This window comes from Pseudoalteromonas sp. S2755, assembly GCF_005886535.1.
GTDB lineage: Bacteria > Pseudomonadota > Gammaproteobacteria > Enterobacterales > Alteromonadaceae > Pseudoalteromonas.
Genome location: NZ_PNDS01000017.1, coordinates 1 through 57,671 on the forward strand (window position 1 = coordinate 1; position 57,671 = coordinate 57,671).

At 42.0% G+C, this 57,671-nt stretch carries 45 protein-coding genes (1 of these 45 running past the window's edge); 19 read left to right on the forward strand and 26 right to left on the reverse strand.

The genetic code is table 11. From position 1 onward, the window contains the following. Positions 1–212: 212 nt before the first annotated feature. The 4 genes from CWC03_RS03485 to CWC03_RS03505 form a co-directional block, all read right to left on the reverse strand. Positions 213–2,759, reverse strand: a complete 2,547-nt coding sequence (locus tag CWC03_RS03485) for a putative bifunctional diguanylate cyclase/phosphodiesterase (RefSeq protein WP_138580594.1) — start codon at positions 2,757–2,759, stop codon at positions 213–215. 157 nt (positions 2,760–2,916) lie between these two features. Then, the gene (locus CWC03_RS03490) at positions 2,917–4,326 is read right to left on the reverse strand and encodes a YfcC family protein (protein WP_138580595.1); all 1,410 of its coding nucleotides are present in this window, start codon (positions 4,324–4,326) and stop codon (positions 2,917–2,919) included. Between the two features lie 95 nt (positions 4,327–4,421). After that, positions 4,422–6,011: a sensor domain-containing diguanylate cyclase gene (locus CWC03_RS03495; protein ID WP_138580596.1), complete on the reverse strand. Its 1,590-nt coding sequence runs from the start codon at positions 6,009–6,011 to the stop codon at positions 4,422–4,424. A 475-nt stretch (positions 6,012–6,486) separates the two neighbouring features. Then, entirely contained in the window at positions 6,487–7,671 is a 1,185-nt protein-coding gene (locus CWC03_RS03505) for an alkaline phosphatase family protein (RefSeq protein WP_138580598.1), read from the reverse strand. 248 nt (positions 7,672–7,919) lie between these two features. On the opposite strand from CWC03_RS03505, the gene CWC03_RS03510 reads away from it, so the two are divergent. From CWC03_RS03510 to CWC03_RS03520, 3 genes are read left to right on the forward strand one after another with little or no spacing between them, the layout of a single operon-like run. Continuing rightward, the gene (locus CWC03_RS03510) at positions 7,920–8,465 is read left to right on the forward strand and encodes a GbsR/MarR family transcriptional regulator (protein ID WP_010605404.1); all 546 of its coding nucleotides are present in this window, start codon (positions 7,920–7,922) and stop codon (positions 8,463–8,465) included. Positions 8,466–8,480: 15 nt separating this feature from the next. Then, positions 8,481–9,827, forward strand: coding sequence for a cytochrome ubiquinol oxidase subunit I (locus CWC03_RS03515; protein WP_138580599.1), 1,347 nt, complete (start codon positions 8,481–8,483; stop codon positions 9,825–9,827). Next, on the forward strand, positions 9,820–10,818 hold the full coding sequence (locus CWC03_RS03520; RefSeq protein ID WP_138580600.1) for a cytochrome d ubiquinol oxidase subunit II: 999 nt from the start codon (positions 9,820–9,822) through the stop codon (positions 10,816–10,818). Before CWC03_RS03515 ends, CWC03_RS03520 begins: the two co-directional genes overlap by 8 nt. A 195-nt stretch (positions 10,819–11,013) precedes the next feature. Here CWC03_RS03520 and CWC03_RS03525 read toward each other — a convergent pair whose 3' ends face one another. Together CWC03_RS03525 and CWC03_RS03530 are read right to left on the reverse strand one after the other, a co-directional pair. Then, positions 11,014–12,030: a lytic murein transglycosylase gene (locus CWC03_RS03525; protein ID WP_138580601.1), complete on the reverse strand. Its 1,017-nt coding sequence runs from the start codon at positions 12,028–12,030 to the stop codon at positions 11,014–11,016. Next, entirely contained in the window at positions 12,027–12,308 is a 282-nt protein-coding gene (locus CWC03_RS03530; RefSeq protein ID WP_010605401.1) for a YcgL domain-containing protein, read from the reverse strand. The genes CWC03_RS03525 and CWC03_RS03530 overlap by 4 nt, the downstream gene beginning before the upstream one ends. A 135-nt stretch (positions 12,309–12,443) precedes the next feature. Here CWC03_RS03530 and minC point away from each other — a divergent pair, with 135 nt between their 5' ends. From minC to minE, 3 genes are read left to right on the forward strand one after another with little or no spacing between them, the layout of a single operon-like run. Further along, positions 12,444–13,148 carry a septum site-determining protein MinC gene (minC, locus tag CWC03_RS03535; protein ID WP_138580602.1) on the forward strand — a complete coding sequence of 235 codons (705 nt, stop codon included), beginning with the start codon at positions 12,444–12,446 and terminating at the stop codon, positions 13,146–13,148. Positions 13,149–13,153: 5 nt separating this feature from the next. Further along, a complete protein-coding gene (gene minD / locus CWC03_RS03540; protein WP_010372960.1) occupies positions 13,154–13,963 on the forward strand; it encodes a septum site-determining protein MinD in 810 nt (269 codons plus the stop codon). Between the two features lies 1 nt (position 13,964). Continuing rightward, positions 13,965–14,225 (forward strand): cell division topological specificity factor MinE, encoded by a 261-nt coding sequence (gene minE / locus CWC03_RS03545; protein WP_010372964.1) that lies wholly within the window; start codon positions 13,965–13,967, stop codon positions 14,223–14,225. A 125-nt stretch (positions 14,226–14,350) separates the two neighbouring features. Here the strand turns inward: minE and rluF are convergent, their stop codons facing one another. The 11 genes from rluF to CWC03_RS03600 form a co-directional block, all read right to left on the reverse strand. Then, positions 14,351–15,337, reverse strand: coding sequence for a 23S rRNA pseudouridine(2604) synthase RluF (rluF, locus tag CWC03_RS03550; RefSeq protein ID WP_138580603.1), 987 nt, complete (start codon positions 15,335–15,337; stop codon positions 14,351–14,353). A 65-nt stretch (positions 15,338–15,402) separates the two neighbouring features. After that, on the reverse strand, positions 15,403–16,476 hold the full coding sequence (locus CWC03_RS03555; protein ID WP_138580604.1) for an ABC transporter substrate-binding protein: 1,074 nt from the start codon (positions 16,474–16,476) through the stop codon (positions 15,403–15,405). After that, positions 16,469–17,566, reverse strand: a complete 1,098-nt coding sequence (locus CWC03_RS03560; protein WP_249313937.1) for a DUF418 domain-containing protein — start codon at positions 17,564–17,566, stop codon at positions 16,469–16,471. The genes CWC03_RS03555 and CWC03_RS03560 overlap by 8 nt, the downstream gene beginning before the upstream one ends. Next, positions 17,566–18,783 (reverse strand): EAL and HDOD domain-containing protein, encoded by a 1,218-nt coding sequence (locus CWC03_RS03565; RefSeq protein WP_010372977.1) that lies wholly within the window; start codon positions 18,781–18,783, stop codon positions 17,566–17,568. Before CWC03_RS03565 ends, CWC03_RS03560 begins: the two co-directional genes overlap by 1 nt. A gap of 256 nt (positions 18,784–19,039) precedes the next feature. After that, a complete protein-coding gene (locus CWC03_RS03570) occupies positions 19,040–20,578 on the reverse strand; it encodes a glycogen synthase (protein WP_138580605.1) in 1,539 nt (512 codons plus the stop codon). 16 nt (positions 20,579–20,594) lie between these two features. Then, entirely contained in the window at positions 20,595–21,869 is a 1,275-nt protein-coding gene (gene glgC, locus CWC03_RS03575) for a glucose-1-phosphate adenylyltransferase (RefSeq protein WP_138580606.1), read from the reverse strand. Positions 21,870–21,900: 31 nt separating this feature from the next. Beyond that, a complete protein-coding gene (locus tag CWC03_RS03580; protein ID WP_138580607.1) occupies positions 21,901–24,384 on the reverse strand; it encodes a glycogen/starch/alpha-glucan phosphorylase in 2,484 nt (827 codons plus the stop codon). Further along, positions 24,377–26,428, reverse strand: a complete 2,052-nt coding sequence (gene glgX, locus CWC03_RS03585; protein ID WP_138580608.1) for a glycogen debranching protein GlgX — start codon at positions 26,426–26,428, stop codon at positions 24,377–24,379. Before glgX ends, CWC03_RS03580 begins: the two co-directional genes overlap by 8 nt. Next, positions 26,422–28,662, reverse strand: coding sequence for a 1,4-alpha-glucan branching protein GlgB (glgB, locus tag CWC03_RS03590; RefSeq protein WP_138580609.1), 2,241 nt, complete (start codon positions 28,660–28,662; stop codon positions 26,422–26,424). Before glgB ends, glgX begins: the two co-directional genes overlap by 7 nt. Then, on the reverse strand, positions 28,663–30,642 hold the full coding sequence (gene malQ / locus CWC03_RS03595; RefSeq protein ID WP_138580610.1) for a 4-alpha-glucanotransferase: 1,980 nt from the start codon (positions 30,640–30,642) through the stop codon (positions 28,663–28,665). A gap of 8 nt (positions 30,643–30,650) precedes the next feature. Next, positions 30,651–30,950 (reverse strand): isoamylase early set domain-containing protein, encoded by a 300-nt coding sequence (locus CWC03_RS03600; RefSeq protein WP_010372991.1) that lies wholly within the window; start codon positions 30,948–30,950, stop codon positions 30,651–30,653. Between the two features lie 568 nt (positions 30,951–31,518). Here CWC03_RS03600 and CWC03_RS03605 point away from each other — a divergent pair. Next, positions 31,519–33,420 (forward strand): putative bifunctional diguanylate cyclase/phosphodiesterase, encoded by a 1,902-nt coding sequence (locus tag CWC03_RS03605; protein WP_138580611.1) that lies wholly within the window; start codon positions 31,519–31,521, stop codon positions 33,418–33,420. Between the two features lie 129 nt (positions 33,421–33,549). On the opposite strand, the gene CWC03_RS03610 is transcribed toward CWC03_RS03605, so the two are convergent. Next, positions 33,550–33,978, reverse strand: coding sequence for an Lrp/AsnC family transcriptional regulator (locus CWC03_RS03610; RefSeq protein ID WP_010372995.1), 429 nt, complete (start codon positions 33,976–33,978; stop codon positions 33,550–33,552). A gap of 184 nt (positions 33,979–34,162) precedes the next feature. Here CWC03_RS03610 and CWC03_RS03615 point away from each other — a divergent pair, with 184 nt between their 5' ends. From CWC03_RS03615 to CWC03_RS03625, 3 genes are all read left to right on the forward strand, one after another. Then, complete coding sequence (locus CWC03_RS03615) at positions 34,163–35,368, forward strand: aspartate aminotransferase family protein (protein ID WP_138580612.1); 1,206 nt, start codon at positions 34,163–34,165, stop codon at positions 35,366–35,368. Between the two features lie 30 nt (positions 35,369–35,398). Then, the gene (gene astA / locus CWC03_RS03620) at positions 35,399–36,424 is read left to right on the forward strand and encodes an arginine N-succinyltransferase (protein ID WP_138580613.1); all 1,026 of its coding nucleotides are present in this window, start codon (positions 35,399–35,401) and stop codon (positions 36,422–36,424) included. Between the two features lie 76 nt (positions 36,425–36,500). After that, positions 36,501–37,304 carry a DUF1338 domain-containing protein gene (locus CWC03_RS03625; RefSeq protein WP_138580614.1) on the forward strand — a complete coding sequence of 268 codons (804 nt, stop codon included), beginning with the start codon at positions 36,501–36,503 and terminating at the stop codon, positions 37,302–37,304. A gap of 358 nt (positions 37,305–37,662) precedes the next feature. On the opposite strand, the gene CWC03_RS03630 is transcribed toward CWC03_RS03625, so the two are convergent. The 4 genes from CWC03_RS03630 to dnaK form a co-directional block, all read right to left on the reverse strand. After that, a complete protein-coding gene (locus tag CWC03_RS03630; RefSeq protein WP_138580615.1) occupies positions 37,663–39,918 on the reverse strand; it encodes an acyl-CoA dehydrogenase in 2,256 nt (751 codons plus the stop codon). A gap of 277 nt (positions 39,919–40,195) precedes the next feature. After that, on the reverse strand, positions 40,196–40,654 hold the full coding sequence (ybaK, locus tag CWC03_RS03635) for a Cys-tRNA(Pro) deacylase (RefSeq protein ID WP_138580616.1): 459 nt from the start codon (positions 40,652–40,654) through the stop codon (positions 40,196–40,198). 137 nt (positions 40,655–40,791) lie between these two features. Continuing rightward, the gene (gene dnaJ / locus CWC03_RS03640; RefSeq protein ID WP_138580617.1) at positions 40,792–41,928 is read right to left on the reverse strand and encodes a molecular chaperone DnaJ; all 1,137 of its coding nucleotides are present in this window, start codon (positions 41,926–41,928) and stop codon (positions 40,792–40,794) included. A gap of 153 nt (positions 41,929–42,081) precedes the next feature. Then, the gene (gene dnaK, locus CWC03_RS03645; protein WP_138580618.1) at positions 42,082–44,004 is read right to left on the reverse strand and encodes a molecular chaperone DnaK; all 1,923 of its coding nucleotides are present in this window, start codon (positions 44,002–44,004) and stop codon (positions 42,082–42,084) included. Positions 44,005–44,266: 262 nt separating this feature from the next. Here dnaK and CWC03_RS03650 point away from each other — a divergent pair, with 262 nt between their 5' ends. Genes CWC03_RS03650 through CWC03_RS03665 form a run of 4 tightly spaced genes read left to right on the forward strand, consistent with a single transcriptional unit; the run spans position 44,267 to position 48,545 of the window. Next, positions 44,267–45,061 (forward strand): thioesterase family protein, encoded by a 795-nt coding sequence (locus CWC03_RS03650; RefSeq protein WP_138580619.1) that lies wholly within the window; start codon positions 44,267–44,269, stop codon positions 45,059–45,061. Positions 45,062–45,121: 60 nt separating this feature from the next. Continuing rightward, the gene (locus tag CWC03_RS03655) at positions 45,122–46,315 is read left to right on the forward strand and encodes a PqiA/YebS family transporter subunit (protein ID WP_138580620.1); all 1,194 of its coding nucleotides are present in this window, start codon (positions 45,122–45,124) and stop codon (positions 46,313–46,315) included. Then, positions 46,312–47,970: an intermembrane transport protein PqiB gene (gene pqiB / locus CWC03_RS03660; protein ID WP_138580621.1), complete on the forward strand. Its 1,659-nt coding sequence runs from the start codon at positions 46,312–46,314 to the stop codon at positions 47,968–47,970. The genes CWC03_RS03655 and pqiB overlap by 4 nt, the downstream gene beginning before the upstream one ends. Further along, positions 47,967–48,545: a PqiC family protein gene (locus CWC03_RS03665; RefSeq protein ID WP_138580622.1), complete on the forward strand. Its 579-nt coding sequence runs from the start codon at positions 47,967–47,969 to the stop codon at positions 48,543–48,545. Before pqiB ends, CWC03_RS03665 begins: the two co-directional genes overlap by 4 nt. Here the strand turns inward: CWC03_RS03665 and CWC03_RS03670 are convergent. Further along, a complete protein-coding gene (locus tag CWC03_RS03670; protein ID WP_138580623.1) occupies positions 48,540–49,049 on the reverse strand; it encodes a GNAT family N-acetyltransferase in 510 nt (169 codons plus the stop codon). The genes CWC03_RS03665 and CWC03_RS03670 overlap by 6 nt on opposite strands. A gap of 118 nt (positions 49,050–49,167) precedes the next feature. Beyond that, positions 49,168–52,053 (reverse strand): insulinase family protein, encoded by a 2,886-nt coding sequence (locus tag CWC03_RS03675; protein WP_138580624.1) that lies wholly within the window; start codon positions 52,051–52,053, stop codon positions 49,168–49,170. A gap of 117 nt (positions 52,054–52,170) precedes the next feature. Between CWC03_RS03675 and CWC03_RS03680 the strand changes: the two genes are divergently transcribed. The 3 genes from CWC03_RS03680 (at position 52,171) to ushA (ending at position 54,540) form a co-directional block, all read left to right on the forward strand. After that, positions 52,171–52,593 carry an MAPEG family protein gene (locus CWC03_RS03680; RefSeq protein ID WP_138580625.1) on the forward strand — a complete coding sequence of 141 codons (423 nt, stop codon included), beginning with the start codon at positions 52,171–52,173 and terminating at the stop codon, positions 52,591–52,593. Between the two features lie 102 nt (positions 52,594–52,695). Then, the gene (locus CWC03_RS03685) at positions 52,696–52,887 is read left to right on the forward strand and encodes a hypothetical protein (protein WP_138580626.1); all 192 of its coding nucleotides are present in this window, start codon (positions 52,696–52,698) and stop codon (positions 52,885–52,887) included. Between the two features lie 63 nt (positions 52,888–52,950). Then, complete coding sequence (gene ushA / locus CWC03_RS03690; protein ID WP_138580627.1) at positions 52,951–54,540, forward strand: bifunctional UDP-sugar hydrolase/5'-nucleotidase UshA; 1,590 nt, start codon at positions 52,951–52,953, stop codon at positions 54,538–54,540. Between the two features lie 51 nt (positions 54,541–54,591). Here ushA and CWC03_RS03695 read toward each other — a convergent pair whose 3' ends face one another. Together CWC03_RS03695 and CWC03_RS03700 are read right to left on the reverse strand one after the other, a co-directional pair. Next, on the reverse strand, positions 54,592–55,518 hold the full coding sequence (locus CWC03_RS03695) for a hypothetical protein (protein WP_138580628.1): 927 nt from the start codon (positions 55,516–55,518) through the stop codon (positions 54,592–54,594). Then, a complete protein-coding gene (locus CWC03_RS03700; protein WP_249313938.1) occupies positions 55,508–56,245 on the reverse strand; it encodes a PhnD/SsuA/transferrin family substrate-binding protein in 738 nt (245 codons plus the stop codon). Before CWC03_RS03700 ends, CWC03_RS03695 begins: the two co-directional genes overlap by 11 nt. Before the next feature lie 378 nt (positions 56,246–56,623). Between CWC03_RS03700 and CWC03_RS03705 the strand changes: the two genes are divergently transcribed. Both CWC03_RS03705 and CWC03_RS03710 read left to right on the forward strand, forming a co-directional pair. Next, entirely contained in the window at positions 56,624–57,484 is an 861-nt protein-coding gene (locus tag CWC03_RS03705; protein ID WP_138580629.1) for a S1/P1 nuclease, read from the forward strand. Positions 57,485–57,518: 34 nt separating this feature from the next. Further along, on the forward strand, positions 57,519–57,671 hold the 5' portion of the coding sequence (locus CWC03_RS03710; RefSeq protein WP_138580630.1) for a TonB-dependent receptor. It continues 3,012 nt past the right edge of the window; only the first 153 of its 3,165 coding nucleotides appear in the window; the start codon lies at positions 57,519–57,521; its stop codon lies beyond the right edge, outside the window.

The following is a 57,671-nucleotide window of genomic DNA, read 5'->3' on the forward strand; positions in this document are numbered from 1 at the left end:
TGTATTAAGTAAATGATCTATCTTGAAGCGGGGAAATAGCTTTAGTAGCAAGGCAAAAATTTTGCTATTTAGTTGTTCTAAATGAGAAATTTTTAACGAAGCTAATATGCTATTTCACCCTTCAAATTGATTAGAGAATTAATTCAATTGGTATAATAAAGACACAGAAACAATCTGCTATTTCTGAGGTGTGATATCAAAATATCACACCTTTATTTTTCTAATGCACTTTGTGTTTGTTCAGCAAAAGCGTCTGTTGTGAGTAACTCAAGGCAGGCATCTATTGGTTTTGCGGGGCTGTAAAAGAATCCTTGAATATGATGACAACCGAGCTCTCGTAATTTCTCAAGTTGAGTAAACTGCTCTACCCCTTCGGCTATCACACCAATTCCCAACTTATCACTGAGCTTAATAAGGCAGTCTATCATTACTTGTTTGTTGTAATCAGACATTAAGCTGTCGACAAAGCTTTTGTCTATCTTTAGATAATCTACTTGATTTTCTATCAAGTTACTTAGTGATGAATAGCCAGTGCAAAAATCATCTAGCGAAACCTTGATCCCATGTTCTCTTAGTTGATTAAGCGTTTTCCATGTATAGCGGTTTGTAGCAAGCGATTCGGTAACTTCAATGGTTATTGCTTCATAAGGGACCTTGGCTTTTTCAATAGCACAGGTGATTAACTTCACCTGATTAATACTGGCTTTAAACTCGCTAACAGAGCGATTAATAGAGATCCCAACCTCTGTAAAACCAGCTTGGTGGATCTTTGCTAAGTCTTGGCAGCTGCGCTCAAGCACAAACTGTCCAACTAAATGAATAAGACCAAATTCTTCAGCGATAGGAATGAACGTACCTGGCGATACCATTCCGTACTCATCGTCAAACCAACGCACTAGGGCTTCAAATTTTGCGATGCGGTTGGTATCTGCATTAACGATCGGCTGATAATAAACGGTGAGCGCCCCTTCTTTCAGAGCTTGTTTTAACTTATCTCTAAGCTTTATTTTATTTAAATAGGCGTTTTGAATTGCCGCATTGTGTAGGGCTACCTGCCCGCGCTCGGTCTTCTTCACACTATTAAGTGCATGGGCTGCGTTTCTGAGTAAGTTAGCCGCAGTGATCCGAGAGCCGGCTTCAAGTTGTGCAATACCTGTAGAGCATGTGACCTCTATGGTAATTTCGTTAAATACGTAGGGCTGAGAGAGTTTCTGTGAAAGCTTTTGAGCAATCTTAATCGCACTTTCCACATCGCTGCGCGTAAGTAACAACGCAAACTCGTCACCACCGTATCTTGCGACAATATCATTTTGTCGCACTGCATTTTTTAATCTTTTCGCAACAGATATGAGTACTTTATCGCCAATTTCCGGACCAAAAACATCGTTCACCTCTTTAAACCTGTCTAAACCAATGAAAAGCAGTGAACAACTGCTATTATTACTTCTGGATCCTGATATTTGTTCTTCCAATCGCTGCATAAAACTACGTCGATTTAAAAGTGCTGTTAACGGCTCATGGTTTGCGTAAAAGGTAAGTTGAGACTCGTTACGTTTCCATTCGGTAATATCTCTAAAAATGCCGACATAGTTAGCGACTTTGCCTTGCTCATCTTTCACCACGCTAAGTGTTAATTCCTCAGGATAAATCTGACCGTTCTTGCGACGATTGTGGATCTCCCCTTTCCAGTGACCAATTGTGTTCAGCGACGCCCACATGGCTTCATAGAATGATTTATCTTGCTTACCAGATGATAGCACCGCAGGATCTTGGCCTAATAATTCATAGCCGGTATAACCCGTTAATCGCTCAAACGCACGATTCACCATAATAATTTTATTATCATTATTGGTGATCATAATCGCTTCCGTCGCATGCTCGAAAACAACATTGGTCAGTTCAAGCTGCTTATTAAGTGAAGAAATGTAACTAATATCTTGAATGGTTGCAGTGAAGATTACGTCATCTATATTTTGATCATCTGGCTCAACCTGTCCGATAATTCGCAGTAGACCATGATGTTCTGTCCGTGACGTTAACGAAACTTGTAAATCTATATTGCGAACAGCACCTAACCTCACCTTCTCCAATGCAACCCTTAACCTTTCACTATCTTCTATGATGAGCTTATCAAGAAGCAATGATAATGAAGGTGAATCTGCTTGTGTTTTCAGCAAATGATTTAAATGAGAGGAAAAATAGTGTTTGTTTTGTTTGAGCTGCCAAGTCCAAGTACACAAATCTGCTATCTGCTCGCCTTTCGCAAGCTGTTTGAGCAAAATACCTTGTTTATTCAGCTCTAAATTATGACTAAGTTCGGTAGAGATTAAATGCCCTAGCTCTTGAAACCATAGCTTTTCTTCATGGCTAACATGTTGTTCCTTGTTAAATAGACAGACCATTATACCGATAGGAGTGTGATCTAATGCTCTTAGCGTTACTCCTAAATACCCTTCTATACTAAGGACACGAAGAATTTCATCCTCTTCATAAAGTTGCTGCAGGCCACTGGTAACACTGCAAACGCCGTTACTCGCCTTTGCGTCAAAGCATGGCGTGCCTTCTAGGTCATAAATAATATTCTCGACTTCTTCACCATCCGCAAGATACATCACGGTTTTTACACGCTTATCGTTATCGATAAACTTACCCACAAAGCAGTGATCAGCATCAAAGCGCTCATACAATTGCTTTAAGGCAAATTGATATCGCTGGCTGGTGGATGTCATGTTGTAAAAATGGCTAAACGATAAATTCATAGAAGTCTGTACGGCCAATCCTATCCAAGAGATGTGTCTAATAGATAATAATAGCTCAATAAACTACATAGAATATAAAGTCAGATCAATAAATTTGCTTTAAGTGATTCAGTGGTAAGAAGATAGCGTCGGTAGACGCCATCTTACTTTAGAGAGATTAGCCGGTAATTTGCGGTTGTACGTCAAGGCCGTAGCCAAACATAACCGCGAGGACTAGCACAGTTGCGGCAGCCAGCATAAGTTTAGCCATTAACGGCATGCAGAATTTAAACCAATGCGTGTAAGGAACCCCTGCCATACCAAGGATCCCCATTAACACCGCATTAGTTGGTACTATCATATTGGAGAAACCATCACCAAATTGATAGGCCAGCACTGCAACTTGTCTTGGTACCCCAACTAAATCACCCACTGGAACCATCAATGGCATAGTGACATAAGCCTGACCTGAGCCCGATGGTATGAACATATTTAAAAGCGTTTGGATAATTAACATACCCACCGCCGAAATTTCTGCAGCTACATAAGAAAGTGGTGTGGAAAGGCCATGTACGATCGTGTGCAGGATTTGACCATCCTCAAGAATAAGTGCAATACCACGAGCTACACCAATAAGCACCGCAGTAGTAACTAAGTCTGAGACCCCCTCAATAAAACGGTTTGCTGCTTCATCTGCTGACAGTTTACCAAGAATTGAAATCACGACACCCCATGCGATAAATAAGCCACCTAGCTCGTATAGATACCATCCTTGAGTTGCAATCCCCCAAACCGCACACACGAGAGTTACAATGAAAGTAAATAGAACAGTTCTATGACGACCATTAAGCTGTGGATAGCTGGGAGCTTCCTGCCCCGCAAGTGGACAAGGCACACCTTTCATCATCGAATATTCGGGGTTTTGCTGTACCTTTTTCGAGTAGTTCCATACATGATGAAATCCAATTAACACAAATGGAATAAAAATCGTAAATCGTAACCAAATACCTGAATATACTGGTACTTCGGCGATTTGCTGGGCGATTAATACCGTAAATGGGTTAAACGCTGAGACACCATAACCAATACCGTAGCCTGCGATAATCATACCTACCGCGGTCATGGCATCTAATTTCATCGCTTTACACAGCGCTACCAAAATAAGTACAAAAGGAATGTACTCTCCGGCAGTACCGATAGCGCTTGACGCGATTGCGAAACAGAATACAACCATAAAAATGAGTTTTTGTGGCTTATCGCCATTTTTCTCAAGTAAGCGGCCAATTAACGCATCAACAGTACCGGTTGCGCGTGCAATAGCGAGTACACCGCCGACTATCATCACAAAGAAGATTACATCTTGTGCAGCGGCAAAAGCACGAGGAATTGCTTTTAATAGATCCCAAGGAGTAAGACGAACAGACTCATCTGCGATATGGTAGGTGCCAGCAAGTACAACTTGTCTACCAGAGTCTGTGGTTGCGGTATCAAAAAAACCTTGCGGAATAATCCAGGTCGACAGCAGTGCAATTAGCATCATACCTAGTAGCAAGACTAGCGTATGAGGAACTTTCAATGTTTTTGCCATGGAAAGTACAGCTCCAAATAAAGGTAACGATAAAAATTGCAACGCATCTTACCGATATTCGGAGCAAATTTCACTTTTTAATATCAGATTTCCAATTATGCTACATTGTGGTTAGCTAAAACGGCGTGTTCAACACGGTTTCTACCATTGGCCTTGGCCTGATAAAGGCTACGATCTGCAAGTTTAAGCGCGTGATGCAAATCATCAGAACACAATGGCCAATGAGAAATACCAAGAGAAATCGTGATATGCCCCGCTTCATCAAATTGAGTTTCAGCAGTACATGCCCGTAAACGCTCTGCAATGTTTGCCGCCTTATTGATGTCTACATGAGGAAGAAACATTAAAAATTCTTCGCCTCCACTTCGGCACAGGTGATCCTGCTCGCGGGCATTGGTACGCATTAATTCGGCAAGCTTTTGTATTACGATATCACCAATATCATGACCATAGGTGTCGTTTACTTTCTTAAAATGGTCAATATCGAGTGCAATAATGCTAAAGGGAGTTCGCTGCTCATAGGCCGATTCAAGCCACTTCTCCATTCCGCGTCGATTGAATAAATGAGTTAGTTGATCTTGCTTTCTCTCATCGTCAAAGCGTTGGATCTGTGCTCCTAAGTTCTTAACACTACTGCGCATAGCCTGATAAAGCCATGCCGCTTCGTAATACCATGTTGATACGTGTGGAAAATCAATGTTTCTGCCATCTTCCACTTGCTCAGATAACTTAGCTAATCGCCATAAAGGCTTAGCAATTAAAGTTCCGAGTCCAAGCACACAAATCAACAAAAATACGGTAAACGGAATGGTCGTTTTTAAGACGTGCTGCATAGTGTTCGATAATTGTGACATCGTGACCTCTAATGGCCGTTGGGCCACGACCCCCCAACCACTTGTGGGTACGGAAGCATACCCAGCTAGCATTTCTACACCTTGGGTATTGATTATTTGAGCAGAACCAGAGATTTTGCTGAGTAATGATTCAACGACCTCATTTTTGGTGACGTCTTGTCCAATACGATGGTCATCATGATGATAAATGAGTTTACCATTGGGGCCAGTAACATATACATAGGTTTTGTCCTGATGATGATGGTTCGCTAATAATCGGCCTAAGATATTATCTCCTTTTAGGTAAATGCCCGCTGCGATAAAGCCGGCAAAATTCCCCTTGTTATCAAACATTGGATGCGTTGGGCTCACCATCAAATTTCCAGCGGGAGAGGTAAATGGCCCTACGATGAAAGGTGCCTGTTTACGAAGTGGCGATGTTTCGGCTTCATTTATAAGCGTAGTCCCAACAACACCAAGTGAACTGGGTTGAGCACCGATAATTTCTCCTTCAACGTTGACTAGCACGATTGAATCAAAACTATGAGTTCGTGTAAGCATTTGCTTAAGTTCGTTGTCGACCAGCTCAGGGTCATCGAGCTGCGAGGCGATGGTGTCGCTCGACGCTTTTAATTGCATCAATACTGATTGTAAGAAAAGATCGGTAACATCTGCTAACTTAGCTGCATAAGCACGGTTTGCCTCTAACGTATCTTTTACCATCACTTGTTTTTGCACTTGATAGCTCGAAAACAATGCGTTTAGTAACGAAGTAAATACGCATAATGTGGCCAGAATAAGTATCAGCTTTTTAAGGTCTAACCAATGTTTTGCTTTATTTATTTGTACCACTAAAAATTCTCTTTAATGTACTTCCATGACATTTTAGCTATTCGTTTGGGTGAAACAGTTAATCTATATCAAACTCTGGTCAGACCAGCAACGAATTAGAACGTTCACATTCTGTGTGCCCGTATTATAACCACATGGTCAAAAATATTTAGTTTTTTGAACAGATTATTGGTATTGTCTCAGCTATCAGGTGTAAAATAATCTGAACATAAATACAGCGAAGTTCTTAATGAAGAAAAAGACTACAAATCCACTAGTTGGCCACTTTACACTTGCTTGCCTTGCGCTTGCGGCGATATGGATGTTCGTATCTGATAAAGATGCATTGCTTGTCCTTAATTCCTTGGTTCTTGTCTATATTGTATTTGCTTTAGCAAAACGGCTAATGAAACCCTCCAAGAAAAAGTAACTTACTCTACTCATCAAGTTCAGAGCCAAGTTATTCATTAGCCCTGAACATCATAAATAACCTGTTTTACTGCCTAACCAGCTTAAATAGATTTTCTCCCTTGCTATCAAGCTCATTTAGAGGCTTAAGCCCCATAATGTGTGTAAGTGTAGGGTAAACCTCTAAATTGCTAGCTTGTTCTATCGTTACACCTGATTTAAAGGCGGGGCCACTTGCGACAAAAAATGCGGCCATATCAGGTGTCACTTCATACCCATGGGTACCATAGTAGGCTTGATTACCTTTTTGCATAAAGACAATGGGCGCTTTTGCTTGCAAGATAATATCACCAATACGAGAAGATTCACCGTCATTGAGTTGCTGCTTTTGCTCACTACTCAATACTTCATATCGACCATCCGCTTTTTCACGTAGCGTCTGCATAAGTGTTTCTGCTTCAAGTTTTTTTTCGCCTAGCGCATAAAGTGACACTCTCGTTCCGCTGTTTTTTAAAGTCCATTCTTTAGGGATGTCAAGCTCTTCGAGGATCACAGCTTTCTCTGGCTCGATATTTGCCATACCGTGGTCAGAAACGAGTACCAAATTCACTTTAATTTTGTCCTTTTTCAACGCTGCGACAAAATCTCCGATTAAGCCATCAACAAATTGTACTGCTTCTCTCGTTTTTTCATGATCTGGTCCGAATCCATGACCCATGGTATCCACCAGAGAAAAGTAGCTGGCGACAAACAATGGTTTTTCGCTTTTTGGTAATTTTAGCCAATTGTGTATTTCATTAAGACGATTCTTATAATCAGCTTGTTTTGAATAGTGATAATAGTAGTCAGGCGTCATACCATTGATTCTAGCATCTGATTCAGGCCAAAAATAAGCGGCAGATTTATATCCATGCATTTTTACAAGATTCCATAAGGGAATACCACTTATCCACGAGCTATCTATTTTACCCATACCCATCTTATAACACTCGTCTCGCTTCCTATCGCAAAAGTAATTATCGACGATGCCATGATTGATTGGTTTTAAACCCGTAACGATAGATAAATGATTTGGAAAAGTCTTAGTAGGATATTGAGGCCATAGCTTGGTCGCGCGGACGCCCTCTTTGGCAAGCTTTGCGATATTCTTTGCATCGTGTTTTTCGATGTAATCCCATCTGAACCCATCGATGGAAATCAATATGGTTGTCGCGCGCTCAGCAAAAGCAGTGCAACTAAAGATAGATAAGGCGAAAAGGAGGATTTTTAGCATGTATAAATTCCCGTGTTATGTGAGTACCGCTGCAAAAGTATGGGGATGTGCAGCATAATCCGTGGATTGCTGACGCATTAAATCACAATGATTTGAAATTTATATTGATTTGCGGTCAGTGGATAGCAATTATAGATATTCGGGGAAGGTTAACTTTCACTATGTTGTACTTGAGCTTAATTAATGCTTGATCTAAGTCAAAGTGACCTTTATATTAAAGTTTCAATAATTACTGAAAGTTTAAAACAATGAACTTATCACCAAAAATAGAAAATTTTGTACTTCATTGCGGCGAAATGGGAAGCCGGTGGGGTTTCAACAGAACGATAGGGCAAATGGTTGGTTTGTTGGTTATTAATGAAAAACCATTAACAGCAAACGAAATCGCCGATGCGTTAAAAATTTCACGCGGTAACGTAAGTATGGGAATAAAAGAATTGCAATCTTGGCAGCTAGTCAAGGTGCACCATATTCCCGGTGACCGTAAAGAATATTACTCTCCAAACGGCTCTATTTGGGATCTCGCTAACCGCGTATTTGAAGAGAGAAGAAAAAGAGAAATAGACCCAACACTCACTCTACTTCGTGACCAAATCCTAGATAGCGCTAACTCACCAGAAGAAGTGTATGCGCAGCAGCAAATGCAATCCATTCATGACCTACTTGAAACCGTCACTAAGTGGTCAGCGGAACTTCAACGTCTATCACCAGAGCAATTGCAATCGTTGATGAAGCTCGGTTCTTCTGTGAGTAAAGTAATAGATTTAAAGGATAAATTATTACGTAAGTCTTAAAGTGCGAGGTGCGTCATGCTTGATACGTTGTTGTTGTCGCGAATACAATTCGCGGCAAATATTAGTTTTCATATTCTCTTCCCCACGATAACCATCGCATTAGCTTGGTTTCTGGCGTTTTTTAAACTCAAGTATGACTTGACTGGCCACCCTGTTTGGTTGCGGGCCTATCGCTTTTGGGTCAAAATTTTTGCGTTATCTTTTGCCCTTGGAGTGGTTAGCGGCATTACTATGTCTTTCCAGTTCGGTACAAATTGGCCTGGATTTATGGAAAAAGTCGGCAATATTGCTGGTCCCTTACTAGGTTATGAAGTACTGACCGCATTTTTTATGGAAGCAACATTTCTGGGGATAATGCTGTTTGGGATGAAGCGTGTGCCACCTAAAATACATACTTTAGCTACTTTCCTTGTAGCTATCGGTACAACACTTTCAGCATTTTGGATCTTGTCTTTGAACAGTTGGATGCAAACCCCGACAGGCTTTGAGCTCAGAGACGGAATTGTGTATCCCACTGACTGGTTTGAAGTTATTTTTAACCCTTCATTCGGATATCGTTTCTTCCATATGTTACTGGCCAGTGCACTTACCGCTTCGTTCCTGATAGCTGGTGTCAGTGCATATCGAATGCTGAAAAACGATGAAAAACATGCACCTAAAAAAGCGCTAACGGTGGCTTTGACGGTCGCAGCGCTTCTTACTCCAATACAGGCTTTTGTTGGCGATTTACACGGCCTAAATACGCTAAAACATCAGCCACAAAAAATTGCGGCAATGGAAGGCGTGTGGGAGACAGAAAAAGGTGCACCGCTCTTACTCTTTGCAATTCCTAACGAGGAAGAAAGGCGCAATGATTTTGCAATAGGCATTCCTAATATGGCTAGTTTTATTCTTACCCACGACGTTAATGGTGAAATTAAAGGGCTTAACGAATTCAAAGGTGAACACCCACCTGTTAAGCCCGTCTTTTTCGGCTTTAGAATTATGGTTGGTATGGGAATGCTGATGATTTTGGTCGCGTTTGTTACCCGATTTACGCTGTGGAAAAAGGGTGAGTTACCCAAATGGCAACTAAAGGCCCTTGTAGCTATGACCTTTTCGGGCTGGATAGCAACTCTTGCGGGATGGTATGTCACTGAAATTGGCCGCCAACCTTATATCGTCAGCGGTATCTTAAGAGTTGAAGATGCAGTCACAACAATTGCCTCAGAGAACGTCTTATTTACACTCATTGGCTATCTGACGATATATGCAATCTTACTGTACGCTTATATTCGCACTTTGTTCCACACTGCTAGCAAGTCTGTTGAGGTGGAAGAATATGACATGAAGGAATTCGCTGAGGAGGTGACTCGTGTTTAATCCGGAATATCTATCTCTTATCTATGCAGGTTTGATGGCACTCGCAGTGCTTGTTTATGCAATATTAGATGGTTATGACCTTGGCGTTGGCATGATGATCCCGCTGGATGATAAAGAAACAGCGGACACAATGATAGCCTCGATCGGTCCATTTTGGGATGCTAATGAAACATGGTTAGTTCTAGCTGTTGGTCTTGCCTTTATCGCATTTCCTCAAGCCCATAGCATGATTCTACAAGCACTTTACATTCCAGTTGTGTTCTTACTCTTTGGTTTAATTATGCGTGGCGTTGCTTTTGATTTCAGAGCAAAAGCGAGAGTTAAACGCCAAAGACGGTGGGACAAAGTGTTTAAATTTGGGTCGCTACTCACCTCGTTTGCGCAGGGGTATATGCTGGGGCTCTATGTCATAGGCTTTGACAATACCCCCCTTGCCCATGCATTTGCGGTCTTTAGTGGAATTGGCGTTGTCTGCGCGTATGGCTTAATTGGTTCAGCATGGCTGATTATGAAGTGTGAAGGGCAATTGCAGCAAGATGCCATTAGCTGGTGTAAAAAGTTTGCGAGAGTAGCCTTTGTTGGCGTGTTACTCGTTTCTATCATCAACCCTGCGATTAATGAGTGGATATATGAACGTTGGTTTGACCTCCCAATGGCCTTAGTCGTATTACCCGCCCCGATTATTTGCTTGTCGCTCTTTGTGATATTAGAACTTGTGTTACAAAAACTGCCAAAGTCCCCGGATAATGGTGCTTGGTTGCCATTTCTAATTTCAGCATTTATCTTTGTGCTTTGCTTCTTTGGCTTAGTTTATAGCTTTTATCCATTTGTAGTGCCAGGCAAGCTAACCATCTTCGAAGCGGTCGCTGATGCATCAGCTCTTACCTTCTTATTATATGGCGTAGTCATTGTGGTGCCGACCTTAATTGCATATACGTTATTTTCGTACCGAGTCTTTTGGGGCAAGGTTCAACCTTTGTCCTACTATTAACACTAACACACATTAGCCCAACCAAAAGGCAGCGAGTTGGACGCTGCCTTTTTATTGTACTAAGGATAATACTCGTCTCTGCTATATGTCTTTTTTGTTTACGGCAAGTTTAATGACTGCGCAGCAAGCTATACCGTCCAATAATTAGACATAAAAAAGCCCGTTGCTAGAACAGGCTAAGTCAACCTTTCGCGGCTAAATCTTTGGATAACCTATTCTGTCAGATAAATACCCAACGCTTGTAGCAAAGTAATAAGATCGGTTCCAGTTCATCAAGGCCTTGTAATTATCATAAGCCAGATACATACGGCCATTGGCGTCATCTGGCATCACTAATGCCGCTGTAATATTCACTTGTGGCAAGTCAGTGCCATCCATTCTACGAAGACCAAGCGCTTGCCACTCCTGCAATGAACGTTCTGATTTACGCCATTCGCTGAGCCATTCTTTATGTGACTTGGTACCGCGCTTTAAGATGTAACTAGTGTCAAAACCTTCAGGCAGCTTAACTTGGCGACCCCATGTAAGATCATCGTTCCAGCCCACGCTTTTTAGGTAGTTGGCAATAGAAGCAAATGCATCTTCTTGTGTGGTCCAGATGTCCTTGCGACCATCTTTGTTATAATCAACGGCATAAGAGGTAAATGATGTAGGCATAAACTGAGTTTGACCCATAGCTCCTGCCCAAGAGCCTTTGAAATCGTCTAAACCAATGTGACCGTCTCTTAAAATATCAAGCGCTGCCCATAGTTGTCTTTTATACAAAGCTTCTCTACGACCATCAAAAGCAAGCGTCACTAACGCACTAATGACCGGATAACCGCCTTGAATACGACCAAAGTTACTTTCCAAGCCCCAGAGGGCGACGATAAACCGTGCTTGTACGCCATATTCCTTTGCTATTTTTTCTAACGATTCCTGGTGTTCTTTGTAGAGTTTGCGAGCCTGTTGGACTTTCCATTCAGGGACGCGCTTTGGTAAATAAGTTTCTAATGTTTCAACAATTTCTGGCTGGGATTTATCAGCCTTAATCACCTTTTCCTTAAATACTGCTGTTGCAAAAGCCTCATCAACTAGTTGTTGTGTGTAGCCCTTGTCAATCGCTTCTTGTTTTAAGTTTTTGAGGTATTCATCAAACTTCGCTTGAGTGTTAGCAAAGACTGATGTGGACAAGCAAACTGAGGCCACTAGTAGGGAAATTTTTTTTATCACGAATCTGTTACTCCGTTTTGCTTTCTAAATTCATCAAGCAAGCTTTCTGTATGCGGTGGAAGTTGCAAGTAAAACCCATCGTCAGTTAATTTTTGCTTAACCGTTTCAAGATCAGCAATTCCCAATTTTGTTCTTCTCGCAAGGTCAATAATCATGACATAGGTAGGAGTGCCGAAAGTTTCCATTAACGGTGCAGGGACATTGGAAAAATCATCTCTTTTAGTTACAAAAAGATAGGTATCCGCTTTTTTTGGACTTTTGTATATGGCGGTGAGCATTATAAGCCTATAAATTCTTGCTAATCATGGGCGGTCACTATACCATGCTATTAGTAAGTTGTGGAAAGTTTTACTACGCGCTAAAGTCAGCTAAATAAGGCTTTAGCGGCGGTTGTAACAGAAATTTGAGTACATATGGCAAATCAAACATTCGAACTAAAAGGAAATCTATTTACACTCTCTGTGCTGCAGTTGTTTTCTTTAGATCTGACCAAGTTAAGGCAAGATCTTGATAGCAAAATTTCGCAAGCGCCTAAATTTTTTCAAGGTGCACCAATTGTGGTTAATTTAGCTGATGTTCAGGAGCAAACTGTAGAATTCAAAGAGTTAAAGCAAACACTGGTCGATTTACAGCTCAATCCAGTGGGTGTGTGTAGCGGTACTCAAAGTCAGCACGACTTAGCCAAAGAAGCCGGGTTTTCTGTACTAAACTATTCAAGGGATGTGCAACCGAGTACCCCATCACAATCTCAAGCAGCAGAAGTAGTAGAAAAACAAGTTTATCTTCCTGCTCAAGTTGTGAACGGAACGGTACGTAGTGGTCAGCAAATTTATGCTAAAGACCGTGATCTGATCGTGCTAGGTGCTGTAAGTCATGGTGCAGAAGTTATCGCCGATGGTAACGTGCACATTTACGGTACTTTACGTGGTCGTGCCATCGCAGGTGCGCAAGGCCAAGAAGACACGAGTATATTCTGTCAGCGCTTAGAAGCTGAGCTGGTGTCTATAAACGGGAGTTATTGGATCAGTGATTCGCTGCAAGGTGAACACTGGGGTCAAGCTGCTCAAATAACACAACAAGACGAATCATTAAAAATTACAGCTTTGGTCAAAGGATAAATCAGATGGCAAAAATTATTGTCGTAACTTCAGGTAAAGGCGGTGTTGGCAAGACAACGTCAAGTGCAGCAATTGGTACTGGCTTAGCGCTAAAGGGTTATAAAACAGCCATTGTCGATTTTGATATTGGTCTTAGAAACCTCGACTTAATCATGGGATGCGAGCGTCGCGTTGTTTATGATTTTGTCAACGTTATCAATGGTGAAGCAAATCTAAATCAAGCATTGATTAAAGATAAGCGCGTTGAAAAACTTTATATTCTTCCAGCTTCTCAGACTCGTGATAAAGACGCCCTCACTCGAGAAGGGGTTGAGCGTGTGCTAAATGAGATGAAAGAAGAATTTGATTTCATCATTTGCGACTCACCAGCGGGTATTGAAGCAGGCGCAATGATGGCATTGTACTTCGCTGATGAAGCCGTGGTAGCAACTAACCCTGAAGTTTCATCCGTTCGCGACTCAGACCGTATCTTAGGTATTTTACAAAGCAAGTCAAAACGCGCTGAAATGGGCCTAGAGCCGGTTAAGGAGCACCTATTGCTAACACGTTATAATCCAGAGCGTGTAGATAGCGGTGAAATGTTGTCAGTAGACGATGTTAAAGAAATTCTAGCGATTGACTTACTAGGGGTAATACCTGAATCAAAAGCAGTACTTAATGCGTCTAACTCAGGTCAGCCGGTTATCTTAGACCAAGAGTCTGATGCAGGCCAAGCATATAGCGATGCAATTAACCGCTTATTAGGTGAAGTCGTTGATTTTCGTTTCTTACAAGTTGAGAAGAAAGGTATCTTCAAACGGATTTTTGGAGGGTAAGGTGTCATTACTAGATTATTTTCGTTCTGAGAAAAAAAATAGCGCATCATTAGCGAAAGAGCGACTGCAAATCATCGTTGCGCACGAACGTTCAAAGCGTGGTACACCTGACTACTTACCACAACTTAAGCAAGACATACTCGATGTTATTCGCAAATACGTAAAAGTAGATTCGGATGCCGTCAACGTCCAGTTTGAACAAAACGAGGATGATTTAGCAGTATTAGAATTAAACGTTACTCTACCTGATGATGAAAAGTAACAGTTTGAGTAAATGTAATAAGGGCTATTTCTATAGCCCTTATTTATTTCGTTTTGCCCATTCTAATTAAGCTGTCAAGGGGCGTTACATTGCCCTACTCTTTGCTTAATTATCCGAACTTCAGGTCACTTATTCTTATTTAAGGACAAAGTACCTTTAACCCTTTTTGCAGGCTTAATATTGTGCTTTGAGTTTGACTTACGTTTGATGTGACTGTGATTTTGTTCACCATTTCGCGTTCTTGCCTTCGGCTTAACGCTATTTTGCTTGTCGAGTTCAGTTGTTCGGTCTTTGCTGCTATGCGCTCGCCTATCTTGCTTCGGACGACCAACCTCACTAACTTCACTTCTAGGCTTGTCATGCTGTTTTCCTGCACCGGCACCCGCTGATGCCTCTTGCGTTTTACTCGATGACTCTGTGGCGTGATTAATCGCTCGCATTTCGTTTTCGTTAAGGTGACGCCACTTACCAGAGCTAAGGCCGGTAAGGTCGATATTCATTATCCGAATACGTTTAAGGTGTGTTACTTCAAATCCTAGATATTCACACATTCTGCGAATTTGACGATTTAAGCCTTGCGTCAATACAATGGTAAATGACTTAGCCCCGGTTTTACGAACTTTACAAGGCTTTGTGACGGTGCCAAGGATTGGAACACCAGAGGACATACGTTTTACAAAGCGCTCATCAATAGGTCTGTCGACCACCACCTCATACTCTTTTTCATGGTTATTGCCAGCGCGAAGGATTTTATTGACCATATCGCCTTGGTTGGTCAAGAAAATTAACCCTTCGGATGGACGGTCTAAACGACCAATAGGGAAAATACGCTCAGGATAGTTAATTGCACTGACAATATTGCTTCTGATTTTACGCTCGGTGGTACAAGTTACACCAACAGGTTTATTATAAGCAATAAATACAGCCTTTGGCTTTGCTTTCAGAGGCTTACCATCAATGATGATAGTGTCAGCATCAGACACTTTAGTGCCCATTTCTGGTAGAATTCCATTTACTTTGACACGGCCTGAGGCAATTAAGTCATCAGCTTCTCGACGACTACAGAATCCAGTTTCACTGATGTATTTATTGAGGCGCTTTTGCTCTGTCACGATACAACCACTTTGAGTAAAAACCCATATTGTAATCGCTTCAACCGCTTTACACTACTGCATTTCTACTTTTGCAAACTTTTTCTTAATAGCTCAGGAGAAAAATGATACTGCTCCTTAGGTTTTCCTCTAAGGCTCATTGCCTTGTAATCAATAGATCGCCAATTTTTCGCTGACTTTATCCAATAATAATCAGCAAGATTTTCCTTAGTGATCACACTTAGATCAAACGCAAGTTCAGTATTATCCTTCCAAAAGGAATGCCCATAATAATGATCGTACACCGAAATCAACGCCCAAGCTCCCATCATAAAGTGTCCACCAACGGAAGCTTGCATCTCATTATTTTCAATAAGGTCAAAAGTATCCGACAACCAATCAAATCCACCAAATACAATTTTTGACGTACTTGATGCCGCTGCGGTGATAGCCCCCATCGCCATCAAATCTGACGCACACCAAATAAGGTTTGTTTTCGGATAGCGTGTCAGTAACTTCTTAGCTTTATCAAAGGCTTGTTCTTTTGACCATCCGGCGTAGACAGTTTGCTGAACAACCACGCCAACTTCATCAAAAAAACGCTTTGCACCGCTGCTTCTAATATCTGATTCTGTACCATAGTGACCATTGATAGCAATAGGATAAATCGTCTCGTGACCGTTAGTTTTAGCCTGTTGATATAGTTGCTTTGCCAGATCGTAACCAGCTTGGTCATTATCGTGGTGCACTTCCCCAAGCCAGTACTTATAGTGTTCTTTTGGATTACCTATCGCAAGCCTCTCTGGGCCAGAAATCGTTTCTTCTAAAGTAATATGATTGATCCCATATTTTTCCAAAAGCTTTAGACTTTCTTCGGCACCGCCAGGATAATTGATGAGGATGACATAATCAGGTGTGGCACGATAACTTAAATATTTTTTAAGTTCAGCGAGCTGTATAATTCGGTTTCCTTCTCCATAGATCACATCTAATCTAATATCTAACTGATCCGCTGCCGCCTCTGTTATACCTTGGACGCGCTGCCAAAATGGTTCCCCAGGCATAGAAGGGTTCACAAATAAGACATTTAAAAACTGTTTAGCATCAACATTAGAACACACCATCCATAGCACTACCCCAATTAGTACTTTTTTAATCATATCGAGCTCTTCGTAGTACCAGCATCTTCAATAACTTCTCAAATGGGCCTTGCTTAAACAACTTAAAATAAATAGACGCAAGGGCTAATTGAATTATAGACGCAATTACAAATGCCGAGAAATAATCCACCCGATCCCAAGTGCTGATAGCGTTCGGGTTTATAAAATAAAAATAACTTACAAACACAATTGACTGAAGAAGATAAAACGAAAGCGCTAGACGCCCAGCACATTGGAGACTCCAAAGCTGATTTTGTGCACTTCGCATTGCAGCCTTAATTACAACGACGTAAAACAACGCAACCGGTACTGCAAGGATCCAATCTAACCCTTCAAAAAACTCGACGCCTAGTTTACGCTCAAGAACAAAGCCGACGAATGACAAAACAATAGCTACAACGGCAAACAAGTTAATTTTATGAACGGGTTCAGTACGCTCTAAATCAAACATACCACTTCGATATAAGCGCATACCGAGTAGCATTAACCCTGCGGTGTACCACAAAGTAATTACCGGAATGAGTAAACTGATAATGACAAAGTAAAGGCCATTAAGGGTGAGTAGTTCTAAGTAGTTTGCTGGAATTTGCTGCAAAAACTCGAGGTAGACTTCTGAAGTTCTATTTATTTGTGGTTCTGGATCAATTAACAGCAATAAACTGATAGCAATAGAAGGAACTAAAAGAAACCCTACCGCATAGCGGTTTAACTTTTTGTCGCTCACATTGACAAACCGCAGCGCGACAAATCCACTCAACGCATAATTAAATAAAATATCTCCTGGCCAAATCAACACGCCGTGTAACACGCCAATGACCATTAGCCATGTTAGTCGATGTCTTGCAAGGCTATGACCATCTGTCTTTGCAACCTGAATGCATAACGCCGCTCCAAATAACATTGCAAATAAGGTTCTGAATCGACCATCAAAAAAAATACTATTAACCATTGCAAAGAACGGATCAAGGTAGTGGGCTGTTTGGGCTGGTACATAGCCCAACTCAAAATTAGCCATATGTACCATATTCATGGAAAGCAAACCAAGCAACGCGACCCCTCTGATCGCATCCATCGCAATAATTCTATTCATCAATATACACGGTTTTTATACATATCAGCCCAGTTTATCGCAGCAGCATGAAAATCGGGAAGATTTTCATCTTTATAGTTTAGATAACTGCACGCGTCCTGCAGTGTCCACCAGCTTCCAGATTCATAGGCTCTGACAATATTTAAAATATAATATAGCGTGTTGGGTTTACCTATCAAAGCATCATGGAGCTGCTCAGGAAAGGGTAGCTTGTTTACAACCTGCTCCATCGGCCTGTCAAGAATGGCATCAAGCAGAGAAAATAACCCTGTCATAAAACTCATATTGGCAAGTCCCGGCGAAATTTGCTGCGCAATAAGCTCACAAAATCGCGAACGAACGATAGAAAGGCGTGTTAATTCTGTCGGTTTTCCCTCAGCTACGTGGGCAGTCATAATTAAGTTTACAAATTTTTTTACACGCTCGTTTCCTAAATATACCAAGGCTTGCTTTAAAGATTCGATACGACTTTTGATTGGAAATACGCCGGAGTTAATTAGCCTTAACAGTTTATACGCAAGCGCAGTGTCTTGGGCAAACAATTCAGCTAGTCGTGTAATACTCATATTTGGTTTAAGTGCTTCTTCATAAATGAGCATGACAATCACATAATTAATCGTAATGTCTTTTTGCTCAATCATCTTGGGTTTTGCAAAGAAGTAGCCTTGAAAAAACTGAAACCCCATCTTTTTAGCTTGCTCAAACTCTTCTTCGGTTTCAACTTTTTCCGCAAGTAGTTTGATGTTCTTACGCTCTTTGATCATATCAATTACTGGCACTATGGTGTCCAGCGGATGCTCCATGACGTCGAACTTAATCAACCTTACAAGCTTTAAGAAAGGTTCCCATTCCTTTGAGTACTCAAAATCGTCCAACGCGAGTCTAAAATTGCTGTGAAATAAACCTCTTATCCGCTCATAATTTTGTTTTGTTGGAGGAATAGTCTCCAGTAGTTCCAAGATCACATCATTTGCTGGGAGAAACTCGCACAGCTCCTGACGTAACGAGTCCGGACCAATATTAATTAGCGCTTTCTTTCCCGAAGTGAGATATCGCATGCCGAGGTTAAGTTGATTATTCATTATCAGCTTGGCTGTCGCTGCATCATCTGCAATATTTGGAAAGCTATTTTTTACACCATCGCGAAACAACAATTCGTATGCAACAACTTGTTTTTTACGATTAAATATGGCTTGGCGGGCCACAAAAACCTTCAAACAAAAACTCCTTTGTACCTAAAGTGAGCAATCACACTTTTGGTTTAGCAATTTTAAGATTTTAACCCTTTATGATGATAAAGAAAATCAACCTAAGCTATTAAGAATCAAAATAATAGCTTAAAAGATAATGCAAAATGATAAAAAAGAAAGGCCAGAGCTATCTTTTGATACCTTTGACCTAGTTTTTGTTTAACAACCGAGCCAATTTTTAAATACTTAACACAGATGCGAAAGTTTTTTATCTACATTTTCGCTATCTATATAATTGTTCGCAGTATTTCTGTGCAACGTCAGACCAATCGAAGCGCTGCATAAGAGCTTGCTGCCTGAGTTGTTGATATTTATCGCTATCCCCTACCAGATCAGCGAGTGCTAGTTCAAAAATCGCAATAAACTGACTACCTTGCTCAGCGAGCGTTTCTCCTTCAAAGCAATAGCCGGTTTCATTGTGTTTTACCGTATCAGATAGCCCACCCACTTTATGTACGATACAAGGTTGTCCAGCACGCATCGCAAGCATTTGGCTAATACCGCAAGGCTCAAAGGAGCTTGGCATTAAAAATAAATCACCCAATGGGTACAATTGCTCACCGAGTGCTTTACCATAACCATTTAAAAACAAGACATTACTATGGCGTGCCATGACTTCGGTAAAGAGCTGCTCAAGACTTGGGTCACCGGAGCCAACAATCACAATACGTGCTCCTCGGTGCTTGGCTATTTTGGCGATGTCATCGAGCACCACTCCGGCTTGGGTAGGCTGTCTTAAAATAAGTGCTTTTTGATCGGTAAGACGACCAACACTTGTAATTAACTTGCCGCCAAAGGCTTCGCCACGCCAAGCGAGTATGCGTTGATGGGCAATGTAAAACCGAGATAATACTTGGCTTGATTTTGCCATCCATTGAAACACATGCTGCTCAGCAAGCGCCAAATAGTCAGCAAAAGTTAGATTCTCGCCGCTAGCTGACTCATCATCATAAACACAACCGTTTAAAATACCTGCTAATCGTCCTTCATGAGAAGCGTGTTGCATATCACTTTCTAATCCTTCACCACCAAAAAAGCCAAGCTCTGGATGACTTGGGATCATCACTTCTTTGGCGTAATTAGGAGAAACAACATGCACTTTGTCTGAAAGATTAATAGCAGCTCGCATAGGATTGAAACAGTGAGGATATTTAGGGTCGCATATACTGAGTCCATCATAGGTGAGTGTCGGAAACCAAGACTCAAGACTAGAAAAATCATGGTTAAAAGGCCGGATCCCCTGAAGTGCGAGGTTATGCACTGTATAAACTGTCTTTAGCGCTTTTAATCGTTTAAACCTTGGACTAAACTGGCGTAATACAGCAACAACAGCCGCATGCCAGTCGTGTAGGTGCACAACGTCTATGTCCGCTATCAACTCATGTTCAATAAGTTCTGCAACTGCCGCACTGAAAAACGCAAATCGATTTGCATCTGTAGCAAAGGGCTGGTGAGGATCATTACAATAAATAGCACCGTGATGCTCACTAAATAACGAGTGTGAAATAACATATTGGGTGACATTGTTACTTTCTTCAACGGACCAAAGAGTCGCCGTTTCTAGGTGTTGCCGAAAAGGGACGGCAATATCAGCGACTAAGTTTCGAGTTAAAGCAGCTTGGCCATAATCGGGCGTGACCACCGATACTTTAATGCCAAGCTGCGCCAATGCGTAAGGCACATCGCGTATCACATCAGCGACGCCCCCTACCTTACAATTTGGCAACCGATCATTTTCGGCTGCCACTAAAATTACATGCATAGTACCTCTACACGGATCATTTCTTTTGTTTTTCCGCAAGCTCTGCGAGCATATCTCGGGTCACTAATACGATCCCCTTATTCGATACTCTAAAGCCGTTCGCTTTGTCTAAATCAGTATCGTAACCAATTGTCATCCCCTCTGGTATGTGACAACTGCGGTCAATGATTGCATTTTTAATTTTGCAGTTACGCCCGATTTTGGCACCGGGTAAAACCACGGCCCCCTCAATTTCACAATACGAATGAACGTGTACATTGGAGAACAGCAATGAACGCTTAACCTTGGAGCCAGAAATAATACAGCCACCAGAAACCGTAGAGTCTACGGCCATACCGCGCCTATCATCATCATCAAATATAAATTTAGCCGGTGGTAATTGTTCCTGATAAGTCCAAATTGGCCAATGAGGATCATAGAGATCAAGTTGGGGTTCAGGAGAAACCAACTCCATATTTGCTTCCCAGAATGAATCCAGTGTACCTACATCTCGCCAATACGGCTGCCCTTCGTGTGACGGGTCGCAAAATGGATACGCATACACATTATGCTCTTCTATGATGGATGGAATAATATCATGACCAAAGTCACGCCCCGACCCTTCTCGTTCCGCATCCTTTTTTAACTGCTCGAATAAAAACTCCGTGTTAAACACATAGTTCCCCATAGATGCCAAACATACACCTGGCTTTCCAGGGATTGACGTCGGATCTACCGGCTTTTCATCAAAGCGACGCACCCGGTTGCTTTCATCAACGGTCATTACACCAAACGTTTTTGCCGCTTCTTCACAGGCCACTTCGATACAACATACGGTCATATCGGCACCCGTTTCTACATGCTTTGCAAGTAAACCACCATAGTCCATTCTGTAGACATGATCACCCGATAAGATCATAACGTACTTGGGCAGCTCATGACGAATAATATCCATATTCTGGAAAACTGCGTCTGCTGTGCCGCAGTACCACTCGTCACCGTACCGCTGTGATGCTGGCAATATCTCTACAGATTCTCCCAGCTCCTTTTTAAAGTGTCCCCATGCACGATTAACATGGCGAATCAGCGAATGCGACTTGTACTGGGTAGCAATGCCAACCCGACGGATCCCTGAGTTAATGCAGTTAGACAGTGGGAAATCGATAATTCGATGTTTGCCGCCAAAATAAACAGCGGGTTTCGCTCGCCAATTGGTGAGCTCGTGAAGGCGCGAACCTCTTCCACCCGCAAGTATTAAAGCATATGTTTCTCGAGTGAGGGTACTAATATAACGATTCGCATAATTAGGCATTATTTCTTCTCTCCATAACTTTTTGCGGTGACTACTGCATTGGGCTCAAGCGCCAAATATCATCGCTGTAATCTTGAATTGTTCTATCACTAGAAAATTTTCCACTGGCTGCGGTATTGAGAATACTCATGCGCAGCCAATGCTCCTTGTCTTTATATGCCTGAGCCGCGTGTTCCTGACTCTCAACGTAGGAGGGAAAATCTTGTGCCACTAACCAAGGATCAGTACTACTCTTAATTGAGTTAATTACGTCATCAAAGATATTAGGCTCAAATAGGTTAAAGTGCCCACTTTCGAGCAAAGCCATAACGCGTTTTAGGTCATTGTTGCTTTCTATTATCTTAAGGGGCTGATAATTTTGGCGTACTTGCTGTGCTTGTTCAGCGGTTACACCAAATAAGTAAAAGTTGTCTGCGCCAACGCATTCTCGTATTTCGATATTTGCGCCATCCAAGGTACCTATGGTGATCGCGCCATTCATCATAAACTTCATGTTGCCAGTACCAGACGCTTCTTTTCCAGCTGTTGAGATCTGCTCTGATAAATCTGTTGCAGGGCAAATCACTTCCATTTTTGAGACATTGTAATTGGGCATGAAAGCCACTCGAAGGTAGGGCCTCGCTGCTGGGTCATTGTTGATAACATTGGCAACATTATTGATTAATTTAATGATTTTCTTCGCCATGTAATAACCTGGTGCCGCCTTACCTCCAAACAGTACGCAACGAGGAACAAGCTCTGCCACATCACCACGACAGATCCGGTCGTAAAGATGGATAACGTGCAATACATTAAGTAGTTGACGCTTGTATTCATGAATACGTTTCACTTGAACATCAAACATCATAATTGGGTCAAACTCTACCTGACATTCATGAGCAATTAGCGCAGCAAGACGCTGCTTGTTGTTTTGTTTGACTGTTAACCACTGCTTTTGAAAGGCGTGATTATCGTAAAAACGACGTAGTTCACTAATTTTAGAAAAATCAGCTTGCCATCCATCGCCAATTTTATCACTAATCAATTGTGCCAGTTCTGGATTACAATGCGACAACCAGCGCCTTGGCGTCACCCCATTCGTTTTATTATTAAACTTCTCAGGGCAAAGTTGATAGAAATCGTTAAACAAGCCAGCTTTTAATAACTCGGTATGTAAAGCCGCAACGCCATTGACAGAATAACTACCTACAATCGCAAGGTACGCCATGCGAATTTGAGGGTGACTGGACTCCTCTATGAGAGACAGCGCACGCTGCTTTTCGATATCACCCGGCCATTTTAATGCTACTTCCGACAAAAAGCGGGCATTGATCTCATAGATAATTTCTAGCAATCTAGGTAACAAGCGCTCAAATAGACTCACAGACCAGCGCTCTAATGCTTCGGGTAATAAAGTATGATTAGTATATGCCATGGTTGATGTCGTTATCTTCCATGCGGCATCCCACTCCAGCTCGTAATCGTCTAATAAAATGCGCATTAGCTCAGCTACGGCGATACTTGGGTGGGTATCATTGAGTTGGAATACGTGATAATCCGCAAAATCACTAAAATCATCGCCGTATTGCTCAACCCAAGTTGCGATCACGTCTTGTAGACTCGCGCTGGATAAAAAGTACTGCTGCCTTAGTCTCAGCTCTTTACCGTTTTCACTGGCATCGTTGGGGTACAGCACCATCGTTATCTGCTCAGCGAGATTCTTTTTCGCCACCGCTTCTGAATAACTACCGGCGTTAAATTCGCTGAGGTCAAACTCATCGGTTGCCTCTGATTTCCATAGCCTTAATGTGTTTACCACCTCATTACGATATCCAGGGACTGGGACGTCGTAAGGCACGGCGAGTATATCTTGCGTATCAAGCCACTCACGATGCTGTCTACCATTTTTGTCGGTATGTACTTCAACATGACCAAAAAACTTAACTCTCCGGGCTTGCTCTGGTGCGGCAAGTTCCCAAGGGTGGCCTTCTCGGAGCCAGTTATCTGGCTGTTCTACTTGATGACCCTGTTCACAGGTTTGGTTAAACATCCCAAATTCGTAACGCAAACCGTAACCGACAACAGGAAGGGCTAATGAAGCACAGCTATCCAAAAAACATGCTGCAAGGCGGCCTAAACCACCATTGCCAAGACCTGCGTCATGCTCAGCCTGCGCGACCTCTTCAAGCTCAGTACAGTATTCTTGCAATGCCGCTTGAACTTGTTCTTCTAAGTCGAGATTTAGCACCGCATTAGACAGTGCTCTACCCATTAAAAATTCCAACGAAAGGTAAGCTGCTTTGCGCGTTTTTTTACTCTTAATGTGCTCTTTAGTTGCACGGCAGCGAGCAACTAATCGGTCACGAATGGTCAAGGCTAATGCATGGTACAAATACAGTCGCGACTCTCCTACTTTGTCTCGACCTAAGGTGTAGTAAAAGTGACGAGTTAAATCATCACTCAAGGTGTTTTCATCTATCTTTGGTGCATCTTGCCAATGTTTCACGACACATACTGGCGCACTTTTATTAGCCATGCTTTTCATCCCCTTTGATTGATGTAAATATCCATGCTGACTTAGCTGGAACCTGTAAATAAGAGTCTAACTCTCGTCTTTGCGGCTCAACCGCGGTGGTAATTGCTTGCTGCCAATGAGATGAAAATGCACTAAGTGGCAGCTTTATTTGCAGCGCATTCTCACTGGCGTTCAGTATTATCAACAAGCTTTGCCCTAACTGCTGATCGGTGATGGTGTAACTCAACCATTTACGGCATGGCTCTCGCCATTGTTCGGGCGATAACGGCTTTGCTTGTTCATTAAACCAATTCACCGCAAAACGACTGTCACTGTCATGGACATAAAATGAGTGAGAAAAGGCGGCAAATTGTTTACGGAGCACGAGCAAATCTTGGATAAAAAAGGTTAAAGTATGGTGTTGCTGGTGGTTTTTCCATGCCAGCCAGCTAGTGCAGTTATCTTGGCAGTAGGCATTATTGTTGCCATTTTGCGTATGTGCCATTTCAGTACCCGCACAAATCATCGGGATCCCTTTGGATAAAAACAAAGTGAGTAATGCATTTTTCTGCATACTAAGACGCAATTCATTGATTTGAGGGTCGGCACTGAACCCTTCTACCCCACAATTAAATGAAAAGTTTTCACTGTGGCCGTCTCTATTTGCCTCACCGTTTGCTTCATTATGTTTATGCTCGTAAGCCGTCCAATCAAACAATGAGAAGCCGTCATGACTAGTAAGAAAGTTTATGGAGTTCAAAGGACCCCGTAAGTTATGTTCAAACAGATCACTGGAGCCATGAATACGCATCGCAAGCTCTGGCAATACTCCCTCATCGCCACGCCAAAAGCGCCTGACAGTATCTCGATATTTATCATTCCACTCACGCCAAGGAGAAGGAAATTGTCCAAGTTGATACCCACCAGGACCAATATCCCAAGGCTCGGCGATCAGTTTTACTTTGCTAAGCACCGGGTCTTGATGGATCGCTTGCAAAAACGCATGTTGATTTGAAAATCCCGAGGCTTGACGGGCAAGGATCGTTGCCAAATCAAAACGAAAACCGTCCACTCCCATGTATTCTACCCAATAGCGCAAACTGTCCAAGACAAGTCTTAATACCACTGGGTTCGAGATATTCATTGTGTTTCCACAACCCGTGTCATTAATGTAGACATTCGGTTTACTCGGCAAGGTGCTGTAATAAGTCAGGTTATCAAACCCTTTAAAGCTAATTGTCGGGCCATCCAAACCACCTTCCGCAGTATGATTAAACACTACATCCAAAATAACCTCTATACCGGCTTGGTGGAGCCGCTCTACCATTACCTTAAATTCGTTGATGTCGTCGTTAACAAGATAACTTTTGTGTGGCGTAAAGAAGTTGAGGCTGTTATACCCCCAGTAATTTTTTAGTCCTTTGGTCGTAAGAAATTGCTCATTGATAAACGCATGCACAGGTAGCAGCTCAATCGCAGTAACACCAATATGCTTGAGGTGATCGATAAAGGTTTGTTCAGCAATCCCTAAGTATTTTCCTTGGTGTTTACTTGGAATATCTGGGTGCCTAACAGTTGCCCCTTTAACATGACATTCATAGATCACCGTTTTACTCCACGGCGTCTTGGGTCGCTTCCCTTGATACTTCTCAATCGCCGTCACTTTGCTCTTTGGCATATCACAGGCGTTATCAGAAGGGTTTAAATGGCCTACTGGCAAATGACAAAAATGCCGTTCACTCCAAGTAAATTCGCCGAAAAAGTCGCGGCAATATGGGTCTAAGAGTAACTTATTAGCATTGAAAAGTAGCCCTTTTTCCGCGCTATACTCCCCGTCTACCCGATAGCCATATAAGTCTCCGACTTTTGCTCCTTCAATAAACAATGACCAATTTCCGCCTTCATGCCGAAACATCCCTACCCGATTCACTTCGCTATGGCCGCTTTTGTCGAACAGACACAAGGTTACACGTTTCGCTTTCGGTGCATAAACACAAAAGTTAACACCTTTATCACTGGCCGTTGCACCCAGCAATTGATGATCGCCGCGATAACTGGTTAGCATGCGCCACCAGAGATCAGCTGCAAATACACGGTTGCCAAAGGCGGAACTGTTATATCGATACTTTGCTCAAGGCCATGGCTTGCTATGTTTTTCGATTCAATGAGTTGTTGTTTATGTGCAACGACTCCAACGCCACTCCCCCAAAACGCTTTGTCATCCGTGTTTAAGATAACTTGATACACACCCGCTGATGGCACGCCTAAGCGGAATTGGAAATGAGTTTGTGGCGTAAAGTTTGCGATCACCACCAGCGGTGTAACACCATCTTGTCCGTAGCGTACAAAACTAAATATGCTTTGCCCAGCATTCCCCCCATCAATCCAATTAAACCCTGTTGATTTGTTATCGCACTCGAATAGTTGCGGCGTTGATTTATAAATCGTATTGAGCGCTTTGACACACTCATACACGCCTTGGTGCGCTTCACTTTCAAGCAACTTCCAGTTGAGTTGTTGGTTATGATCCCACTCCTCTCGGGGGGCAAGTTCAGCGCCCATGAACAGCAACTTTTTACCTGGGTGGGCAAACATAAAGCCATAGTAGGCACGTAAATTAGCGAATTGCTGCCAATCGTCTCCTGGCATTTTGCTCAGTAGCGCACCTTTGCCATGTACCACTTCATCGTGACTTAATGGCAAGATGTAATTTTCAGAATAGGCATACACCATCGAAAAGGTCATTTCATGGTGATGGTACTTGCGATGAATTGGGTCTTTGGACATATAGTTTAGCGTGTCATTCATCCACCCCATATTCCACTTATAACCAAAACCCAAACCATCGTGTTCAACACTGCGGGTAACACCGGGCCAAGCTGTGGATTCTTCAGCGACCATCATTATACCTTCGTCAACACCATAACATTTGGTATTGACTGATTTGAGGCATTCTATTGCACCTAGGTTTTCGCGGCCGCCATATTGATTTGGCACCCATTCCCCATGTTTACGGCTGTAATCCAAATAAAGCATCGATGCCACGGCATCAACTCGTAAACCATCGATGGCGTATTCTTTTATCCAATACATCGCATTCGACAGCAAAAAGCTTTTTACTTCAGCGCGGTCGTAGTTAAAAATATAGGTATTCCAATCTGGGTGAAATCCTTGCCGCTTATCAGCATGTTCAAATAAATGCGTACCATCAAATTTATGTAAACCATGAGGATCTGATGGGAAATGTCCCGGTACCCAGTCGATAAGTAATCCGAGGTCTTCACGATGACAGCACTCAACAAAGTAAGCAAAATCCTCCACGCCACCAAAGCGACTGGTTGGCGAGAATAACCCCACTGGTTGATAACCCCAGGAGCCATCAAAAGGATATTCACTGATAGGCATCAGTTGCAAATGGGTAAATCCCAGTGCCTTTACATAAGGGATAAGGTCATCCGCTAATTCTCGATACGTGAGATAGCGATTACCGTCTTCCTCTCGGCGCTTCCACGAGCCCAAATGCACTTCATAAATACTAATGGGTGCATTGACTTTATTGCGCAGCGCCTTTTTATCATGGTAAGCTTGGCTCAATGTGAAAGCCGCTGGTCGAGCCTGAGTTATACTCGCCGTACCCGGCGCTTGTTCCATTTTAAATGCAAAGGGGTCAGCCTTTTCTATGCGTTCCCCCTCAAATGTGGTGATTGCAAATTTATAGCAGCAGTCAACCTCCAGTGCCGGAATAAAAAGCTCCCATACACCACTGGCTGGATGTAATCGCATTGGATGCTGAACGGCCTGCCAATGATTAAACTCACCTATCACAGAAACAGACAACGCATTTGGCGCCCAAACACCAAATCGAAACCCAATTACACCCTCTATTTCTACTTGATGTGCACCTAAATGCAAATAAGCTTGAGCTTGTGTTCCTTCATTAAATAAGTACAAGGCATCATCAGCCAAGCAACTATCAAAACTATATACATCCCTCCCAGTGACGGTATGCTCTGGGTAGTGCACTTCAAGCAGGTAATCTTTGCTGATGTCATCCGCTCTAAAATCTAATGTGAATAGCGCACTTTTGCGAAACCGTTCAAGCGCATAGCTACTATTGTTGGTAAGTACGTTAACTTCTGTCGCACCTGGAATAAAACAGCGCACGACTGAGCGCTTCGCATCTAGCTGGTGTAGTCCTAGGAAGGCAAATGGGTCACGACACTTACCGGCTTCCAAAGCAGCTAATTGACTGATGTAGTCATCTACTTGGGCGTCTTCTATTTTTGCTCTTGTATTCATCTATTCTTTCCTGCTGGTTATTGCATCTCGGATCAGCGGCCGAGATCTTGCAATAATTTCCGCTGATGTCTGATTAAGTCGCCTTCTCCAGTTTGGATACTCTTGGTCAGTACCAGGAATGTTCACTGGTAACTTCTGTTCATCGAGGTCATCAAACTGAATTGTCAGCATTTTTGCCGGCGACTTGGCGAGCACATTGATAAGCGACTGATACACATCACGGGCTTCGCTCGCAAGGCTAACACTCACCTCACCAAAGCGACTAAGCCAATGACAAAGCTTCTCTCGCTCGGATGTTCGCTCTTCATCCGCTTTCGTTAGTTGGGGTTCGCTCAATAATTGATATTCACGCTTCAACCTAAGGTCATCATGGCTCCACCAGCCAAAAAATGGCGGGACGTCATGGTTCGCAACCATGAGTAACGCATTGTGCTTATAGTGCATGGGTGCTAAAAACTGACCGTGATAATCCTTCTCGAAATAAAAAAGAATATTGCTGTATATATGAGACTCAGACATTGCTTCTTTGATTTCGATTGGAACAACCCCTAAGTCTTCACCAATGATCATTACTTGATGTTTGACAGACTCAATTTTGAGGATCGCTAAAAGGTACTCAAATGGATAATATACATAGCAACCTGTTTGCTGTTGATCTTGATAAAAGCACCACCACAACCTTCTTAGGCCCATCACATGGTCAATTCTTAATGCCCCAACACCGGTAATGTTTGCTTGGATCAATTGTTTAAAGAATGCAAAGCGCTGCGCTTTTAACTTAACTGGGTTTAACGTTGGTAACCCCCAGTTTTGACCGAGCTCAGCCCAAGGGTCCGGAGGTGCGCCCACACGAGCATGGTCGGCATACAAATTTTTATTGCTGTTGTATTCACTTGAGCCGTCAGCACAACCTACGGCTAAGTCATTGATTAAACCTACGGCCATACCAGCATTCAGTGCCAAAGATTGGCATAGCGTTAATTGCTCAAACGCAAGCCATTGCAAAAACTTGGCAAAGTCATCGTCCTCAAATGCCTTAAGCTCTTGCTGCTTAGCTTGGCAAAATCGAGCAAAGTCAGCACGCCACGCTCCAGTTTGGTCACACAATAACTGCCACGCAAAACGTAACGCGTTAAGCTTGCTTTCCATACAGTGAGTCATATCAAGATATGCCGCGTTCAAGTTAGCCTTTGAGCCGTCTAAATAGTCGGTAAACACACTCACATCTAAGCCAAATTGTTCACACAAAAGCTCGATAGAAATGTAAAAAGGGTGCAGTAGGCGACGGTCATTTGGGCTGTACGGACTTGCTTTCTCTGGCTCATCAACAAACAATAAATGCAGTGGGTTTAACAAAATATAGTCAAGCCCTTCAGCTGCGCTAGCCTCAACTAATTGCTTTAGCTCATAAAAATCCGCACTTAGCTTGTTGCCAGCAGGCTTTAACGAATATAGCTGAATAGACAGTCCAAGGAGCTTTTTATGTTGTTCAATCGGGTCATAACACTGTCTAGGCGTCACCCAAAGCTCAGTCTCAAACCGCGCACCATTTAACATTACCTCTGCGCTATGATAACCGACTTCAATCGCGTTTATTGGCACTTCAAGTTGAACATAACGTGTATTTTGATAGCGGTAATCGCCAGTCACTACTTGCTTGTTTGGATCGCAAACACAGCAATAACCCAATGTGGGGATCGACACAGATAATTCGTTAATTTGCAGGCCAGCATCCACTCTTATCGTAATAGTTGGCGTCTCTTTGCAAACCAAAGTAATGGCTTCAACTGGCGTGAGCCATTTGGCAATATCCAACTCAAAGTTGAGCCTGTCTATTTCGTCTGGATTACTGACATCAACACCGCACTCCTGCAATGCCTGTAGGCGAGTTTGGTGATCAAATACCACATGATCACCGGTGTATTTATGGTACTCATAACCAATACCATAGAGATAGAGAAGCTGAGCAATGTTGTCCATTTATAATGTTACGCTCTCGCTGTGGACACAACACTGTTGTCTTCTCCAAAGCCATTTGGCACATAATCATCCGCTTGATGATCATTGTCCCATACTTCGCCATCAATCAAATACCTGAAGTGGTAATCTTTGTCGGTTGGTAAACGGTGTTTAAGCTTAAACGCACTGTCTTTTTTGATGAATTTCATCGGCTCAGGTTGCCAATCATTAAAATCACCAGCAAGTTCCACCGTTTTCGCTTCTGGGTGTGAAAATGAAAATGTAATTTCTGCTTCGTCTTTTGTTTTGAAAAACCGTTTAGTGAGCATATAACCCCCGTTTACCTTTTGTGAGTCCTTATTTCACAGTGACGTACGCTAATACTGCAAACGACTGGTAACTGTGTACAATTTATGTCGAGCATATTGAGATTTAATTGAAATTAAATTGCCAATTAGATGGCAACTCACCGATCGCTTTAAAAATCAACAACCCTAAGTACAGCAAACAAATATTGAGTTTGTATGACAGTACAAATTTGGTGCAATTTTGCACCGCTTTGGCGCAATCTAAATCAGATAAGCAGTGATTTCAGTTTGCTACAGGTTCCTTGCAATCACTGAGCCAATCACATTAAGAGTCAACAAGAAAGCTAGTTAAGAATGGTTATCATGTAAAGTGAATTTAACTAATAATTGATCCTGCTCATATAAAGCGGTCTACAAAGTGAAGTTTTTAGTACTTTTGCGCTATGAGGTTTGCAACTGAATGCTAAAGTGTGTAAAAAACTAGGTTAGCAGCTATAATTTCAGATTACATTTTTTATAATAAATACTTCATCTATGTGTTATTACTGAATAATACGCAAGAGTCTGAATTACTAAGGAAAGCCTATTCATGCCAAACGCAATAAGACTAACAAGTACCCTACTTCTGGGCACATTATTTGTTGTCATATTGCTGCACCTGTCTTTTAAGGCCCATGTGTTTGAACTGCTCGCTACAACCTCGGCAACTGAGCATCTTACAACATCACTGGTATCACCTTGGTACTCTCCACTACTGCACGGTTTGAGCTTTGCTGCAAAAGGTAATTCCACCTATGTTGTAGTCGAATCAACGCTCGGAACGCCTACATATCTGGATGTAAATACGGTTTGGTATGCCGTGTTTACTTCACCCATCACTCTCATTTCAATTGCAACTTTACTCGCGATTGTTGCGTATCTTTTTAAATCAGAGCGCCGCTATCGTAATCAAGATGAAGATATCAGTGAGGTGAATAATGATGTTAGAGGAATATTGACGCGTTTAGAGGTTGATAGTGCCCAACTACATCATAAGTCTTCTCTTGCCAAGCTCAGCCATGCGATCCACGATTTGTCTAGCCATCTTGCTCGCGTACAACGCCATTCAGAGTCTCAAATTTTTCAAGACAAGCTCACTAAACTTATAGATAGACATGCCTATATTGACCATATCGAGGCAAAGTTAAAGCAAGCTGAGTTGTCACAGCAAAAATGTGGCCTGTTATTTATTGATTTGGACGGGTTTAAACAAGTTAATGATTCCTTTGGCCACAGTTTTGGCGACGAAATTTTGATCCAAGTTGCCGCTAGGCTCTCAAAAGTGGTTCGCCAATATGGTTTAGAAGATTGCCACCCCATTCATGGCCTTGAACAAAACCTTTCAAGACTCGGCGGCGATGAATTTTCGCTATTTATTCCCAAATTAAGCGCTCCGAGTTTATGCACAGAAATCGCACAGTCCATTCTAAGTGATATAGAGCGTGACTTCTTGCTTGGCAATAAACTTGTCAAAATTGGAGCAAGTATCGGCATCGCAGTATATCCAGATAGCGCCGCAACTCCGAACTCGTTACTACAGATGGCTGATGTTGCCATGTACAGAGCAAAAACAGATGGACGTGGGATTTTTAAAGTTTACTCCCCCGAAATGGGGTCGAAAATGCGCCGTTATCACTACCTCTTAGAAGAGTTACGACTCGCTATCTCTGCGCAAAGCTTTTATCTGTCATTCCAACCGATAGTACATGTTGAAGATTGTGCTATTGACTATTTTGAGGCACTTATTCGTTGGAATCACCCAATAGAAGGGCAAATTCCACCAGCAGAGTTTATTCCAATTGCAGAGGAATCTAATTTAATTTTAGAGCTTGGTGATTGGATCTTACTTGAGTCGTGTAGGCAAATGTGTGCTTGGCATAATGCAGGGATGAAAAAGGTAAAAATCTCAGTTAATGTTTCTGGAATACAATTAAAGCACAGAAAGGTCTTTGAATGGGTGAATGCTGCCCTAGAAAAAACCGGCTTACCAGCCACCGCTTTGATGTTGGAGATCACGGAATCTACTCTTATCAAGGCCAGTAATGAAACGATTTCACAATTGCAACAATGCCGAGATGCAGGAATAAGTGTCGCGATTGACGACTTTGGCACAGGTTTTAGCTCACTAAGCACCCTCGCCGATTTACCTATAGATGTGATAAAAATCGATAAACTGTTTATCACTCAAGCCAACAGTAATCCTAAATATCGTAAGATCCTCAACTCCATCAGCGAACTTGGACAGCAGTTAGAATTAAAAATTGTTGCCGAAGGCGTTGAACAAACAGAACAATTTGAGCTAGTTAAAAGCTTAGGGATCAGTTGTGTACAGGGATATTTGGTTAGCCGGCCTGAAAGCTCAAATAATGTGGGTAGCAAAGTGTTAAATGGCAATGTGAATCATATTGCAGCGACCGGCACCAGCATTTGGTTACCAGAACAAGTTGGGTAGCTCACTGTTAAGCGAAAAAAGTTAGCTACACAGCATCTTCCAGGCTAGGCAATCTATTATGCTAAACGCGGAGCACTTGGTAAGTCGTGACGAGCGCTCAAAGTATTTATCCAGACACAGTAAGGTTATTTATCGCTTAAATTTGGTTTCTAAAATAACCGACGAGTTGGTACGCTCAATCCCTTCTAAATTACCAATTTCATCTAGCAGATGACTCAACTGCTCCAAACTCTGTGCTTCAACAATAGCAATCAAGTCATATTCCCCACTAATGGCATAAAGTGCTGAAACATTTGGCAACTGCTGCAATGCTAAATTCGCCTTTGTAGTGAGTTTTTGTTTTACCTTAATAGAAACGTGTGCCGATACTAAATCGTCCATATACTGCTCCGCGAACTCCACGCGATAGCCTTTAATTACGCCATTTTGCTCTAATTTTGCGATACGATTTTGTACCGTGGTTCTGGAAAGATCTAACTTACGTGCCAACTCAGAGATGCTCTCTCGTGCGTTATTACGCAACAGTGCAATGAGCTTTTCGTCTTGTGAACTAATCATTTTGCAATTTAATCATGTTAATTTGACATAAATGATAGCAAATATGTGAATTATTGCACTGCAAATTATTACAAAAGCGCGTAATAATGAAGAAATAGCAAGTTGGCTGTGAGCAGAACAACAAGTAATCAGCTTCTGCCCGACAGTAATACCGCACAATGATAACAATTTAGGAGAAAGCGTCATGCAAGCAAATCGCGAATTATTCGATGAAGTCATGGTTCCAAACTACAACCCGTCAGCAGTTATTCCAGTTAAAGGTGAAGGTTCTCGCGTATGGGATCAGACAGGTAAAGAGTTCATCGATTTTGCAGGCGGTATCGCCGTGAACTGTTTAGGCCATTGTCACCCAGCGCTTGTTTCTGCACTTAAAGACCAAGGCGAAAAAATTTGGCATCTATCAAACGTGATGACCAACGAGCCGGCGCTTCGCCTTGCTAAAAAGTTAACTGATGCAACATTCGCAGAAAAAGTCTATTTCGCAAACTCTGGCGCCGAAGCAAACGAGGCCGCTCTTAAACTTGCGCGTCGTTGGGCGCTGGATAAATTTGGTGCAGAGAAAACACAAATTATCGCATTCAACAAAGGCTTCCATGGTCGTACTTTCTTCACGGTAACGGTTGGTGGTCAAGCAGCCTATTCTGATGGTTTTGGTCCAAAACCTGCTGATATCACGCATATCGACTATAACGATTTAGCTGCATTTGAAAAAACAATCTCAGACAACACTTGCGCAGTCATGATGGAGCCGCTTCAAGGTGAAGGCGGGATCATTTCTCCAAATGCTGAGTTTGTGCAAGCTGTGCGCGAACTATGTGATAAGCACAACGCGCTACTTATTTTTGATGAAGTACAAACGGGTGTTGGCCGAACTGGTGATCTATATGCTTATCAAGGACTAGGTGTAACACCTGATATCCTAACTAGCGCAAAAGCACTAGGCGGTGGTTTCCCGATTGGCGCTATGCTTACCACCACTGAAATTGCAGCTCACCTTAAAGTCGGCACTCATGGCTCAACTTATGGCGGTAATCCACTAGCCTGCGCGGTAGCAGAAGCTGCATTTGACACTGTAAATACAGAATCAGTATTAGCTGGCGTAAAAGCCAAAGAGCAAGTATTCAGAGATGGTCTAAATGCTATTAACGACAAATACAATGTATTTTCTGAAGTGCGTGGTAAAGGTCTTCTTCTAGGTGCAGTGCTCAATGACAAGTTTGAAGGCCGTGCACGCGATTTTCTTGTAGCAAGTGCAGAGCACGGTTTAATGTCATTAGTTGCTGGTACTAACGTAGTTCGTTTTACACCTTCTCTTGTGATCACTGATGAAGAGATCCAAGAAGGCCTTGCACGCTTTGAACAAGCGGTTGCTGCAGTAGTAAACGGCTAAGGAGCTGGGGACCTCGGTCTCCTCTTTCTCATGTTAGTATTAAGACCAATACAAAAAACTGACTTCGACGCGCTAAAAACCATTGCGGTTGAATCTGGCCATGGGTTTACCTCACTGCCAGTAGATGACGAATTGTTGTCTAATAAAATTAACCGCTCAGTTGAAAGCTTTGCAAAGTCAGTGTCAAAACCATACGACGAAGGCTATTTGTTCGTCCTTGAAGACACACAAACGGGCGAAATTATAGGCACCACTGCGATTGAAGCTGCGGTAGGTATGTCTGTGCCTTTATATCACTATCATCTTGGTAAAACAGTACATCACTCTAGAACGTTGGGTGTCTATAATACCGTTGATATTCTGTCGATGTGTAACGACTACACCGGAAGCTCTGAGATCTGCACACTATTTTTACGTGAAGGTCATCGCCAAGGGTTAGCTGGTCGCTTTCTTTCAAGAAGTCGCTTCTTATTTATGGCAGAACATGCAGAACGCTTTAGCGATACCGTTATTGCAGAAATGCGTGGTGTAAGTGACGAATATGGTCACTCACCATTTTGGCAGTGGTTACAAGAGCACTTTTTTAGCATCGAATTTCCGCAAGCAGATCACTTGGTCGGTCTCGGGGACAAAGTTTTTATTTGTGAACTTATGCCCAAGTATCCCATCTATGCAAACCTACTAAGTCCAGAAGCACAAGCCGTGATAGGTAAAGTGCATGAGAAGACCAAGCCTGCTTTGCGTTTGTTACAAAAAGAGGGGTTTGAGCACCGTGGCTATGTTGACTTGTTCGACGCAGGCCCAACGGTGGAAGCCAAACTAGAAAACATTAGAACGGTTAGAGAGTCGTTTAAAGGCGAAGTTGAAATAGTCGCTTCACTACCTGACAAGCTCCCTAGTCTTGCTATTTCAAATGGTCGACTAGACGCATTTAAAGCCACGTTTACCGATCAGGCTTATCTGTGCGAAGCAGAAGAAAAAATTCAGCTGACCGCAGAGGTAGCCAATGCGCTTGATGTCACTCAAGGTGAACTGATCAGCGCATTTAAACTATAGATTTCAATGTCGTGCTGATACCAATTGGTATAAAATTTAACAAGCTGTCACCAAGACAAAAAATTAGGAAACCATTATGCACAACAACGTAGATACACTATTTGAACACCTGTGGGACAACTACCTAGAAGTAACGCCTTCTGCAGTTAAAGTTCATGAACTTCTCGGCTCAACGCAAAAAGACGACGTGATCAATGACCACATCGCATTGCGTACCTTTAATATTGAAAAAGTGGGCCTAGAAAAGCTCGCTGCACATTTTAAAGCTGTGGGTTATACAGAGTGTGGCGAATATCACTTTGAAGCGAAAAAGCTATATGCCAAGCACTATGAACATCAAGATCCAACTAAACCAAAGGTATTTATCTCTGAGCTGCTAGTTGAAAAATGTTCAGAAGAATTACAAACAATCGTTAAAGACATGGTTGAGCAAATCGACGAGTCTGCAGTAACAGCTGAAAACTTCCTGTATTCTGGCACCCACTGGCGCGTTTCTCACGAGACATACAAAAAGCTACTGGCTGAAAGCGAATACGCTGCATGGATGTCAGCGTGGGGTTACCGCGCTAACCACTTTACCGTAAGCATCAATTACCTGAAGAACTTCACTACAATTGAAGCCGTAAACCAAGCACTTAAAGACAATGGTTTTGAACTAAACACATCAGGTGGCGAGATCAAAGGCTCTCCAGAAGTGTTACTAGAACAATCTTCAACGCTTGCTGATCACCAAAACGTGCAGTTTAATGACGGTGAATTTAGCATTCCAAGCTGCTTCTATGAGTTTGCTCTGCGTTATGCCAAGCCTGACGGCGAGATCTATACTGGTTTTGTTGCAGCTTCTGCTGACAAAATCTTTGAAAGTACTAACGCAAGATAATCGCGTTTAAAATCAGTGCTTGCCTAAGCACTCTGCCCAAATTGTAAAGCAGCCTTTATGGCTGCTTTTTTATACCAATTTGCTTAATTAAGTGAGCTATTTTGAGGCGAGAAAATCTTGTCGATAACTAGGCAAAACTTTTGCTATTTAGTTGTTCTAAATAACAAAACTTTAACGCTGTTAGCGTCAGATATGCGCCTTCAAATTGAGCGAGTATTAAGGCAAATTGGTACAATAAGCAAACCGTTTTACAGTGCTCTTTAATTATAGCTGGTGTTATTATCTTTACCCAACATGAAAAAGCCCTTAACCGAATGGTTAAGGGCTTTTACTTTTACAGAAAAGTTATTTGTTTAACTTACTCATTCACAGCTTGCTTGACTGTTTCTTTCGCGCTTTGTTCATCTAACAAGTTTAAATCGAAGTCGAACTCATCCACTCGAATTGCTTTTTCACGCTTGCGGTTGTAATCAACCAGTTTTGCGTACTCCTCCTCGTTGATAAGGTTACCAACGAGTGCATTATCTAAGGTTTGTTCAAAACGAACACCTGGTTGGATCTCACGCTTGCGAACTGCCTTTTTAACTTTGGCAAGCAGGTCAAGACAACCCATCTTAGCTTTATATGCTTGCTCATTGATATCATGACCATCACCCGCTGTAGGTTTCACAAGATGAGTAAGCTGCGCTTTGAACGGTGTGTCCATTTGCGCTGCAGCGGCTAACTCTCTGATCATATCATCATTAATCTTAGGCATTTGTTTACCACTAAACTGCATCGTGATCACACGCATAAATTTACGAGTACCACTTGCCGGGAAGTTGTCTAAGAACTTATGCAGCGCTTCTTCAGCACTCATAAGTGCATGCCTTGTCGCATAATGGAAATAAGGTGCTGCTTGCTCACGCTCTGCTACCGCTACTTTCTGCTCATAGTATTTGATTGAAGCCATCGCTGCATATAAGTGACTCATTACATCACCAAGGCGTGCTGACAGCATTTCTGCTTGCTTCAGTTTTCCGCCTAGCACAAGTAGTGAGAAGTCTGCATATACCGCAAGCTTCGCTGCTAATCTATGCGCGGCTTTTTCATAAGCACGCACTTCTGGTAATGGTGACTTTGCATCAGCAGTGAAAGGCATAAGGCCGTATTTGAAAGCGCGTAAGCTGTTGGCAACGCTATAGCTAACTGTTTTTGTCAAAATACCACGGAATTTACTGTCGGCATCTTTCTCTTCACTGTGAATAGATTCAACCATCGACTGTAGATATGGGTGACAGCGCATTACACCTTGACCAAAGATCATCAAATTACGCGTTAGGATGTTCGCACCTTCTACGGTAATCGCTATTGGTTGGGCAACATAACCGCTTGCAAGGGTGTTCTGAGGACCGTTTTGAATGGCCTTACCCGCTAGGATATCCATTGCAGAGTCCAACACATCGCGCCCCGTTTCAGTCATGTGGTATTTTGCAATTGCTGTTACTACAGATGGCTTAAGGCCCATGCCTAAGCCTTCTGTTGTTAACACTCGCATTGCCTCTTGCATGTATGCTTTGCCTGCAATGTCCGCAAGCTTTTCTTGAATACCTTCAAACTGGCCGATCGAAAGGCCAAATTGCTCACGTACCGCAGCATATTCAGATGCAGATTTCAGTGCGACTTGGCTAGTTGATACGCCTAGCGCTGGTAATGAAATACCACGTCCAGCACCTAAGCAGCTTACCAACATCTGCCAGCCGCGACCGATATTCTTCTGGCCACCGATAATAAAGTCCATTGGGATAAAAACTTTTTCACCACGCGTTGTGCCGTTATAGAAGCGTATTCCCATCGGGTCATGACGATTACCAAGTTGCACACCCGGATGGTCATGTGGAATTAACGCACAGGTGATCCCTAGTTCTTTCTTACCGCCTAGTAATCCCTCAGGATCCAATACTTTAAATGCTAAACCGAGTACTGTCGCAATCGGCGCAAGTGTGATGTAGCGTTTGTCCCATGTTATTTCAAGACCAAGTACTTCTTCGCCGTTGTGCATGCCCTTTTTAACAATACCTTGATCCGGAATGCCACCGGCATCTGAACCGGCTTCAGGGCTTGTTAACGCGAAACACGGAATATCACGACCGTTTGCTAAGCGAGGAAGATAGTGCGCTTGCTGCTCTTTAGTACCATAATGAAGCAATAACTCACCCGGACCTAGTGAATTAGGAACCATTACCGTTACCGCAACTGCAGAGGATTTAGTCGCAATTGTACCTACAATCGTTGAGTTTGCGTAAGGGCTAAACTCTAGACCACCGTATTCTTTTGGAATGATCAAAGAGAAAAATCTCTCTTTTTTCAAAAATTCAAGCACATGCTCCGGCAGGTGTTTGCCATTTTGAATTTCCGAGTCATCGATCATACTCATTAATTCTTTAACTGGACCTTCTAAAAAGGCTTGCTCTTCTGCGCTTAGCTTAGCTTCAGGTACAGCGCGCAGCGCCGAAAAGTCAGGCTTACCTTGATAAATCGACCCTTCTAACCAAACATCACCTGCATCTAATGCTTCTTGTTCTGTGATTGAAATGCTTGGGAGGATCTTTCTTAAATTCGTTCTTAGGCTCATAATTAACTCATCCGACCAGATAGATATATCTACATTACGGCATAAAAATTTGATTAGATCAATTACTCTACCTAACTTTTTAACGGCTTTTTTACTGAGTTATCGAGTGATTAATATAAATGACTGCAAAATTAATGGCTTACAGCTGTAAGTCGAAAAAAGTAAATTACTGTTCTTAGAAGTAAATAAGAGTGGACGAGGAGGCTTAACAGCTCTAGCTGCTATGAAATGACAGTTTATTTATAATCAAGATGGTTTTTAAAGCTGAGCACTACCATTAAAACAGTGCGATTTTTGCTTTACATAGCTGTTCTATCGTAGCTGGTGAAACAACGACTTCCACTCCGCGTTTGCCTGCACTAACATAAATTTGGTCAAATGCTAAAGCACTCTCGTGAAGTAAGGTTGGCAGCTGCTTTTTCTGCGCAAACGGACTTATACCACCAATTAAATAACCGGTCACCTTCTGCGCGTTTTGTTGATCTGTAAGCTGCGCTTTTTTCCCCTTACATGCTTTAGCAAAGGCTTTTAAATCTACTTGCTGTGTAGCGGGAGAAACGGCTACATGCAATTTACCATCGACGTCAATCAAGAGTGTTTTAAATACTTTATTTCGCTCTAGGTTCAGCTTTTTCGCCGCTTCATTAGCAAAGTCGTGATCGTTAGGATCATGCTCAAATTGCAGCACTTGGAACGCCACTTTCGCCTTTTTTAGTAGGTTAATTGCAGGTGTCATTAAAAACTCCTTTAGCAGATTTTGATTTCTGTTATACCAAGAAACAAAAACTTATGCTATCGCCTTACGATAATACCTATCATCCATCAAAACAAAAATGCCCGCTATCGCAGCGGGCATTTTCAAGTAAGTTCGATTTACTTCGTCAAGTCATCAAAGAACTTCTTAACGCCGTCGAAAAAGCCTTGAGCTTTAGGACGGTTCTTGCCGTTGTTTTCACCCATAGACTCTTCAAACTCTTGTAGAAGCTCTTTTTGGCGCTCGTTTAAGTTTACTGGCGTCTCAAGAACAACCTTACAAATTAAGTCGCCTACCGCACCGCTACGCACAGACTTCACGCCTTTGCCACGCATACGGAACATCTTACCCGTTTGACTTTCCGATGGAATCTTCAGTTTTGCCCGGCCATCTAGGGTTGGCACTTCAATCTCACCACCTAGTGCCGCCGTCGTAAAGCTAATTGGCACTTCGCAGTACAAGTTGTTGCCGTCACGTACAAAGATTGGGTGCTCTTTTACACTCACTTGTACGTACAGATCGCCGGCTGGAGCACCATGTGCCCCCGCTTCACCTTCGCCAGACAAACGTACTCTATCACCCGTATCAACCCCTGCTGGAATCTTAACGTTAAGTGTCTTCGTTTTCTCCACACGGCCTTGTCCGTGACAGCTGTTACACGGGTCTGAAATGATCTGACCTGTGCCCTGACAAGTTGGACAAGTTTGCTGTACCGCAAAGAAGCCTTGGCGCATTTGCACTTGACCTGCACCATGACAGGTTGTACAAGTTTTAGGCTTAGAACCAGCTTTCGCACCACTACCATCACATGGTTTACAGCTCACCCAAGTTGGCACTTGGATATCAACTTCCTTCCCACGTACCGCTTCTTCAAGACTTAACTCTAGGTTATATCTTAAATCCGCACCGCGCTGTTGTCTCGATTGACGACGACCACCGCCGCCACCAAAGATATCACCGAATACGTCCCCAAAAATATCGCCGAAGTCGCCAGCGCCGCCAAACCCACCATGACCAGCACCACCACCTTGTTCGAAAGCTGCATGGCCGTATTGATCATACATCTGGCGTTTTTGACTATCAGTCAATATCTCGTAAGCTTCTTTTACTTCTTTGAATTTCGCTTCGAGTTCAGCGTTACCAGCAGTACGATCAGGGTGATATTTCATTGCAAGGCGTTTATACGCCTTTTTAATGTCACGTTCACTGGCGTCTCTTGCAACACCTAATACTTCATAATAGTCAGGTTTAGACATTTTTATCACACTACTCTTTCTTGGCAACTTACATCGTTGCAAACTCTGCCGAGCCCTGTTGCTTGCAAATTAATGCCAGACAACAGTCTAATTTATAAACACGTAGGGCGCGACAAGCCATACAGCCAGCGCGCCCTCCTTCAAGACCTACAATTACTTGTCGTCTTTAACTTCTTCAAATTCAGCGTCAACTACGTCGTCGTCTTTTTTCGCTGAACCTTGTTGGGCACCTGCATCACCGCCAGCTTGTTGAGCCTGCGCTTTTGCTTGAGCGATTTCCATAAGCTTCTGAGATTTCTCTGCTAGCGCTTGTGTCTTAGCATCGATTTCTTCTTTGCTGTCGCCTTTGATTGCCGTTTCTAGCTCGCCAAGTGCCGCTTCAATTGCGGTCTTGTCATCAGCTGGAAGGTCGTCACCCGCTTCTTCAACTTGCTTGCGTGTAGCATGAACAAGCGCATCAGCTTGGTTACGAGCACCAACTAGCTCTTCAAACTTTTTGTCTTCTTCAGCATTTGCTTCTGCATCACGTACCATCTTCTCTACTTCATCGTCACTTAGACCTGAAGAAGCTTGGATTGTGATCTTCTGCTCTTTACCTGTGTCTTTGTCTTTTGCAGACACATGTAAGATACCATCAGCATCCACATCAAAAGTAACTTCGATTTGTGGAACACCGCGCTGCGCCGGGCGAATACCTTCTAGGTTGAATTGACCTAGAGACTTATTATCGCTTGAGCGTTTACGCTCACCCTGTAGTACGTGAATTGTTACTGCTGACTGATTGTCTTCTGCTGTTGAGAAAGTTTGCGACTTTTTAGTAGGAATAGTCGTGTTTTTCTCGATTAGCGCAGTCATTACTTGACCCATAGTCTCAATACCTAGAGATAGAGGACAAACGTCAAGTAGTAGTACGTCTTTCACGTCACCCGCAAGTACACCACCTTGAACAGCAGCACCAACCGCTACCGCTTCATCAGGGTTTACGTCTTTACGAGGCTCTTTACCGAAGAACTCTGCAACTTTCTTCTGTACAAGTGGCATACGTGTTTGACCACCAACTAGGATGATATCATTGATGTCGCTTACAGAAAGATCAGCATCTGCTAGTGCACGTTTTAGCGGCTCAATTGATTGCGCAACCAAGTCTTCAACTAGTGACTCAAGTTTTGCACGAGTTAGCTTAACGTTCATGTGCTTAGGACCTGTTGCATCAGCAGTAACATATGGTAGATTTACCTCAGTTTGCTGTGCAGAAGACAGCTCGATCTTCGCTTTTTCTGCTGCTTCCTTAACACGCTGCATCGCTAGCGGGTCAGTTTTTAGGTCGATGCCTTGGTCTTTCTTAAATTCTGCAACTAGGTAGTTGATAACGCGGTTATCAAAGTCTTCACCACCTAAGTGAGTGTCACCGTTAGTTGCTAGAACTTCAAACGTGTGCTCACCTTCAACTTCATCAATCTCGATGATTGAGATATCGAATGTACCACCACCTAAGTCGTATACTGCAACAACGTTGTCGCCTTGCTTCTTATCCATGCCGTAAGCAAGTGCTGCGGCTGTTGGCTCATTGATAATACGCTTAACTTCAAGACCTGCGATACGACCAGCATCTTTAGTTGCTTGACGCTGTGAATCGTTGAAATATGCAGGAACTGTGATAACAGCTTCTGTTACTGGCTCACCAAGAAAGTCTTCAGCTGTTTTCTTCATTTTCTTAAGAACTTCAGCTGAGATCTGAGGTGCAGCTCTTTTCTCACCACGTACTTCAACCCAAGCGTCGCCGTTGTCCGCTTTTACGATGTTGAAAGGCATGATGCTAAGATCACGCTGTACTTCTTCATCTTCAAAACGACGACCAATTAGACGCTTGATAGCATAAAGTGTGTTTTTAGGGTTAGTCACCGCCTGGCGTTTCGCTGGCTGACCTACTAGTGTTTCACCATCATCTGTAAATGCAATAACAGAAGGAGTTGTGCGGTCGCCCTCAGCATTTTCAATAACGCGCGGCTTGTCACCATCAAGTACCGCTACGCAAGAGTTAGTAGTACCTAAATCGATTCCAATAATTTTACCCATGAATCATCTCCGACTTCAAAATTCGTTGTTCAGTTAGTTGATTTGATAAATAAGGTCACCGATTTGTAATTCAAGCGTCACAACTAAAAAAAAATGAAAAAAATTGAAATTTTTTTGCTTTTCGAACGTTTCGGTCAAAAAAGCACCCTTAATTGCTTATTTTGAAACAAGTGAAGAGGAAAATACGATGTATTTGACGCTTGATTACCTGGTTAGACCAGTTATGCTAAGTGCAACATAATAAATAATGAGAAATGACAACATGACATTTGATGAAATTATTCAATCGGAGCATTTACAACAAGCGCAAACACAAATGACGTTTCCTGCAAGTTGGTGTCAAGGCCGTACTGCGTTCGGCGGATTGTCTGCCGCAATCGCGGTACAAAGTATGAAGCACCAACTGACAGAGCCTCGTCGGCTACTCTCCGTGAGCGTAAATTTTGTTGGACCACTGCTAGAAGGCCTACCATTTACAGTTGCAACTACCATTCTGCGTAGCGGTAAAAATGCCACTCAAATGCAGACTCAGCTGATCCAGTCAGGCAATGTTTGTCTTATTGCTATCGGTTGTTTTGGCAAGGATAGAGCATCCGCTATCCAAGTTACAAATGAAGATAGCCCTACTCTTTCAGCTGTTAATCCAAAGGCAGTTCTTCCATACCAAGAGGGTGTGATGCCTGCATTTTTCCAACATGTCTCGCTCAATGCTCAGCAAGGCGCTTTGCCATTTTCCGGCGCACCATCTTCAAACCTGGGTGGCTGGATGCGATTTAAAGCACAATCTACTTCGGTAAATGAACTACATACACTGGCTCTCGCTGATTCATGGCCACCAACATTGCTCCAGATGTGTAAAGCACCAAGCCCCGCCAGCAGTATGTCTTGGTACATTGAATTTGTGTGTGATATTTCACTCGACTCAGAGTCTTGGCTTGGATTTGAAGCCGTGACCCACCATAGCCAAAATGGATACGGTATTGAAGATGCAAAAATTTGGTCACAAGATGGCAAGTTGCTCGCCCTAAGCCGCCAAACCGTCGCGGTATTTGATTAACATTGATAAATTTGGGCGCATCAAGCAAACTAGCATAAAAGGAAATCAACGGATTTTTGTGTGATTACAGCTTGCCCTGAATGCGATACACTTGTTGAAATAGACTCTATCGAGTCACAAAAGCGTGCGGTGTGCCCAAACTGTCGGTGTGTCTTATGCCATGTACAAGGGCATCAAAACCAATTAGTGCAAGCCTTTAGCTTTTCTGCGTTACTATTTTTGTTCGCAAGCTTATTTCCAGACTTTATTTCCTACACGCAACACGGTATCACTCAAGTTGTAAGCCTCTGGCAAGCACTCATATTGTTAGCTGAACATTACAGCTATTTTCTAGCTGGATTATTTGCCTTCACTATCCTAGTTATGCCTGTTGCCGTATGCTCGTTGCTACTACTCGCACACACCGAGTATTGGCAAATCATCAATGCGCACAATGCCCGGCATTTAGCAAAATTACTCTCAGCACTAAAACCGCTTAATCTCACCGATATATTTTTAGTTGCCGTGCTTGTGAGCGCTTTTAAATTAATGTCTTTTGCTGAATTGGAGATGGGCCTTGGGTTTTGGGCCTATATTTTATTCGTTTTATGTTTTATTGAAGCCCTCTCACTTTTTGACCACGAGTATATGTGGCGTAATCAGACTCAATGTAATCGTCACCTAGTGGAGCCGAAGAATTTATCTTCCACGCTAAAACGTTGCAAGGTTTGTGGCTTTTTGGGAGAAGGTGAAAAGTGTCAGCGTTGCTACGCCAAACTAAAATACCGAAAGTCTCAATCTACGCAAAAAAGCTTAGCTTGGATGCTCACCAGCGTCGTGCTACTTGTACCGGCTAATTTTCTACCCATCATGGATACCATTAGTCTTGGCCTCCATACACCTGCGACGATTTTTTCAGGCGTTCAAGTACTTTGGGAAGCCGGTTCTTATCCCGTAGCAACACTTATTTTTCTCGCAAGTATATGTATTCCTATCGCAAAAGCGTTACTATTGAGTTACTTACTAATACGAGTTAAAAAACCCAAAGACCCAATCACAGCAACAAAAGTGTATCGCTTGCTTGAATTCATTGGCCGCTGGTCGATGATAGATGTGTTTGTGGTGATTATCTTAGTTTCTTTGGTGCAACTTGGTACGGTGCTAAATGTCGAACCGGAAATTGGTATCGTATTTTTTACTTTGATGGTGCTTTGCCAAATCGCAGCCGTTAATAGTTTTGATCCAAGATTATTGTGGGATAAAAATAATCAATGACTACTCAAGCTGATATAGAAGACAAACCAAAATTTTCAGTGATTTGGATTATTCCAATTATCGCGTTGCTCATCACAGGCTGGATGTTATATCAACATCAGGCAAATAAAGGCCACACTATTTTTATAAAAATGACTGACGCAGATGGCATTATTGCCGGCAAAACTGAGGTGAGAGTAAAAAGCGTTAAGGTCGGATTAGTCGAGTCATTAAAGCTTGAATTAGCGCAAAATGCAGTGGTAGCAAAAGTTCGGATTTTGCAGCCCTACCGTGACTTATTGGCCGAAGATTCATCGTTTTGGGTAGTAAAGCCTCGAATTGACGAATCCGGCATCTCAGGCATGAATACCTTACTATCTGGCGTATATATAGAGCTCTCTCCCGGTGAAGCAAACGCACGTTCGAGCATTTTCACCTTAATGGATGAACCAGCATTAATTAGCTCAGAGGTGCAAGGAAAACGCTATCAACTCGTGGCTTCAGATGCTGAAGTGTTAGACGTTGGATCCAGTATTTTTTTCCGCAATTATAAAGTGGGTCAGGTTGAGTCTGCACACTTTAGTGTCGAAAGCTTAAAAATGGAATATGGTATTTTTATCTATTCGCCATACGATACCCTTATTACAGAGAACGCTATTTTTTGGATTAGTTCCGGCATTGATTTTAAATTGTCGACGGAAGGCGTTGAAGTGTCGACAGGATCTCTTGCAAAGATGATAAAGGGCGGGATTTCTGTTGACTATCCACCAACCATGCCAAGCGGCACAGTAGCGCTCGAAAACAAAACCTACGCCTTACACAAAAACTTCGCAATGGCTTTAGAACAACGCTTTGATCACTTCGATTATTATCTCATTGAGTTTGAGCAATCAATTCGTGGGCTTCGAGCTGGTGCACCAATCGAATATCGGGGTATGCGAATCGGCACCATAGAACAAGTTCCTGCGACTGGTGTTAGCGACGATAGACCTTTATACTTTCAGCAAAATAACACCTCCGTCCCTGTATTGGTTAAAATTGAGTACGGCCGCATTTACGAAGATGCACAGCTTGCACAAACATATTGGTCAGAAAATATAGACAAATGGATTAGCAGTGGCCTTAGGGCGTCACTAAAAAGTGGTAATTTGTTAACAGGTGCTGTATATATAGAGTTAGACTTTTATCCAAGTGCAGAAGTCGTTAGTTCAAACAAAACGGCTATTTATCCAGTATTACCAAGCGTTCCAAGCGGTATTACAGCACTTTCTGAACAGGTCACAAGCTTACTGAACAAGTTAAATGGGTTACCTCTTGAAACAACTGTTAAGGAACTAGAAGGTGCCCTTCAGCAACACAGGTTACTAGCAATGGAAATGAATCAACTCGTAGAGTCTATCAATAATAACAAGATAACAGACAAGATTGGCGGTAATTTAACGAGCTTAAAAGATACGTTAAGCCAGCTCACATCAAGCTTGAAGCAATTTGAGCAAACCATGACCCAGTACCAAAAAGGTTCAGGTGTTATGGATCAACTGAGTAATACCCTTGAAGAACTTGAAAGCTTGTCAAATCGCTTAAAGCCTATTTCTAAAGGGTTGAATGAACAACCGAACATGCTTATTTTTAATAAAGAAAGCGATGCAGATCCACTCCCAAGGAAAAATAAATGAAGACTGGCTTAGCGATATTTTTGCTTCTATTTTGTTTAACGGGCTGTATAACGAATCCGTCTCAGCCGGTCAGTTATTATCAGTTAGAAGCAAAGAGTATCGCTGAAGAAAAGCGAGTTGAGCTCAATCACGTCCTATTGGTTGATAAAGTGCAGTTAATTGAATTGTTTGATCAGCAAGCTTTGGTGCAATATCAACCGGAGAACAAAGTAAATATCGCTAATTTTCATTTTTGGGCTCAGCCACCTTCAGATATGCTGAGTTGGAACTTAGTAAACGCATTAAATGCAACCAACAAAACCACTGCAATTAAAAGCGATAAGTTCTATCGTAATACGCAAGAGCATCAACGCCTCGTTGTAGAAATTAACGAGTTCGCAGGGCACTTTGAAAAAGGCGCTGTAATGAGTGGGACTTGGTATCTTTACCAATACAAAGAAAGGAGCTATCAACTAACTCAAGTGCAACCGTTCCAGTTTGAAACAACGCTTGAGCAGGATGGCTTTAGTGCACTTGTAACGGCACATCAAAAAAACTTTAACCAACTAACTGCACAAATAAGTCTGCATTTATAGTTGGCACTCAAACACCACTACAGGTGTTAAGTCGTTATCAATTATTATTTTACCAATCCGACTAAATCCCACTTTGCTAAGTAGGTTAATGCTGTTGCAATTATTTTCTAATGTAATAGCACCTAGCTTAGTATAGTTTTCTTCTAGTTTAGCATATTGCATGAGTAACCTAACAGCCTCAGATGCATAGCCTTTTCCAGTAAATTCATCTAAAAATGCATAGCCTAAATCTGGAATATTAAAATAAGATCTCTGATATAAGCCACACAAGCCAATACTATTATTGCTGCTTGCTTCTACCACGATGTAAGCTGCAGGCGTACCAATTTGATAGGGAATAAGATAAGCTTGCTCAATATGTTCCTCAGCTTGTTGTTGCGTTTTTATGCCTTTATCCCTGATATTATCGATAAAGCTTTTTTGATTCAAAAGCCTGAGTAAAAAGCCCGCATCATTTAGCGTCGCTTTCCTTAAAAAGATCCTTTCTCCTGTCGCAATCTTCATCTAGTCTCCGAAAATATCATAATTAACTTCCATTGGAACTTTAGCATTTGCATAAGTGAATAAAAAAGCTGGGAAACGAATTTGCCCAGCTTTTAATTACTACTGAAATACCGACAGATTACTGTTGGAATTTGACGTTTTTATACATTTGATCAACTGAATTTAGCTTAGTTTGCTTCGGTAAATCTGCAAACGGCTCAGCTTGGAACTTAGCGCCGCGTAATTGAATGTTTAATCTAGCAGCATCGGTGTTCATCACAGTTTGCTGATAGTACGCTTTAATATCTTCTAATGTGACCGCTTTAACTGCAGCAATTAGCTTAGCTTCAGAGTCAAATGCCATATTTTCTTTGAACCAATCGCCTATTAACGGCTGTAATTCTTCAGAAAGGTTTTTTGGCTCTTCGGTTAATGAGACTAACACTGCATTTTTTAACTGCTCGAAAGTCGTCTGATCTAACGCTGCTAAGTCTTTAGCGTATTCATCTTTATACTCGTCAAAACGATCTTGCATGCTTTTAGCATCTTTTACTGGTGTTTGAATATAAAAGCCTAGCGCTGAATATTCATCAATAGCAACACTCGTTGCACCAACCGCATACGCTAGCTGCTCTTCGGTTCTCAGACGTTCAAATGCCGCCGTTCTTAAGTGACCTTGAAGCACCATCGCCGCCGCCTTTTGCGCATAGCCTTTAATTGGGTGCACTGCAAAATCGATTACAGCAACATCAGCAACATCAATGTCCTGCTGCCATACCAGTGTCTGCTTTTGCTCTGGTTGCCAATACTTAGCACGTGCGTACTTGGTCACTTTTTGGCGTTTAGGCAGCGCATTATCAAGCGTCTCTTTTACTGTTTGCAAATCGGCTTTATCGTAATTACCATAGGCAAAAACACGAACTTGGTTATTCGTCAGAATTTGATTTTGCACTTTATCTAAGTCGGCCAGAGTCAAAGATTTAGCTGCTGATATCAGTGCGGAGTCATCATAACTTCCTGAACGGATAAGCTTTTGATAAACCCCGAAAGCTTGTCTGAATGGGAATTCTTTTTCTTGGTTCTTAATGCCACGTACGTAACGATCAATAGCTTGGTCAAAAGCTCGTTTATTCGTTTCTATACGAACACCAGAGAGCGCATCCTTTATCAATGAAGCTTGCTTATCAGTAAAACCTGAAATATCTAGCATTATCCCATTTGCAGGAGTCAGTCCAAGGTGCATACCCGCGATACTGGCTTCCGTCATCAACTTTGCCTTATCCAAGCGGTATAAATCAGCCCAAATCGACAGTGCAACTTCGGTTTTGATGTCTTTTAATGCACTTGGATTATTGACGTAAATTTTCAGACTACCTTTAGGCTGTTGGTAGAAACGCTTACTCGCGGCATGCCAGATTGTTACGCCATCCGCATCAATAACCTTCTGAACGCCCTTTTTCGCATCATCCGCAGATGTTTTCAGAGCGAAGTTTTCAGGAAGTAAAGTATTTACACTAGGAAGGGCTAAATCGAAATTTGCCTCTTCTTTCCATTTATCAAAATCGCTACGCTTTAAGTCTACAATCTGATATTCACCATCATAGAAGTGTAGTTTTGCATCAGTAGGTTCACCTTTACTGATATACCATACTCGCATTTGCTCTGGTGTTAACTGTTCCAAAACAGCATTAACAGCATCTGCATCAAACTGCGCATAATAGTAGCTCGCATTGATAGCATGATTCATTGGGTAGTGCTGCATGCTATCTGCAAGGTTACTGACGTAACCAAACTCATCGCCTTTTTCTAAAAACCTAAACTGATTATTTAACGACGTTTGAATTTCTTTGAAGTAACGACTATCGACGCCTTTATCACGGATCATATCGATATAATCAAGTACCGTACCTGTAATTAACTCGCGTTGCTTTAAGCCCTCATCAGTTAACTGAATATCAATCTGCAATGTCCCGTAGTTACCATAACTATTCGGTGTCGCAAATGCACTTAACGATGAGATTAAGCCTTTATCTTTTAGGACTTGAGCAGGGCTACCCGCCATTTCATTACTTAGAAGATAGGTAATGAAATAGTTCGGTTTAACCGCAAACGCACTTGCGTTGTTTTTGATAGTGAAATCAAGCTGTAACGTCTTAACGTCTTCATTTGGTTTATAATGGACCAACTTTTTCCCAACGTTATCAAAGTTAAGCGATTGTTTAACCTCTGGCTTCTCGATGTTTTTATTCTTGATTGTCGTGAAATGCTTTTTCGCTTTTGCCACCATCTGCTCAATCGGCTCGTTAGAAATCATGGCTAACTTCATGATGTTCGCAGAGTAGTACTTATCATAAAAAGCAACGGTCTCTTGATGTAGTTTGCTACCTTCTTTATCACCTAACGTTTCTAGGTTACCAATAAGGAAGCGGTTAGCTGGATGCTCTCCCATCATGTTCCGTGCAAGTTTAAATTGACCGAAAAAGTCCATTTCACGACGCATAGACCATTCTGCGTTTACAGCATTTTTTTCCTTTTCTGTGTACTCAGGGTAAAGCTTTGGAGATTTAAAGAAGTCGGAGAATCTGTCTAACGCCTCGTCATAGGCATCGTTGTTCACTTTGAACATGTAATTAGTAATATCCAGCCAAGTGTACGCATTATGTGCCCCACCGTTTTTGGTCATGAACTCAGAATAACCTTTGCTATCTGGATACTTTTCTGTACCAAGGAATAGCATATGCTCAAGATAGTGCGCCATCCCTTGCTGAGACATAGGATCGTGTAGGAGACCAACGCCAACGCTCAGTGCTGCGGCTGATTTCGATACCGAAGGATCTGATACCAAAATAACTTCAATGCCATTTTCCAAGGTTAACGTTTGATATTGCCTATCATCATTAGGACTTACAACCAGTTGCTCTGAAAGAAGATTCTCAGTTGCGCCTGAATGATTAAGTGAAGAAGTTGTACCACATCCAGTCAAAACTGCTAAGGTAAGTGTGCTAATTGCGAATAGCTTTTTCATAAAACAATCCATTATTGTGATAATTACTTTTTGGAACCAGACTATCATCGTCATTCGACTAAGCTTTTGCAATATAGAAATTTTTTGTTTTGTAACACTTCGTAAACTGAGGAATCTATGCCGACATCCATTTATTTACTGCTCGCCGCGCTATTTTTACAAACTCTACTGACCTTAGTCATCATGGTCATTATGGGGAAACGTCGATTTAAAGCAGCACGAGAAAAACAGATCCAGTTTGATCAATTCAAAACCATGGCGCTCGACAATGCGCCTGAAAAAGTCATTCTGGCATCTAGAAACTTTACTAATCAGTTCGAAATTCCCGTGTTGTTTTTTGTTGTTTCTCTCGCCGCACTCGCAATGAAACTTGCCACCTTGTGGTTCAGCATTTTCGCCTTACTGTTTGTAATTAGCCGTATTGCACATGCCTATGTTCATATCGGCAGTAATCATATTAGAACGCGTTTTCGCCTCTACCTTGCTGGATGTGCCTTCATTGTGTTGCAGTGGATCACATTACTTTTAACACTTATATAACTAAAAACGATAAAAATGCCATCCGTTTTAACTAATTGTTCTTTAATCTCTGAGCCAATTTGTTAGCATGGCGATGGCAAAAAGAACAACAGGGGCACATAGATGAAACAGGATAATGATATCTGCGATTTTGGACTTCATGCTGGAGAACCATACTCCACGCTGCCAGCGAGCTTTTTAAACTGGATGATAGAAACCGATCATGCAAAATGTGAGTTTGCAAAGTCTGAACTAGACAGAAGAGTATCTGCGGTGGCACAAAACGCCAGAAAATATAGCAATTTTGAGTGTTAGCACTATTAAAATAATTATAATGTTCTAGAATACGCGCATAATTTATCAAATAGCTTCTAAATTATGCGCAACTTACTTATCCTTTCAACGGCTTTGCTATTATCAGCATGCCATTTTTCCTCTCCTAAGCAGTCGCAACAAGCAGAATATCTAACCGTACTACACACCAACGATAATCATGGTCGTTTTTGGCAAAATGAAAAAGGTGAATATGGTATGGCTGCCAGAAAAACCTTAATTGACCAATTAAGGAGTGATGCCGAAAAATCAGGACATGCCGTTATATTGCTTTCCGGAGGCGATATAAACACGGGTGTACCAGAATCTGATTTACAGTTTGCCGAACCTGATTTTAAGGGAATGAGTAAACTCGGTTACGATGCCATGGCAATTGGTAACCATGAATTTGACAACACCCGAGATGTACTAGCCAAACAAATTGAGTGGGCAAGCTTCCCACTACTGTCAGCAAATATTCTTGATAATACAAATCAAATGCCCGCATACGAGCCTTACACGATCATTGAACGTGCAGGATTGACCATTGCCGTACTTGGACTTACAACAACTGATACCGTCAAAATTGCCAATCCAAAACATGTTCATGGTTTGACTTTTATTGAGCCCTTAGCAGCCACAGAAAGCTGGGTCCCTAAAATTAAAGCCAAATATCAGCCAGATGTGATGATAGCTGTGACACACATGGGTCACTATCACGGTGCTAATCATGGGATCAATGCACCTGGTGATGTAACGCTTGCGCGCCGACTTCCTAAAGGTATGCTTGATTTAATAGTCGGTGGACATTCTCAGGAGCCAGTATGTGTCGATGACAATGGTAACGAGGACACAGCTTTTGCTCCTGGCAAAACATGTAAACCAGATAAGCAAAATGGTGTTTGGATTATGCAAGCACATGAGTGGGGTAAGTATGTGGGCAAAGCCGTATTTAGGCTTGATGGTGATACAAAAACCTTGATTAGCTATAACTTAATCCCTGTAAACTTAAAAGATAAATCCGGAGCCGTTATTGGCGCAACTATTCAAGAAGATCCGCAAATGCTCGCTTTTTTAACACCTTTTCAAGAAAAAGGACAAGCACAAATTGCTGGTGCTGTCGGATACGTAGATAGCTTCTTAGATGGCCGTCGCAGTACGGTTAGATTTAAGCAAAGCAACTTAGCAGATCTCATCATTAACGCGCAGATGACAGCTGTCGAAGCAGATTTTGGCATTATCAGTGGTGGTGGGATCCGAGATAGTATCGAACAAGGTGATGTGAGTTACAAAGATGTACTGAAAGTTCACCCTTTTAAAAATCGCATTACGTACATAGATTGGAAAGCCAGCGACCTAATTAACTACTTAGACATTGTCGCCAAGTTCCCACCTGACTCTGGTGCTTACTTACAGTTCCACCATATTACGTTTGATATTAAGAACGATAAGGTAACCAATGTTCGCATAGCGGGCGAGCCATTAACTGACGGTAAGACCTACCGCATGAGTGTGAATAGTTATAACGCATCTGGTGGTGACGGTTATCCGAAGATTAATCATCTTCCAGGGTACACCGCTACCGACCTAACTGATGCGCAGGTCCTCAAAGATTACTTTCAAAAGAATAGCCCCATAAAGGCTGTAGATTTATAAAAAAGTAACTCATATAAAGCGGTGTGATGCACCGCTTTATATGAATTTATTTTATTTACCAATAATATCAATATCTGACTTTTTCACTCCACTCAGTCCGTAACTATGTAATTTAGAACGAGACCCCTCGCCATGTGCTTTCGGCGGATAAAACAACACCTTTTTTTCTGGGCATGCGTCTAATACCTCATCCAGTGCAGCTCTAATTTCACTTAATGTTTTTTCTAAACTATTAGTAAAGTTGGGTCGTTTTCTAATGGTATGCCCAAGCTCAACTAAACGGTAAAAGTATTTGTCAGCGAGATCCAATAACTCCTTTGGCATCTCTTTGTTTTGATTAAGAACGGTATCGGGATTGACATCGCAAAACTCAACAAGCGCTAAATAGAAGCATAACGGTTTGTTGGCAAGCTGGACACTTACTAGTTTATCTCTATTCGTCGTCACTGTTTTTGAATACAAATCAATAACAAGCTTAAATTCCGGTAGCTTTTCTAGCGCTTGGTTTGAATTTACCTTTGCCTCAACACCTTTTCTTCTTACCCAATTGAACACTGCAACGCCGATAAACGCCATAATCAGTGGAAAAATATAGGCTGATTTTGGCTTGGTATCATCTAATGAGACCGCGACATAGAAGTTTCTGTGTGGCGCTGATAATGTTAGTACTTCACTTTTTTCACCCTGTCCTGCTCCAGATGTATTAATGTCAAGAACAGTCAAACGAGCGTCTTGGGCGTCTAACACAGTATTGAGTGAGTTTATATATTCTCTTAACTCAGTTTCATTACCTGCATAATGTAAAAAAGGATCTGCGACTGGTAAACGACTCATATCAATAGCAACACGAAGCGCAACCGCTTCTTTTTGTTGCTTCAAAACCCGCTTAGTTTCAATACTTTGAGAAATGTAGAAAATGCCGCTAAACAACAGTGCTAAAGCAATAAAAACGAATATATTACGCTGGTTAACTTCCATCGTCTTCTCCGATAAAGCCATAAGGTAAGGCTTCACATTGCCAGTATTTATCTACCTTATCAAAGTAACTAGATGTTCTTAATTGAGCCACCTGGTTAATAATTCCCTGCATTGCACAAGCTAAATCAGTGTTATTGTTGTTCAATTTTAAATACCATTTACTGCCACTAACGTTATTTGCAATTGGCGTAAGGTAATTCTTCGAAAACCGCTGCTCATCTTCTTCGGACCAATAAGAAGCTATAATATCAACTTCGCCAGCAGCCAACCGATCGCGGAGCGCTTGATGCGAGCTTAAATAGGTAATATCGAGTGCATTGATATCGATATCTAACTCTTTAAATGCACTTTTTGGTAATATGTGGCCAGAGCGACTTGTTGGATAGTCAAGCAAACCTATTTTTTTATCTAAGAAATACGACTTAGAGAGTTTAGGTTTTTCTGTGTTTGAGATAAAAAAGGCGGAATAAGCCGGATAACCGATAACAGGCTTATAACTATGCGTTGATTCAGCCATCAAAGCCGACATGATGTTGTCTTTCGTTAAAATAAGATCGGCGATCCCCTTTGCAAGAAACTCTATTTGCTCAGCGAGACTTCCTCCCCAATACACTTTAACCTGCCCATATTGCCTAGTGACAACTGCATCTTCACACGCTCTAACTAATACGTCTAACGCGAGGCTTTTAATCGGAACATGTATTTTTAATGTGTTGATATTAGACACTGAGCGTGTTTTGCAGGTATTTGAATACTGGACGACGGGATCAAGAGTTAGAGGCTTTGCCGATATTAACCGAGCCCCTAAAATCCAGCACAATAATGCGCTTATAAACAACAAAGATACAATTGTTGATTTACTAATCAAAATGTTACTATATATCACTAATTGGAATAACCTATCCTTTCTTGACCGCTATTAGATCAATTTTCTTTACTCATTGCAATAGGTAATTTTACCAATAACTCATAACTAGATGAATTTATTACTTTATTGACAAGAAATTATGAATCTTATTGAGTCCTTTTATTTTGTTGAAAAATACGGACAATTGGCCTCACTTTTCGGCTGGGAAGATTGTTCCCTTTTCTACAAGAGATACAAATGTTACGTAAAAGCTTGTCATTACTTTTCGCTGTAGGGATGACTATAACAACGTCAAGTGCACACGCCTGGGGTCAAAATGGTCATAGGATCATTGGCGAATTGGCAGAGGCGCATTTAACCGAGCAGACTCGCGTTGCGATTCAACCTTTATTAGAAGGTGACTCTCTAGCTGAAATTTCAACTTGGGCTGATGAAATGCGTTCGGATCCAGGTACGTTTTGGCGTAAACAATCTTCGAAGTGGCATTACATCAACATCGACAACCCAAAAGCAATGCATGAGCACGTTCATGCCGATTTAAATGATAAAGAGAAAGTAAAACACATCCTAGATGGCATCTACTACTCCATCAATACGCTAAAATCAGAATCTAAATCAATTGATGAAAAGCGTTTTGCATTCCGTTTCCTAGTTCACCTTGTGGGTGACAGCCATCAGCCGTTTCACGCGGGTCGCGCCAAAGATCGTGGCGGTAACATGATTAAAGTGAAGTTTTTTGGCAGTGATTCAAACCTACACAGTACTTGGGACACAAAATTAATCGAAAATGAGAATCTTTCATTTACCGAATTTACCCGTTTTATTCAAACCACAAATAATGAAATTATTGCTGAATACTTAGACAGTTCGCCAGCAGATTGGTTGCTTGAGTCAAATAATATTGCTGAAAAAGTTTATAACAGCAATGAAACTGAAATAAGTTATGGTTACATTTATAAATATATGCCAACAGTTAAATTCAGGCTTCAACAAGGTGGCATTAGATTAGCTGGCTTATTAAACCAAATTTATGATCCTAATTCTAAACCGCTGGTTTCATCACTGAAGCCAGCAAATAAAATAACAGTTAACCATTAGTTTAAAATAACCTACTAACACGGGAAACAACATAATGAAAATCCAACTTCGCAAAAATGCACTTACGCTTGCTATCGCTGCAAGTTTAGGCATGAGTGGCATGGCGGTTGCGGCAGATACATCTTCGTCTATTAAAGGACAGATTGTAGGACCTCAAGGTAATCCAGCTGCAGACACTAAGATTATC

What these genes read in the sequence shown, in the direction of transcription:
- CWC03_RS03485 (WP_138580594.1), bottom strand. Translation starts at nt 2,759, where the DNA reads ATGAATTTATCGTTTAGCCATTTTTACAACATGACATCCACCAGCCAG.
- CWC03_RS03490 (WP_138580595.1), bottom strand. Translation starts at nt 4,326, where the DNA reads ATGGCAAAAACATTGAAAGTTCCTCATACGCTAGTCTTGCTACTAGGT.
- CWC03_RS03505 (WP_138580598.1), bottom strand. Translation starts at nt 7,671, where the DNA reads ATGCTAAAAATCCTCCTTTTCGCCTTATCTATCTTTAGTTGCACTGCT.
- CWC03_RS03510 (WP_010605404.1), top strand. Translation starts at nt 7,920, where the DNA reads ATGAACTTATCACCAAAAATAGAAAATTTTGTACTTCATTGCGGCGAA.
- CWC03_RS03515 (WP_138580599.1), top strand. Translation starts at nt 8,481, where the DNA reads ATGCTTGATACGTTGTTGTTGTCGCGAATACAATTCGCGGCAAATATT.
- CWC03_RS03530 (WP_010605401.1), bottom strand. Translation starts at nt 12,308, where the DNA reads ATGCTCACCGCCATATACAAAAGTCCAAAAAAAGCGGATACCTATCTT.
- minC (WP_138580602.1), top strand. Translation starts at nt 12,444, where the DNA reads ATGGCAAATCAAACATTCGAACTAAAAGGAAATCTATTTACACTCTCT.
- minD (WP_010372960.1), top strand. Translation starts at nt 13,154, where the DNA reads ATGGCAAAAATTATTGTCGTAACTTCAGGTAAAGGCGGTGTTGGCAAG.
- CWC03_RS03555 (WP_138580604.1), bottom strand. Translation starts at nt 16,476, where the DNA reads ATGATTAAAAAAGTACTAATTGGGGTAGTGCTATGGATGGTGTGTTCT.
- CWC03_RS03560 (WP_249313937.1), bottom strand. Translation starts at nt 17,566, where the DNA reads ATGAATAGAATTATTGCGATGGATGCGATCAGAGGGGTCGCGTTGCTT.
- CWC03_RS03570 (WP_138580605.1), bottom strand. Translation starts at nt 20,578, where the DNA reads ATGCATGTAATTTTAGTGGCAGCCGAAAATGATCGGTTGCCAAATTGT.
- glgC (WP_138580606.1), bottom strand. Translation starts at nt 21,869, where the DNA reads ATGCCTAATTATGCGAATCGTTATATTAGTACCCTCACTCGAGAAACA.
- CWC03_RS03580 (WP_138580607.1), bottom strand. Translation starts at nt 24,384, where the DNA reads ATGGCTAATAAAAGTGCGCCAGTATGTGTCGTGAAACATTGGCAAGAT.
- glgX (WP_138580608.1), bottom strand. Translation starts at nt 26,428, where the DNA reads ATGCTAACCAGTTATCGCGGCGATCATCAATTGCTGGGTGCAACGGCC.
- glgB (WP_138580609.1), bottom strand. Translation starts at nt 28,662, where the DNA reads ATGAATACAAGAGCAAAAATAGAAGACGCCCAAGTAGATGACTACATC.
- malQ (WP_138580610.1), bottom strand. Translation starts at nt 30,642, where the DNA reads ATGGACAACATTGCTCAGCTTCTCTATCTCTATGGTATTGGTTATGAG.
- CWC03_RS03600 (WP_010372991.1), bottom strand. Translation starts at nt 30,950, where the DNA reads ATGCTCACTAAACGGTTTTTCAAAACAAAAGACGAAGCAGAAATTACA.
- CWC03_RS03605 (WP_138580611.1), top strand. Translation starts at nt 31,519, where the DNA reads ATGCCAAACGCAATAAGACTAACAAGTACCCTACTTCTGGGCACATTA.
- CWC03_RS03610 (WP_010372995.1), bottom strand. Translation starts at nt 33,978, where the DNA reads ATGATTAGTTCACAAGACGAAAAGCTCATTGCACTGTTGCGTAATAAC.
- CWC03_RS03615 (WP_138580612.1), top strand. Translation starts at nt 34,163, where the DNA reads ATGCAAGCAAATCGCGAATTATTCGATGAAGTCATGGTTCCAAACTAC.
- astA (WP_138580613.1), top strand. Translation starts at nt 35,399, where the DNA reads ATGTTAGTATTAAGACCAATACAAAAAACTGACTTCGACGCGCTAAAA.
- CWC03_RS03625 (WP_138580614.1), top strand. Translation starts at nt 36,501, where the DNA reads ATGCACAACAACGTAGATACACTATTTGAACACCTGTGGGACAACTAC.
- CWC03_RS03630 (WP_138580615.1), bottom strand. Translation starts at nt 39,918, where the DNA reads ATGAGCCTAAGAACGAATTTAAGAAAGATCCTCCCAAGCATTTCAATC.
- ybaK (WP_138580616.1), bottom strand. Translation starts at nt 40,654, where the DNA reads ATGACACCTGCAATTAACCTACTAAAAAAGGCGAAAGTGGCGTTCCAA.
- dnaJ (WP_138580617.1), bottom strand. Translation starts at nt 41,928, where the DNA reads ATGTCTAAACCTGACTATTATGAAGTATTAGGTGTTGCAAGAGACGCC.
- dnaK (WP_138580618.1), bottom strand. Translation starts at nt 44,004, where the DNA reads ATGGGTAAAATTATTGGAATCGATTTAGGTACTACTAACTCTTGCGTA.
- CWC03_RS03650 (WP_138580619.1), top strand. Translation starts at nt 44,267, where the DNA reads ATGACATTTGATGAAATTATTCAATCGGAGCATTTACAACAAGCGCAA.
- pqiB (WP_138580621.1), top strand. Translation starts at nt 46,312, where the DNA reads ATGACTACTCAAGCTGATATAGAAGACAAACCAAAATTTTCAGTGATT.
- CWC03_RS03665 (WP_138580622.1), top strand. Translation starts at nt 47,967, where the DNA reads ATGAAGACTGGCTTAGCGATATTTTTGCTTCTATTTTGTTTAACGGGC.
- CWC03_RS03670 (WP_138580623.1), bottom strand. Translation starts at nt 49,049, where the DNA reads ATGAAGATTGCGACAGGAGAAAGGATCTTTTTAAGGAAAGCGACGCTA.
- CWC03_RS03675 (WP_138580624.1), bottom strand. Translation starts at nt 52,053, where the DNA reads ATGAAAAAGCTATTCGCAATTAGCACACTTACCTTAGCAGTTTTGACT.
- CWC03_RS03680 (WP_138580625.1), top strand. Translation starts at nt 52,171, where the DNA reads ATGCCGACATCCATTTATTTACTGCTCGCCGCGCTATTTTTACAAACT.
- CWC03_RS03685 (WP_138580626.1), top strand. Translation starts at nt 52,696, where the DNA reads ATGAAACAGGATAATGATATCTGCGATTTTGGACTTCATGCTGGAGAA.
- ushA (WP_138580627.1), top strand. Translation starts at nt 52,951, where the DNA reads ATGCGCAACTTACTTATCCTTTCAACGGCTTTGCTATTATCAGCATGC.
- CWC03_RS03695 (WP_138580628.1), bottom strand. Translation starts at nt 55,518, where the DNA reads ATGGAAGTTAACCAGCGTAATATATTCGTTTTTATTGCTTTAGCACTG.
- CWC03_RS03705 (WP_138580629.1), top strand. Translation starts at nt 56,624, where the DNA reads ATGTTACGTAAAAGCTTGTCATTACTTTTCGCTGTAGGGATGACTATA.